The organism is Fictibacillus norfolkensis (genome assembly GCF_014836645.1).
Classification (GTDB): Bacteria; Bacillota; Bacilli; order Bacillales; family Fictibacillaceae; genus Fictibacillus; species Fictibacillus norfolkensis.
This window is the reverse complement of record NZ_JACSQM010000002.1, coordinates 400,108-457,778: the sequence shown is the minus strand read 5'-3', so window position 1 is coordinate 457,778 and position 57,671 is coordinate 400,108. Positions and strand designations below refer to the sequence as shown.

Genomic DNA, 57,671 nt, shown 5'->3' with positions numbered 1-57,671 from the left:
AATATGGCGAGGGGCGATCGGTAAGAGGGGCGTTGTATCAGCAACCAAGTTTTATGATTGGCACCAGATCGATTCAGTGGACTGGATCACGGGACTTCAAGCAGAGAATCCAGGATATCCGAGTTGGGGTCTAGTTCGGTTTCATACAGGTGAACGATATGTAGAATTTGTAATCAAGAAAAAAGCTGAAGAGGAAGTGCGTTCTTTTGTTGAAGAACGGATGAATCTTGCAAAAGCCAATTAGTTAGCTAAATTTGTTTTTAAAGAATAAAGGTATTCTATCTTTTCCTAAGAATAAGTTATATGTAAAAGGGAAAAGGTGGTTTTTTCATGAAGCCATATGTGAAGGCTGGACTCATTACCGCTGGGATAATCGTTCTGATCAGTACTTATCTGCTTGGGTTGTATGTAGAGAAGTTAAATGTTCAAAGGGAGTCTCTTAATATGGATCCGATCCATATCGTTAGTGTATTATTGGGAGCTTCACTCATCCTAATCGGATTAAGAATAAAAACGAAAAAAGATATAGAAGCAACAGAGAACAGTGCAAAATAAGCACTGTTCTTTTACGTATTTTGTAGAGAGTTCCAATCTTTTGTATAATACATATAGAATATCCAATACATGTGCTAGAGGAGACAATCATGAAATACGAAGATTTTAAAGAGATCGTGCACGGAAGAAGAAGTGTCCGAAAGTTTACGGACCAAGCGGTTGCTGAAGAAGACATTTATGAAATCATGGATTGCGCACGTTACGCCCCGAGCGACACGAATTCACAAACGTGGGAATTTATCGTGATCCGAAATAAAGATAAAGTAAAGAAAATTGAAGAGATGACGTGGGATGCTATTCATAAATTGGCAGCACGTGCTGAAGAGAACGGCAAAACGAAGGAAGCAAAATTGCTGACGCGCTCTTTCGGTCCGTATGCGACAGCATTCTCTGGAGCACCGGTATTGATCATCTGTTTAGCCACTCCTTACGAGTCCAAGTTTCGTGAAAAAATCTTTGATCCGATCGAACTTGCGGAAGAATCCGTTTGGGAAGAGGAAGGAATCAAGAGCAGCTGCTTAGCGATTCAAAACTTGATGCTTGCAGCCCATGCACGTGGACTTGGCACTTGTCCGATGACTGGCCCCGTTCTGTTGGCGCAAGATGCTATTCGCGACTTTTTAGAAATTCCTTCTAAGAAGCAGATCAATATGGTAATTTCACTGGGACATCCACAAGATCAACCTAAAAAACTTGCAAGAAAAGCCGTAGAAGAAATCGTCACATATGTAGATTGATGACTGTAAGCTTTTAAAAAGCTCGTCCAGCGCCTGAAAAGCATGCTGGACGAGCGCCATATGAAAAATACGAGCGCCATATGAAAAATACGAGCGTCCTATCGTTGCCAGCTCCGTAAAAATTTCACCTTGAACTTCTTTCATTCCCCCTCCATAAGGCTTCAGACCTACAAGAAAACCTAAGAAAAAAGGATTTTTTTCGACATATACCGAATATATGTTTCATGTAACGTATTTTCAATTTTAGAAAGAGGAACTTCTTATGAAAGAGACATTTGACTTGATTGATTATGCACTGCAAAAAAGTGGGTTAGAAGACCTTAAAGATCCGACTCAGGTTCAATATTTAGGTGAGGGAGCTTGGCATCTTGCTTATCTTGTCCAGCTGCGTTCTGGAGATGCTGTGGTCGTTCGTTTTCCGAAGACAGAGGCTTACGGGAAGAACGTTGAATTTGATGAAGAAGCCATTCACTCAGAATATGCAGGGACTAGAGCATACTATGAGCTAGCTAACCAAGTTAAACCAGGAATCTGCCCTGCTTTTTTTAACTATCATGTAGAAAAAGACAGAACGTTTACCGTTGAATCTTATGCGGGAAAAGCCATCAAGATGGATCAACTGACGGCTGTAGAAGTGTTTCATATCGGAGCGGAACTTGGTGAGTTCTTTCGCAAGATGAATGCTGCACATCATGGCTTAAAAGGGTTCGGTTATCTCTCATGGAACGGAAAATATATTGAAGGGAAATATCAGTCAGATGTTTCTGAATCTATGAAAGAAGAAAACAAGGAATACATAGATGATTTCCAAAAATTTATTCATACATATGATGGTTCCGTTTCTCCATCAGCTCTGATTGACCTTCAAAACTGTATGAAAGATAGAGAGATCGAGAATCATACGATTGTACTTACGAACCAAGATACTTCTCCAGAGAACGTATTGCTTCATTCAGATGGGACTGTCTGTTTGATCGATCCTTTACCAATCCTATATAGTGGTGATTCACTTGCGGGGAATTTTCTTAATAATTATCGCACCTTGTTCCCAACATTTTTTAACGCACCGCGTTATGCACGGCACGAATTTGATCGGTATGAAGATCAATTGAAAAGATTGGCTGACGGATTTTTAGAAGGTTATTCTAATGGAGATCTAGCTGTAAAGCGTCGAGTTAAACAAGAGGAGTTTATCCGACTTACTGATTTAACTGTCACTCATTGGCAGCTACTTCAGAATGATGAATTAACGTCTGAACAGAAAATCCGATACGGAGAGAAAGAAGCAGTTGCTAATCGAATAACGGTACTTGTAAAAAAAATCGAAGAGTTTCGATGGTTTGATGAAAAAAGTGGAACAAAGTTAGCATAACCGGCATAGCATGGGCATAATCTTAATTCAAAGCTGACAGTTGAACACTCATTCTTTTGTATAACTTTTATGATTTTTCAAAAAACGGTTGACTTTCTAAAACATCATACTCTATAATCCTATTCAAGAACAAAACAAACATCAGCACGTTAATGTATTAAACATAAATTGAATATCTCTTATCCAGAGAGGCGGAGGGACTAGGCCCGATGAAGCCCGGCAACCAACAAACCACATTTGGTTTGGAAAGGTGCCAATTCCTACAGATCTTTTTTGATCTGAAAGATAAGAGGAGGACCAAAACCCTCTTCTTAGGAAGGGGGTTTTTATTTTTTCCCCTTATCATACTTCACACACAAACATCACATAGTGACATATCTCATTTTTTTAATTGAATATAGCAAAAGGGAAAAGCATTAATCTTTATCCCTAGTTTTCCTATAGATTTTATTTAAATTACGAAAAAGAAGGAGCGAATACAATGACAAAATCTTTTGATGGATACGATATTGAAACATTGCTTTTACACGGGGGCCAAGCGCCTGACCCAACGACAGGATCGCGAGCAGTACCTATCTACCAAACTACTTCCTATGTTTTTTCCGATACAGATCATGCACAAAGCCTATTTGCACTCGACGAGCCAGGAAACATCTACAGCCGAATCGGAAATCCAACTGTTGATGTTTTTGAGAAAAGAGTTGCACTTCTAGAAGATGGTGTTGCAGCTGTTGCTACTTCTTCTGGTATGTCAGCTATCGCTCTTGCCATCTTAAACGTCGCACACGCAGGAGACGAAATTATTGCCGCTACGAATCTATACGGAGGAACTTACAACCTATTTTCTACTACTCTTCCGAAATACGGGATTAACGTAAAGTTTGTAGATGCAGACGACCCTGAGAATTTCAGAAAAGCGGTTACTCCAAACACGAAAGCATTTTTTGCTGAAACGATCGGGAACCCCAGCCTTAACGTATTAGATATTGAGGCAGTGGCAGATATTGCGCATGAGAACGGTGTACCTCTAATTATCGATAATACATTTGCAACACCATATGTAACAAAGCCAATAAGCTTTGGAGCGGACATTGTAATCCACTCAGCTACAAAATGGATCGGCGGACATGGAACTGCCATTGGCGGTGTTGTGGTGGATGGAGGACGCTTTAATTGGAACTCAGAGAAATATCCAGGATTCACTGAGCCAGATAACAGTTATAACGGACTAAGATACGCAAATGATTTTGGAACATTAGCTTTCGCGACAAAATTACGTGTACAGCTGTTAAGAGATTTCGGGGCATGTTTAAGTCCACACAATGCATTTCTCCTTTTAAAAGGTTTAGAAACACTGCATCTACGAGTGGAAAAACATGCGAAGAACGCACAAGAAGTAGCAGAATACCTGGAAAAACATCCAGCTGTAGATTGGGTATCATATCCGGGTCTTTCTTCGCACAGAAGTCATGAGCTTGCTAAAAAATATTTAAGTAATGGTTTTGGATCGATCGTAAACTTTGGAATCAAGGGTGGGCGTGATGCAGGACGTAAGGTCATCAACAACATTTCATTATGGTCACACGTTGCAAATGTTGGGGATGCAAAATCATTGATCATTCACCCAGCTTCTACTACTCATCAGCAGTTGAGCGGAGAAGAATTAGTAGCAACAGGCGTAACAGAAGAACTGATTCGGTTATCGATCGGACTTGAATCCGTAAAAGATCTTACGAATGATCTTGATCGTGCGATACAAACAGCAACAGGAATAGGATCGGATAAAGCAGAGATCACGATTAACGATGAAGGTGTCATTCGTTGGGCATTGCAATCAGCACTGTATCGAGCAGTCGAGAACGGTCAAGAAATTCAACGTCCGAAGACGCTAGCAATCGTAGGACTCAGTTCTAACCCTGCTAGACCAAGCCATAGATTAGCCAGAAAAATGCAGCGCCTTGGTTATAAGATCGTTCCGGTTAATCCAAGAGAGACGGAAGTGCTAGATGAAAAAGCATATCCAGATTTAAAATCCATCCCGTTTCCGATCGATGTGGTTCAAGTGTTTAGAAGTCCAGAAGCGGCGATCGAGCTCGCAAAAGAAGCGGCGATCACACAGCCCAAAGTGTTCTGGCTGCAAGAAGGTGTCATCTCGCCAGAAGCTGCAAGAATCGCGAAAGAAGCCGGAATAGATGTTGTGCATAACAGATGTACGTATAAAGAAGCGCAACGACTAAGAGGAACCATTTCAACGTATGCGTGTGAACTTTAACAATAGAAATTGGAAAGCGAGCATCCTGGAGCGGAAGTCAACGACTTTCAGGAGTAACTCAAAAAATAGCCATACAAAATAGAGATAAACGTGGAGGGAAATACATGTTGAAGATTTGGCAGAAAGCAGTCCTGGCATTAAGCTTAGCTGGCGCTTTAGTGTTAGCAGGCTGTTCCAGCGGTGCGAAAGAGGGAGAAAAACCAGAGAAGATTCGACTAGATTATGCCTTTTATTCTCCAACAAGTCTAGCACTTAAAAAGTTTGGCTGGGCGGAAGAGGCGTTCAAAAAAGAAGGCATTGAAGTGGAATGGATTCAAAGTCAAGGAAGTAACAAAGCGCTCGAGTTTTTGAATTCAGATAGCGTTGATTTTGGATCCACAGCTGGTGCGGCAGCTTTAATCGCAAAAGACAAAGGTGCTCCGATCGAGTCCATTTATATCTATTCTCAGCCAGAATGGACAGCACTTGTTGCGGCAGATGGATCAACGATTAAAGATGTAAAGGATCTGAAAGGTAAAAAGATAGCGGCAACGTTTGGTACGGATCCGCACATCTTTTTACTACGAGCACTAGCAGATGCCGGCCTTTCTGCAAAAGACGTACAAATCGTAAATCTGCAACATGCCGATGGAGCGAACGCACTTTTAAAAGGGCAAGTGGACGCTTGGGCTGGATTAGATCCACATATGGCTAGAACAGAAGTTGAATCCGGGGCGAAGTACATTTATCGCAACCCTGATTTTAATACGTATGGCACGTTGAACGTACGCTCTGAATTTGCGAAAAACCATCCGAAGCAAGTAGAACAAGTGATTGAACTTTACGAAAAAGCTAGAAAATGGACGATTGAACATCCAGAGGAAGCAGCAAAACTTTTATCAGAAGAAGCGGGGATTAAAGAAGATGTCGCAAAAAAACAACTGCAACGAAACAACTTCGAGGAACCTGTTCCAGGATCACAGCATGAAAAAGCTATATCGGCTGCAGGCGAAGTACTCCAAAAAGAAGAGATTGTCAAAAAAGATACTAACATCAAAGATCTGGTAAAGAAATTGATCAACCCGAAGTTCGCAGAGAAAGTGATCAATCAATAAGGAGAGAGAGGAGGAAGTGTCGATGATTTCTGAAACACATAAGTGGAAAGTAGCCCAGAGAGCTTCCCCTCAAAAGCTCTCAACGTCTAAAGGCATATTCCAATTAGGAAGAGGGATTCTTATAGGCTCTATCTTGCCTATCATTTTATTAATAGCGTGGGAAATCGCCGCTAGAACAGGACTTCTCGCCGCACATCTGTTGCCTGCACCAACCATTATTTTAGAAAAAATAATCAGTATGTATCAAGATGGTTCACTGTTCGGTCATATCTCGGTTACCCTGACGCGGGTATTCTTGGGATTTGCGATTGGAACGGGAGCGGCGGTTGTAATCGGTGCAATCGTAGGTTATGCAAAAACAGCAGAAAGACTATTAGACCCATTGTTTCAAGCCATTCGATCGATCCCTTCTCTCGCATGGGTACCGCTCTTTATCCTTTGGATGGGAATTGGAGAACCTTCCAAGATTTCTTTAATCGCAGTAGGTGTATTCTTTCCTGTCTATTTAAATATTGTAGCAGGAATCCAAGGTGTGGATCGTAAGCTTATTGAGGTCGGAAGAATATATCACCTCACACCTTACCAGCTAACAAAACGCATTATTTTGCCAGCTGCATTACCTTCATTTATTACAGGTATGCGCAGCGGGTTAGGACTTGGGTGGATGTTCGTAGTAGCGGCAGAGCTCATGGGAGCAAGTGAAGGACTAGGCTATCTGCTCGTGGTAGGTCAGAACACATACTCACCGGATACGGTAATTGCAAGCATCTTGCTATTTGCAGTCTTAGGAAAGATAACAGATGCCGTTTTAAAATGGGTCGAACATCGTTCCCTAAAATGGCAAGACAGTATGACCAATCAAGGATAGAAGGAGGGGAAACAAATGCTGAATGTGAGTCGGTTAAAACGTACGTTTAATCATGACACGGCCGGGTTTCAAGATATCAATCTTTCTGTAAAGGAAGGGGAGATAATCGGAGTTCTAGGAACGAGCGGCTGTGGAAAAAGTACATTGCTTCGCGTGTTATCAGGGCTCGATCAACAGTATGAAGGGACGATTTCAATAGAAAACGGATCGAATAATCAGATCGGTATGATGTTTCAGGAACCTCGCCTTCTGCCGTGGTTGTCTGTAAAAAAGAACATTTCATTCGGGCTTGAAAAAGAGGAGAGAAACACGGAAAAATACAAAACGTATTTAGATCTAGTAGGATTAACGGGTTTTGAAAACCATTACCCGAAAGATTTATCAGGGGGGATGGCACAGCGTACAGCAATTGCAAGAGCGCTTATTACGGAACCGGAAATTCTATTACTAGACGAACCATTCAGTGCGTTAGATGCTTTTACCAAAATGCAGCTTCAAGATCTTCTATTATCCATATGGCAAAAAAAGAAAACGACAATGATTTTAATAACTCACGATATTGATGAAGCTCTTTATTTATGTGACCGGATCTTTGTCTTAAAAGGTCAGCCAGGTGAAGTGTATAGCGAAGTTTCAATTGAAAAACAAAGACCGAGAACCCGTGGAGACGGTTATCTCTCTAAACAAAAAGCTCACATCTTACATCTATTAAACGTTGAAAAGAAAGCAGCAGGTGAACATCAATGACAAAACTAGCCACCATTCACCCAGTCGAAGGAACACATAATATTTCAGAAGATCAAAGGAATACTGCATTTTCTTGGGAAACTTTTACCGAAAGATTCAATAGACGAAGTGATGGTAAGACGAATATGGCCTATGAATGTGTAGATCGTCATGTTGAAGAAGGAAGAGGTGAAAAAACAGCTCTTCATTATATAGACGATTCACAAGAAATAAAAATGAATTATAGAGAACTAAAGAAAACGACAGATCAGTGGGCGGCGGTTTTAAAAAAGCATGGAGTAAAGAGCGGAGATTTTATTTTTGTTTTCTTGCCAAAACACCATCATTGTCATATCGCGATGTTAGCTGCCATTAAGCTTGGAGCTATAGTGGGTCCGTTATTTGAGGCATTCATGTCGGATGCAGTAAGAGACCGAATCAGTGACTGTGAAGGAACGTTCTTGATTACAGATGAAGAGTTGTTTCAGCGTGTACCAAGAGAAGATCTCCCAAGTCTTCATACGGTCTTTTTAACAGATGGTGAAGGAGAAAACGGGGAAATCTCTCTTCAAAAAGAGTTGAAGAGTGTGGAGAACACTGAGAGTCAGATAGAGTGGGTAGACCCTGAACATGGTCTGAACATCCACTACACTTCTGGTTCTACTGGAAAACCTAAAGGGATCATCCATGCTCATCGAGCGTTGGTTCAGCAATATCTTACAGGCAGATGGGTTTTGGATATTCAAGAAGATGATGTGTATTGGTGCACGGCGCATCCTGGATGGGTGACAGGAACGGTGTATGGCGTTTTTGCTCCATTATTAAACGGAGCTACCATTGTCGTGCACGGTGGACGATTTAAAGCAGAAACGTGGTACGAAACTCTGCAAAAAACAGGTGTGACCGTATGGTATAGTGCGCCAACAGCCTTTCGTATGTTGATGGCAAAAGGGAATGAGCTTCCCGAACACTATGATTTCTCTAAGCTTCGCCACATATTAAGTGTAGGCGAGCCATTGAATCCCGAAGTGATCTATTGGGGACAGAACGTGCTTGGAAAAAGAATTCATGATACGTGGTGGATGACGGAAACCGGTGCACAGCTTATTGTGAACCTTCCAACAGAGCCGATTAAGCCTGGGTCTATGGGAAAAGCATTTCCTGGCATAACCGCGACGGTATTGGATGAAGAAGGGAATGAACTGCCTCCTTATGCTGTAGGTCATTTGGCGATCAAAGCACCATGGCCGGCAATCATGAGAGAAGTTTGGCAGAACGCTGAAAAATATGATTCGTATTTTAGCTGGGGCGAGTGGTATGTATCAGGTGATCTTGCTATAAAAGACGAAGATGATTATATCTTTTTCCAAGGACGTTCAGATGACATGATCAACTCTTCAGGAGAACGAATTGGACCTTTTGAAGTTGAAAGCAAACTGATCGAGCACAAAGCAGTTGCCGAAGCAGGAGTAATCGGCAAGCCAGATCCCATACGAGGAGAGATCGTGAAAGCCTTCATCGTTTTAAAAGATGGATATAGTGAGAGTAAAGAGCTTTTGGATGAAATCCGTATCTTTGTTAGAGGAGAATTAGCTGCACATGCTGCACCTCGTGAGATTGAGATCGTAGAAGAACTCCCAAAAACAAAGATCAGCGGAAAAATATTGCGAAGAGAGCTGAAAGCCCGTGAATTACAAAAACTTGCTTGATGCGTCAAGAAAGATAGGGAAGGTTAAGATCGGTGACTTTGCTCTAGAGTCAGGAAAAGTGATCCCCAATGCGGAATTAGCTTTTGAGAAAACAGGCAACGCAAAAGGTCCCGTGGTTTTACTCTGCCACGCGTTAACTGGAAATCAGTATGCTTACGGATCAGAAGAAGATCCAGGTTGGTGGCGTGGGTTAGTTGGTCCTGATCAATATATCGACACAAACCAGTTTCAAGTCATTACATTTAATGTGCTCGGGGGATGCAGCGGTTCAACAGGTCCAGCAAGTACGAATCCTGAAACAGGAGAAAACTATGGAAAGTCATTTCCTTTTGTAACGGTAAGAGATATGGTTCGCGCACAGCGACAAGCACTTAGCATTTTAGGGATCCCGAGACTTCTTGCGGTCATGGGAGGATCACTCGGCGGTATGCAGGCACTTGAATGGGCTGTGCAGTTTCCATATTTTTCAGAAAAAGTATTTATCTTTGCGGCAACTCCCTTCTTAAGTGATTATGGTGTGGCTTTTAATAGACTTGCTCTTCATGCGATCGAAAATGATCCTGTGTATAAGAGTGGTAACTATAGAAGCGAACAGAGATTAGCAGGTTTGGAGATCGCACGTATGGCTGGGCTATTAACGTATCGTCAACCTAAATTATTTAATGAGAGATTCAATAGAGAGATCAAAGAAAAAGATGATGAAGGTAAGCCGTTCTTTCAAGTAGATTCTTACCTTACGTATCAAGGGGAAAAATTGACTAAACGATTTGATGTGGAAAGCTATGTATCTCTTCTATACGCGATGAACGCCTTTGATATCGGGGATAAACTTGGTGGCTGGGAGAGGGCAGCATCACAAATTCAAGCTGAAGTATATGCGTTTGGTTATGAAGGAGATCTTCTATATCCACCAGAAGTGATTGAGAATTTCATAAAACATACTAGATTCGGAACCTACTATTCTATAGAAACAGACTTTGGTCATGATGGGTTTTTAGTGGAATTTGAAAAATGGGGACCACATGTGAGAGAAGCATTGAGACAAGAAGGGAGGCTGCAATATGGCACCTATTAAAGCGGCGCTGCTAGGTTTTGGAACAGTTGGCCAAGGTGTATATGAAGCGCTGAAAACGCATCGAGAACAGCTTCAAGCCGTGCTCGGTGAGGAAGTTGTAATCGAAGGAATTTTAGTAAAAGATGGATCGAAAAAACGTGAAGTCGATGATCATGTATTAATAACTACTGACTTTGATGAAATCCTCAATATTGATGGACTAGAGGTCGTATTTGAAGCAATAGTGGGAGAAGAGCCTGGCTTCACTTACTTAAGCCGCGCTCTTGATAAAGGATGTCATGTAATTACTGCGAACAAAGTCATGTTTGCGAGACATGGAAGAACATTGCTTGATAAGGCGGAAGCTCTAGATCGTTATGTTGGTTATGAAGCGACAACAGCAGGTGGAACACCGATCATTCGGAGCATCTCGCAGCTTCTTCAAGTCAACGAGATCTACTCAGTCGAAGCGATATTAAACGGCACATCCAACTTCATTTTAACGAATATGAGGGAAAAAGGTCTTCCGTTTCATGAAGTATTAAAGTCTGCACAGAAACTAGGTTATGCAGAAGCTGACCCCGCAAGTGATATAGAAGGTTATGACGCTTTTTATAAATTAATGATTCTTAGCGAGTTGTCGTTTGGTGAGACGCCGAAATGGGAGGACGTAGAACGAAAAGGGATAACAGAAGTAACTGCTGAGCAAATCTCTGTGTTTAAAGACTGGGGATATAAGGTGAAGCATTTGGCGCGGATCCGCCGTGACCGCGACCAATTCATTTCATCTGTAAAACCCATGTTGGTCGATGCTGATTATCCATTATATGGGGTGGAAGATGTTCAAAATGCGATTATGGTAGAGACGAGTCTAGCAGGAAAAGTTACGGTTCAAGGAGCAGGAGCAGGAAAACTTCCAACAGCAAGCGCCATGGTTGAAGACTTGACTTATGTCCTGCAGCCTCATTCTTTACGAAGAAAGAAAAATTCAGCTTCTATTTCAGAAGAAGGAAGTACTGAAGATACAAACTCGACGTTAGTTGGAGAATATGTTGTCATTGGCTCTTCTGAAGGATTTCATGGAGCAGATGAGGTAGAAATTTTAAAGCAAGAAGTAAAAGGTGATCTCGTCTATCTGCTGATTGAGTGCCAGGTGAGTACAGCTCTTTTGTTAGAGGAAAATAGAGACCTTGTTGTTTATGAAGTAGCAGGGAAATTGAAGAAGGCAGAGGGCAGGGCTGAGCAAAAGGATTTGCTTCTGAAGAAAGTAATCAATCTATAGGATAAAAGAAGTTTGCTTCATCAAGTGGATTAGAAGGATTAGACGAACATTGCAGAGTGGCTCCTGCAATGTTTTTTTAGTGTGTGGGTTTTGTTTGGGGCGAGCATTTAATAGGGTGATCTCAACTAACGTGAAATTACTGCAATTAACGTGAAAAAAAACGAAATAACGTGAATATATTCAAAATAACGTGAATATATTCAAAATAACGTGAATATAATTTTGGGTGTTCACCACATAAAATACAAAACCGAATTATGTCTCTTTCATAAATACAGTTATACGTCGATTATCCGTTCTTATTTACTCCTCTTCATAATAACCCTCGTTTATTACAGTGAATTCACCAATCAATTCTCCATCAGAAGAAGTAGTCATTGATGGAAAAATATTAATTTAATGCTATTAATTTGTAATATGTGTTTATAGTTATACTAGAGAACTAAAGTAGTAGTTACAATAGGGCGAAAGTTTTCTTGTATTCATACATATAAAGACCTGCACTCTAATAAGCGCAGGTCTTTTCTCTCTCTATTTTTCTCTCTCTAGGTTCTCTCTATCTGTTTTCATACGAGGGGTTGTTAGAGCAAAAGGTTTTAACGCAATTGATCACATCTGATGGATCAGAACGATTTCCACTCAGGAAATGAACTGATTAGCACCAGCCGTGTCCGCCACCGTAACCACCGCACCAACAGCACCCAACGATGATTAACAAGATAAATAGAACTACGATTAAAGCGAAGCTATTTCCGTAAGACTGATATCCCATTTAACCCACCTCCTTCTTTACAATGACAGAATATTATAGGTACAAGTTAAAGGTTTGGGCGGAATTAGCCCATTTTTTCGGGACAAGAGCGGAAGCCTTATTTTCAGGAGAAATCCATTTACCAAAATGTGGTTTATTGTATAATTACACTAAACGAACAAAGATTATCGACTAGTGAACAAAACATATTTGGAGCTGATAACATGTACGGTGTAATTGCTTATTTAAACAGTGAAACTGAACAGAAGATAGACGATCTAAGGAATGGACTTGTAAAAGAGGGAATCAATGGTCATGGTATGCGGCCTCATGTAACTCTTGGCACACATCACGAGGTTGAGATTGAGTCTTTCAAAAAAAAGTTTAAAGACTATTTTAACGATATCGCTGCTGTGCCTCTTTTCTTTCCATCTCTAGCGATATTCTTAAACAGCGGAACATTATATGCAGCACCGACTAAAAACAGCGTGCTGACAGATTTTCATCAGCGCTATCATGAACAGTTTAAGAACGAAATAAACCAGCAATCTCTATACATTCCGGCTCACTGGGTGCCTCATTGCACGCTTGTAATGGACCTAACACATGAAGACTTAGTGAAGGCGTTTGATTATTCCACAAGAAATTTAGAGCCTTTTTATGCAACGATTGACAGTGTTGCACTTATTCAACTGACGTATGAAGCTGATGTATGTACAGATGTGAAAGATATTCTAACTGTGAAACTGAAAAAAGATGATGTAAATTGATATCGGATGACGTTTGAAAGTAGATGCTGTATGGTTATACATATACTAGTCATACAGAAAGGAATTAGGGTACATGTGGAACGAATTTAAAACATTTATCATGCGTGGCAACGTGATCGATCTTGCCATCGGTGTGATTATCGGAGCAGCTTTCAGTAAAATCGTTACTTCACTCGTTGAAGATGTGATCATGCCTCCGATTGGATTATTACTTGGTAAAGTGGATTTCAGCAATCTTTATATAAATTTAGGCAAAGGTGACTATTCCACATTAGCAGATGCCCAAAAGGCGGGAGCAGCGACACTTAATTATGGACTATTTATTAACACGCTAATCAACTTTTTTATCATTGCGTTAGTCATATTTTTAGTAGTAAAGCAGATCAATCGTATTAAAAAGAAAGAAGAAGTAAAGGCGCCTGATACAAAAGAATGCAAATATTGTTTGTCTACGATTCCATTAAGAGCCGTTAAATGTCAAAGCTGTACGGCAGATTTAAATGATGATGCTGTAGTGAGGCAGTCCTCCGAGTAAGGGGGCACTGAAAAACCAGTTGAATTTAACTGGTTTTTTTTTCAACAAGGGCTTCGCATGGAAATTACTTGCGAAGCCCTTGTTTTTTGACCTTGCTTTATCCTTTTTATTTCATTTTATATTTACCGCAAATATTGTGACTGCACCCTGTAATTAAATGCCAAAGAGACCAGAAGATGATGCCACATCATACCCGTGTCGGTGTTTGAGTTCGGGTTGTTTTTGAATCATCCGATATCACCCACACGTATTTGATTTTTTTTATTACACAGACAAAAGAATCTAACCCTCTGAAAACGGCTGGTTTGATTCTTTTTTATCTAACATATAGGGATTGTAGCGGAAGGGTACTGACTCCTGCGGGACGAGTGGGACAGGTGAGACCACTAAAGGCGCTTAGCGGCAGGGGCTCACCGCCCGCCCCGCGGAAAGCATGTACCCTGGAGCGGAGATCCCCGCGTTCAATTTTTTAAGGACTTTTTCAGTGCCCTCCAGAGTAGAGTAAGGGGGCTGTTTTTTGTATCGTCCATATAATGATAAACCACAAAGTTTAATGAAGCAGTTGTGCTACAATTCTTACATAGAAGGTTGAGAAAGAAGGGCAGGTGAAACCATGATAGATACTGTTAAAATCTCTGTACGGTCTTTAGTCGAATATGTATACCGTTCAGGAAGTATTGAATCTGGCTTCAAATCCACCTCATCCCTAGTGGAAGGAACAAAAGCTCATCAAACGATACAAAAAACGTATGAAGAGAGCGATTTTGCAGAAGTATTTCTCCAAACGAGCTACCTTTATGAAAATCTTGAATATTGGATAGAAGGTCGATGTGATGGTCTTCTTTTGCGTAATGATACCGTTACAATCGATGAGATCAAATCAACTGCGCGAAACTTGAGTGAAATAACAGACGAAACATATCCTGTGCATTGGGCTCAAGCGAAAGTCTATGCTTATATATACATGGAAAAAGAAGAGATAGATAGAGTTACGGTACAGCTTACATATGTTCATGTTGATTCTGGCGAGCAGAAGAAATTTCAGAAAGAAGTTACATTTACAGAGCTTGAGGATTTCATGCTTCAACTTATAAAGACCTATTCACCATTCGCTGAGCTGCGTCTAGAAAATCAGCAAAAAAGGAATATCAGTATACGAGATCTAGCTTTTCCATTTCCTTCATACCGAAACGGCCAGCGTAACTTTGCTGGTGCTATCTATAAAACGATCATGGATAAGAAGACGTTGTTTGCAAACGCACCGACTGGGACAGGAAAAACCATCTCTACTCTGTTTCCAGCCGTCAAAGCGATCGGCGAAGAAAAAGCAGAAAAGATTTTTTATTTAACAGCCAAAACACTGAACCGAAAGAATGCAGAAGAAGCACTCTTGTTGATGAAAGAGAAGGGCTTGTTTCTGCAAAGCACGACCATCACTGCTAAAGACAAAGTTTGCTTTAAAGAAGAGACTCGTTGTGAACCCTCTTACTGTGAGTTTGCTGATGGATATTTTGACAGGATTAATGGAGCTGTTCTTGATATCTTGAAAAATGAGACGGTGATGGATCGTGAAGTCATCTCGCGATACGCACAAAAGCACAAAGTTTGTCCGTTCGAGTTCTCTGTGGATCTTGCTTATGCATCAGACAGTGTAATCTGTGATTATAATTATGTTTTTGATCCGAGGGTCTCGTTCAAGCGTTTATTTGAAGAGCAAAAGAAGCGTACGGTTCTTCTTATGGATGAAGCACACAATCTTGTAGACAGAGCACGCGGCATGTATTCAGCTGAGATTATGAAATCTTCATTCTTACAACTTGCACGTGATTTTAAGGGGAAGCATGATGGGGTTTGGAATACGGCAAAAGCCGTTAACCAGGAACTTCTTTTGATAAAAAAAGAACATGAAGATAAAGATGTTGCTGTCATTGAATTGCAGGAAAAACTACTTGAGAGTTTAGAAGCTTTCTTAATACAGGCAGAGCAGCTATTAGCCAGTGGGGATAGCAGCGAACAACTATTAGAGACTTTTTTTGAAGCGCTGCAATGGGTGAAGATTTCACAATTTTACGATGAACGATTCGTAACCTTCATTTCCACGTTTAAAAGTGAAGTCAAAGTTCGCCTTTTTTGTATGGACCCTTCTCAGCTTCTTTTTCAAACCGGAAAAAAATATGGCTCACGTATTTATTTTTCGGCAACACTCTCACCGCTGTCGTATTTTCGAGAAATGCTTGGAGGAGAGGAGGACGATTATATCATCCGGATGCCTTCTCCTTATGAAAAAGAACAGCTGGATGTGTTTGTTCAGCCCCTGTCTACGCGCTTTAGAGACCGTGAGAAAACGATAGATCCGATTGTTGGTATGATCAAGGACTTGGTCGTAAACAGACCGGGAAACTATCTTGTTTTTTTTCCATCCTATCGTTATATGACAGATATATATGAACGAATGTTAGAAGAAGATCAAGCCTTTACCCTTATCGTTCAGCATCCTGCTATGAAAGAAGAAGAGCGAGAGACCTTTTTAGCTCATTATGAATCTGTAGGTGAGAAATCGCTTGTCGGGCTCGCTGTCATGGGCGGCATCTTTTCTGAAGGAATAGATCTAAAAGGAGATAAACTTACAGGTGCTGTCATCATCGGTGTTGGTTTGCCTCAAGTAGGGTTAGAACGCGATACGATGAAGGATTATTTTCAGCGAGCGGGAAAGAATGGTTACGATTTCGCTTATGTGTACCCTGGAATGAATAAGGTACTGCAGGCAGGTGGTCGGGTTATCCGATCAGAAGAAGATCGAGGTACGCTCGTTTTAGTAGATGATCGTTTTCTAACAAGAAAGTATGTGGAGATGCTGCCGGAAGAGTGGCGGGAATTTATGGTGTTGGATCGCTCGTTTCTGTAAGTAGTGTTGAGTGTGTTTTGTCGAAAAGCCTATAAAAGATTTTGAAGGCCTATAAAATGATTTGAAGACCCATAAATAGATTTGAAGGCCCATAAAATTTTCTGAAGGCCCATAAATTAAAAACTAGGGCCTATAAACGAGCCACAAGCAATCTTCACACACATTTTAAGCCATTAAAAAACACTTGGAGATGAGACTCCAAGTGTTTATCATTTATTTTCTAAACAAACCTGCATTTAAAAATGGCAAACCGAAAGTATCTGCTGGTTGTGAGATTTCATTCATCTTTCGTAACTCAACCTCTTCAAAGTCAGAGAAAACCTCCCGCATCCGCTCAAACGTGTAACCTAATCCTCCTTGCATCGAGCGGCCTTTGTACACGTCCATATCAGGAATATCGAGCCCCATGCCGACAGCATCAAAACACGTTATAGCAAAATGCCCGCCAACTTTTAAACAGTTGTTTAAAAGATGTAAATAACTCACACGGCGATGAGGAGGCACATGATGAAAACAACCAGAATCATAAATAAGATCATACTCCTTGTGAGGTAGATCCATCTCAAAGATACTTCCTTGTATAAATTTCACATCGACGCCTTTCTCCATAGCGCGTTCTCGAGCCCATTCCAGCCCTTCGCTAGAGAGGTCAACAGCATCTACTTCAAACCCACACTGCGCTAAGAAGATCGCATTTCGGCCAGGACCACACCCAAGTTCTAACACACGGCCAGGCTTAAGCAGACCACGTTCGATATATTCCACGAGATTTTCATCGGGTGCGTCCACAAAAAAAGGAACTTTCTTTTTTCTGTCTTCATAAAAAGAGTTCCAGAACGCTCCCTCATCACGTAAAAGAGAATCTAGCATGTTAAAAACATCTTCATTTTTTGTAATCAAACTTGTCAAATGACCATCCGCCTTTCTCATTTTAAAATGAGCTATGACTGACTGAGCTGTAATACCTCTATTTTACCAAAAATGGGCTATAATAGGGGTGTTTAGAAGGAAAAAGAGGGGTGAAAAAATGGTTAAAATCGTAGTATCAGAAGGTTTAACGTTCAAGAAAGCGGGTCCCGAAGAAGTTAAAGGAATAGCCCGAGTTTGCTCTGAAGGTTGGCGGGCAACATATGGGTATTTAGAAGATGAGAAGTATGTAAATGATGTGATTAAAGAGTATTATAACGAAGACAGAATACTAAACGAAGTAACTGAGTTCAATGAAAGCTGGCACGGATACTTTGTGGCGAAAGAAAATGGAGAAGTGGTAGGTGCGATCGGCGGTGGGACGATTAGTGAGCAAAGAGGTGAGAACTTTGTGTTCTACATGGATCCGAACAAGAGAAACAGAGGGATTGGGTCAAAACTGTTGAACTATTACACAGACTATCAGAAGAATATAGGTATTAAAGAACAATGGCTATCCGCACAAAAAGGTAACGAAAAAGCCATACCTTTTTACGAAGCAAAGGGGTTTGTCAAACAGTCAGAAAAAAGGAGTGAAGGAAGCAAAAAACACGTGTCCTTTCGATATATGCGAGAAATTTAAAAGCCCCTCAAACAGAGGAGCTTTTTTTATTTGAACGAACGATCAGTTAGCATTCTTCTTCCACCTTGCGCTTTAATCCACTTAACCAAGCAAACGATCTTTCTAAGCAACACTGTAATTAATCTACGATCACTTTCTTACGTAAAAGCAAGGATTGAAAGTTCATACCGATACCTCGTCCAGCTTCTGAAACAATGTGGAAATCCAGTACATCGAATAGAGGAGCTACCACTTCAAGTAAATCTTCATCTGTATAAAACGAGAAGAACCGCTTCGGAATATACGAGTCTTCTTGCCACACGCCCTCAGAATCTTTCCCTCCATAAACACCCATGTAAAACAGTCCATCTTGAGCGAGAACGGTATGAATGTTTTTAAGAACAGCAGGCAGGCTGACCTTAGGAACGTGAAGAAGCGTATTCATCGCCCATACTGCATCAAAAGATTCAGCATCAAAATGTAGTGTGTAGTAATCCATCATTTCTGCTTTTAAACCTTTTGCCCGGCACGTTTCTACCATGTTAGGAGAGAGATCAATACACGTCACATCCATGTGATGTTGAGATAAGTATTTTCCGTGCTGACCTGATCCTGCTCCAATATCAAGAACGGTAGGTTGGTGATTCTTTGAATGAGATGTAAGAGCCGCAATAAAAGTGTTTAGTTCGTCGGTTTTCCAACTCTGAATCTCTGATTGATCCCGTGAATCTGCTTGCTCGTTGTAGCTTGCTTTCAGACTTTCTTTTAATAAAAGATCCATGGTGTTCTCTCCCTTATCTTTATCTGAAAATCGATGTTCAAAAGCAAAATAATGTATTCATTATAGCGAAAGTATGGAATCTAGTAAATTTGGTAGTGAAAGAATATGCCGCTAAGGAAAGCCCTTACATCTTCCTAATGCCTTATGTGAGAACTTATCTAGTACAAAAGTAGCGTTCTAAATGACCCCTTGTAACCGAATGATAGAGACGGTAGAATGTGAAGAAATTTATATTTCTGAAAATTCATAACAAAGGGAGGATATCCATGGCACGTTCAGCATTAAAAGCAGTACCTTCACCAAATTCACCAGATCCAGGTAACAGCAAAAAGAATTTTTTTCATAAAGCGTTGGACTGGGTAGAGAAGAACGGAAATAAACTTCCGGATGTTCTTACTTTGTTTGTTATCATCACGGCCGTTATCTTACTAGGTTCATTCATAGCAGGAGTAGCAGGATGGAGTGCTGTGAATCCGGCCAATAATGAAAAAATTACAGCAGTCAATCTTCTGAACGAAGAAGGAATTATACGAATGCTGAGTGAACTTGTCAGTAACTTTGTGAACTTCCCCCCACTCGGTCTCGTGCTCGTTGTTATGCTAGGCGTAGGTCTGGCTGAATCAACAGGGTTGATATCGGCATTTATGCGAAGAGTCGTGTTAGCCTCACCAAAAGCACTTATTCTACCGATTATCATCTTTATTGGAATCGTAGGAAACGCAGCTGCTGATGCTGCTTTAATCGTCCTTCCTCCCGTAGCAGCAATGGTGTTTCTCACTCTTGGCCGTCATCCAATTGCTGGCCTTGCAGCAGCTTATGCAGCAGTTGCTGGCGGATTTAGTGCAAATATCATTATTAGTATGCTCGACGTAATGCTTGCTGGTTTCACAGAGTCAGCAGCTCATCTTCAAGACAAAACGTATACAGCAAATCCTGCTATGAATTACTACTTCATGCTGGCCTCAACCTTTGTGTTATTACCAGTAGCCGTTTGGGTAACGACAAAGATTGTAGAACCCCGTCTCGGAGAATACCAAGTTCCTGATGATCTTGAAGTGAAGAAACAAGCTCTAACTTCTGAAGAGAGAAGAGGATTAAAGTGGGCAACGATCTCTCTTTTCATCTATACAACTATCATTCTACTTGTGACCGTTCCAAAAGGCGCTATGCTTCGTCATGCGAAAACAGGTGAGCTTATTGATTCTCCGTTTATGGATTCCTTGGTTCCAATCATGCTTCTTTTCTTCTTTATTCCAGCAATCGCTTATGGATTTGGATCTAAGGTCTTAAAAAACGATAAAGACGTAGCTGAACATTTAACAAAAGCGATGAGCGGTATGGGGTACTATATCGTGCTTGCTTTTATTGCAGCCCAGATGATCGCTTATTTTAGTTGGAGTAACTTAGGTTCGATCATCGCGATAACAGGTGCTGACTTTTTAAAGGATTCAGGATTTACAGGACTTCCATTATTGATCGCATTCATTCTTTTCACAGCGCTAGTAAACTTACTCATCGCTAGTTCATCAGCAAAATGGGCTATTTTAGGACCTGTATTCGTTCCGATGTTCATGGCTTTAGATTATAGTCCAGCATTTACACAAATGGCCTATCGGATCGGGGACTCGATCACGAATACGATCACTCCGATGCTTGCCTACTTCGCTATTCTGCTAACTTTTGCGAAAAAGTTTGATAAGAGTATGGGGATGGGAACCTTAATATCCTCATTGCTTCCTTATACGATCGCTTATACGATTTTTTGGTGTATTTTATTTGCTATCTGGTATGTGCTAGGACTTCCACTAGGACCTGGCGAATATATAAAAATGTAGATAATAAGAGGAGTGAACAGGAATGGAACAATTATTTAGCCGTTTGGCAAACTATCAAGATGAAATGGTGGAGATTCGCAGACATCTTCACCAAAATCCTGAACTGTCATTTGAAGAAGTTGAAACACCAGCTTTTATTGCAACGTATCATGAGGCGTTAGGTTTAGAGGTTCGAACGGGAGTCGGTGGGCGAGGTGTTGTCGCAAAGTTAAAGGGTGGAAAGCCTGGTAAAACAGTGGCACTTCGAGCAGATTTTGATGCGCTTCCGATTCAGGAAGAAAATGATTCTCCATACAAATCCAAAGTACCTGGTGTTATGCATGCATGCGGGCATGACGGTCACACAGCATCGCTACTCGTACTTGCAAAAGTTCTAACAGAACTGAAGGACGAAGTGGAAGGGACGATCGTATTTATCCATCAACATGCCGAGGAACTCGCCCCTGGTGGAGCTATTGCGATGATCGAAGATGGCTGTCTTGATGGTGTGGACGTAATCTACGGAACACATCTCTGGGCAACGATGCCAACAGGAACGATTGGTTATCGAACAGGTCCCGTCATGGCTGCTGCCGATTCGTTCACAATCAAAGTACAAGGTAAAGGTGGTCATGGTGCTCAGCCTCATAAAACAAAAGACAGCATTGTTATTGGAGCGCAGCTTGTGTCAAACCTACAGCAAATCGTGAGCCGCAGAGTTAATCCACTAGATGCAGCAGTTGTATCGGTAGGTGCGTTTGAAGCGAAGAATGCATTCAACGTTATTGCAGATACAGCAAAGCTAACAGGAACAGTTCGAACATTTAAGGAAGAAGTACGAGTTGCCATCGAGCAAGAGATCGACCGCATTGCAAAAGGTACATGTCTTGCATCAGATGCTTCCTATGAATATGTATTCAAACGTGGATATCCGGCAGTAGTAAACCATAAAGACGATACAGAGTTTGTAGTGGATGTAGCAAGAAAAGTTCCAGGAGTTATCGAACTTGAAGAAATTGAACCGCAGATGGGGGGAGAAGATTACTCCTACTACTTAGAGCGAGTGCCAGGCACGTTCTTTTTCACAGGAGCTCTTGATGATTCGTGGGAAGAAGTATTTCCGCATCACCATCCGAAGTTCAAGATCAATGAAGATGCTTTATTGATTGCAGCCAGTCTATTAGGAGCTGCAACGCTTACGTATTTAAAACAAAAAGTTTCAACAAAAGTTTTGAGTTAAGAGTACGCTCATGAAAAAGCTCCCTTATGCGAGGGAGCTTTTTTATATCTAGATTATTCCCAACATCTGTCAGGAGCAGTTTCACAAGGAACATTTCCATTAGATTTCTTGCATTTCTTTGAAGACTTTTTAGACTTTACAGCAGGAACTTTCTTAGATTTCTTACGTTTTAGACCATCACCTAAAAGAGAGCGTAAAGTTTCAACAGTACCACCTTCAGCACCGTTTTCAGTAGTCACTTCAGCTTCTGTCTCTGTGCCGTTCGCACCTAGAGAATTCAATGCTTCTAATAGTTCTTTTCTTTTTTTACCCAATCGTATCACCCCCACTATTACTATATGAAATGCTTGAAAGAGTGCTTGTACGAATCACCATTTTTATGATGAAGAAGCGTCTAAATTCTTTTCTTTTAAAAAAACCAAAAGGACTTCTTTAAAAACATATTGTCATTCTAGTATGTTTCATTTTATAATAAATGTGTAAAATTACACTTTTATAAAAAGAGGTGAAGTAATGAAAGGAAAATATCTGTTAATTGGAATCTCATTATATGGGATCGCTTTTTATACGAGTACCTCTATCCATTCACTTCAACAGAAAACAGTCGTCATAGAAGATGCGGGAAAGCTTTTGCCCACAAGGATGAAAGAAGTCAAGAGCATGCAATCTACTGAGGAGCTTCAGAATTGGGTGAGAAAAGAAAAGACGATCTCAATTGCTGGGATGCAACATAGTCAGGGTGGGCATACAGTCTATCCAAATGGAACGCTGCTTGATATGAAAAGTTATAACGAGATCCTGGACTTCAACCCAAAAGAAAAAACGATAACGGTTCAAAGTGGTGTAACGTGGGCTGATATTCAGAAGAAGATTAATCCATACGGTCTATCCATTCAAGTTATGCAGTCACAAAATATATTTACTGTTGGTGGCGCCCTTAGTGTTAACGTTCACGGACGGGATATCAGATATGGTTCTCTGATCGATACTGTAGATTCTTTTCGCTTGTTAAAACCAGATGGAGAGATTATTTCTGTGAGTCGTGATGAGAACAGTGAATATTTTTCATATGTAATAGGCGGTTACGGTCTTTTTGGTGTCATACTCGATGTCACATTGCAATTGGCTGAGGATGAACTGTATGAACAACGCATATCCACAATGGATTACAAAGCATACGAAGAGCATTTTAAGAAGAGAGTTAAGAGCGATGAGAAGGTTAAGATGCACCTTGCTCGCTTATCTGTAGCACCTAAGACCTTTTTAAAAGAAATGTATGTAACGGACTATATATTAGCAGATAATCAAAAGAAGTTAACTAGATTCTCAACGTTAAATGAAGAAGAAAAAGTCGCACTTCCAAAGTTTATGTTAGGCATGTCTCGTTATAGTAATTGGGGAAAAGATGTATTTTGGGAGACTCAAAAGAAACACTTTCAAAATAGCAATGGCAGCTACCAATCAAGAAATAATGTAATGAGATCAGATAGTACGTTCATGGAATATGAAAACGCCAATCGAACAGAAGTACTGCAAGAATATTTTGTACCTGTTGATGAGTTTGCTTCTTATATTGACGATTTGAGAAAGGTGTTAGAAAAAGAGGATCTGAACCTATTAAATATTACGATTCGGTACGTCGGGCATGATGAGGATGCCGTGTTGTCTTATGCGAAGGATGATATGTTTGCTCTTGTGCTATTGATCAATCAAGGCCGTTCTGAAAAAGAGATAAGAAAAACAGAGAAAATCATTCAGAAGATGATTGACGTAACGCTAGATCACGATGGAAGCTATTACTTACCTTATTATTCATATCCGACAAAGAAACAACTAAAACAAGCATATCCCCGTATCGATGAGTTCTTTCAGAAAAAGCGGGAGCTCGATCCTGAAGAGCGGTTCAAAAATCTTTTTTATGAGGTGTATGCACAATGAATTATCGTACATTTGTAACAGCACAAAGCCTTTTAATGACAGCAAGCTCGATGGTCTTTCCCTTCTATCTGCTTCTCATTCGTAACATCGGTGACAGCTACTCGCAGTTCGGTTTAGCATACGGACTTTTTGCACTGACTGGCGCACTTGTTCATCCTATAATTGGCAGACTTTCAGATCAATTAGGTGACCGAACTTTCATTCTTTTACATACATGGGGTATGGCTGGAATCATGCTGATTATACCAATTATTGAAACAGTAACTGCTCTGTATCTCGTCCAAATTGTAATGGGTATTCTAGGTGCAATACAAAAAACTTCGGAGAAAACGGTTTTGGCTAGGCAGTCGAACAGCGTGCAGGCTGGGAAAAAGATAGGAAGCTATCACCTTTGGACAAGTGTATGGGGGGCGATCGCTGTTATGTTAACAGGGTATCTCATCGATTTCTTGACGATCGGAAGCTTGTTCTACATCGCATCAATTCTATACATGATCTCTGGCTTTCTCATTCTAAAGTCAGCAGCCATTCCACTTAGGATTCAACGAAAAAAGCCTGTACAGCTATAGCTGACGGGCTTTATGTGTACATTTGATAAAGAATCCAAGTGATGATCAAGCACTGGAGTGCAAGAACAACAATTCTTTTGGCTGAATGCTTCATGCCATTATTTAGTATTCTAGTAAACAATGTTTCAAACGTGATTACGATCAAGAATGTGTAAATAAAGCCTAGAAGAAGTTCTTCCATTTTTTCACCTACTATAATGATTCTGCAACTTTAACTAGATACTCATTCGTCGTCAAATCTTTTATGAGGGATTGTCGTCTTTTTTGCCTCTTCTCCAATACTTTTGAATGAAGTTTTTTACAATATCTTTTCCTGCTAATAACGCACCGAGCCAGAAGAAAACTTCTCCGCCGATAAATAATCCACTGACGATGGCTGTTTTAACGCCTGCACTAAACGATAAGAAAGGTATGACCGGTATTAGAATCCACAGAACGAACGAAAGTATAATAAAAGTTATCCCGATTTTCTTTTTCAATGCAATCTCCTCCGTAGCTAGTTAGACGTAATACGAAAGAAACGAGATAAAGTTCCCATCTCATTATTCTATCAATAATTTCTACTAATTAAAAATTATTGACTGGATGTGATTGCCAATAACCTCATAGTTGAAAATGTTTCCAAGTTTGGATAATGTTAAGAAAGAACTGGTGTAAAAGGGTGGGGTAATCTTGGAAAAAGAACTTGTATATCAGAGTAGAGATAAAGAGACTGAAGTGTTCGAGGATGAATTTGGAAGTATCACGCTAAAAGAGATTCCTTATGAAGCCGCCGTAATGGTGGCTCTAGAGAACGATTCTCTCATATTGATCAGCCAATATCGAGCTGCAGTTGATGAAGTTATCATTCAACTACCAGGTGGTGGAATGAACGAAAATGAAGATGCGATGGAAGCGGCAAAACGGGAACTGCTCGAAGAAACGGGCATCGTATGTGGAGAAACGGTTTTCTTAGGAAGTATCCAGCCTAGTGCATGTTTGAGTAATACGGTTACGCATGTTTATTTTACAAACGATATTGTAGAATACAGATCTCAAATGCTAGAGAAACAAGAAGCGACCATTCAAGCCTTTCACATTCCTGTAGATCGAGCATTTCGTAATCTAGAGCAGGGACTTTGGAAAGATAGTGAACTTGCACACGGATTATTATTGGCCAGGCTGAAAGGATGGATCTAGGATGAGTTGTTTAGGATGTGAACTAGCGAATAAAGTTTTACCCATACATACGGTTTATGAAGATGAGTGGGTGACATGTTTTCTAGATATTGATCCTTTTAACGAAGGACACACGTTAATACTTCCGAAAAGACATGTGAAGGAATTGACTGAGCTAACGAATGAAGAAACGAAGGCTGTGATGGATGCAGCAAAATTCATATCGAAGAAGCTAGAGAACAGTTTTAACCCTGATGGAATTACGATCAACCAAAATGGTGGAAAGTTTAGTGATCTTACTCACTTTCATATGCATGTGATTCCAAGATATGAAAACGATGGATTCACGTGGAGTGAATCTACGATCTTAGATAATGCTTCTGAACGTTTAGCAGAAACAGCAGATAAACTTCAAAGAGTGTAATGTTTTTAACTTTTATAAAGTTTGTGCCACAATGTGAAAAAGGAGGGATTCATTATGCCAAGCAGTATTCATGATCGTGCCGTTCTACATAATGGTGTTCAAATGCCATGGGTCGGGCTAGGAGTCTACAAAGCTGAAGATGGTGATGAAGTCATCCAGTCCATAAAGTGGGCGCTCGATGCAGGTTATCGAAGCATTGATACGGCAAGTTTATATGACAATGAAACGGGTGTCGGTCAGGCGATCGCTGAATCAAACGTCCCAAGAGAAGAAATTTTTATTACAACAAAAGTTTGGAACACTGACCAAGGCTACGAAAAAACCTTAGCAGCCTTTGATGCCAGTCTAGAAAGACTAGGGTTAGATTATGTGGATCTATACCTAATCCACTGGCCAGTGCCAGAAAAGTATAAAGAAACATGGAAAGCACTAGAGAAAATTTATAATGAGGGAAGAGCTAAAGCGATCGGTGTCAGCAACTTCAAACAGCATCATCTAGAAGATCTAATGAGAGAAGCAGAGATTAAACCAATGGTGAACCAAGTGGAATATCATCCTCGCTTGTCTCAGGAAAAACTGTTAGCGTTCTGTAAAGAGCAGGGTATCCAATTAGAAGCATGGAGACCTCTTTTAAAAGGAGAGATCTTTGAGGAACCAACTTTGGTAGAACTTGCTGATAAATACAAAAAATCAGTTGCTCAAATCATTTTACGGTGGGATCTTCAAAACGGTGTGGTTACGATACCTAAATCGGTAACGCAGCATAGGATCGAAGAAAATATCAAACTCTTTGACTTTGAATTATCAAATGAGGATATGAGGCGTATCTCTGCACTAAATCAAGACAAACGTAACGGTGCAGACCCCGATGATCTGGAGTTTTATCAACAGTTTAAATAAAATGAGTGAAAGTCTTCCTGTTGTTAGGAAGGCTTTTTTGTGTATTCGTACTTATAGGCCTTAAACAAATATTTATAGGCCTTCATAATAATTTATAGTCCCTAATGATGAATGTATGGTCCTTCGAAAAATTTTATAGGCCCTGAAAATCAGTTTATAGGCTTTTCGACAAATCCACCGTTAAATTCGCTCCCTTCTATATTTTATCGTGTTTTAAATCATTAGATTCGGGAAAAATGATAAACGTAATGTAATGAAAGGGAGTGTAACAATGACAAAACGAGTATTGATCGTCGTAACGAACCATCAAAACATTGGGAATAACAAGACGGGGCTCTGGTTAGAGGAGTTTGCGGTTCCTTTCAACGAATTTCGTGAAAAAGGATATGACATTACTGTAAAAAGTATCAAAGGTGGAGATGTTCCGCTTGATCCGAACAGCTTAGAAGGTGTGGATAAAGAAACGTATAAAGAAGCACTGGCACAGCTAGAAGGCACGACAGAATTAAGTGCTGATGACGCGGTGAGCTATGATGCGATCTATCTACCGGGCGGTCATGGTACCGTTTTTGATTTTCCGAAGAGCGAGGCATTAAAAGAAGTAGTAAGTCAGATGGCACAAACTAATAAAGTGATCGGAAGTGTCTGTCACGGACCTGCTGGGCTTACAACGGCAACGCTTAAAGACGGTACACCTATCGTAAAAGGAAAAACGGTTACAGCATTTACGGATGAAGAGGAAGAAGAGATGCAATTGACGAAAGAAGTACCGTTCTTACTCGAAACAAAGCTTCGCGAACTTGGAGCAGAGTTTCAACGAGCAGGAAAATGGGAAGATTTCGCCGTAACTGATGGCACACTTGTTACAGGACAGAATCCTCAATCAAGTAGAAGTGTAGCTCTTCGCATGATTGATGTGTTAGATAAACAATAAAAGATGATTGAAGCGATCAGCCTAGAGCTGATCGTTTTTTTTTGATTCATTATCAATGAACCATCTTTAAAAAGAATTAAAATCAACGCATAAGAATGAGTCTTAAGACCTACACCACACTAACAGCGCTAAAAATAACTGGAAAGAAATTAGGGATAATTTATCATTGACGATGATAATCATTATCAATTAAGGTTATACATGTAATCAGTAATGAGAATCATTTTCAATAAAGTGTCGGATCCCACTAGGAGGAATAAAACATGAGCATGTTACAAATAGAGATGAACGAAAAATACCTAAAACAACAAGAGAAAAGAGAATCAAATGCAAGGTCTTATCCACGCCGAATTCCCATTGCCATTGAAGAAGCAGAAGGAATCTATGTAAAAGATGCAGACGGGAAAACATACATCGATTGTCTGGCAGGAGCAGGAACACTTGCGCTTGGCCATAATCACCCGGTTGTCATAGAAGCAATTGAGAAAGTGCTTCATGACAAGCGCCCTTTACATACACTGGATTTAACAACGCCAGTAAAAGAGGAATTTGTAAGTGAAGTGTTTGATAGTTTACCAGAAGAGTTCGCCAAACGCGCTAAGATTCAATTTTGCGGACCGACTGGCGGAGACGCAATCGAAGCAGCGATCAAACTTGTAAAAACAGCAACTGGTAGAAGAAGCATCCTATCATTCCAAGGAGGCTATCACGGAGCTACACATGGAACGATGGCGCTCTCTGGTAACTTAGGACCGAAACAGAACGTACAAGGCTTGATGCCAGATGTACACTTTATGCCATATCCGTACGAATACCGCTGTCCGTTCGGAATCGGTGGAGAAGACACGTGGAAAATCAGCGCTAATTATATCGAGAATCTTTTATACGATCCAGAGAGTGGGATCCTTCCTCCAGCTGCGATGATCTTGGAAGTCGTTCAAGGAGAAGGAGGATCTATCCCGGCACCAGTAGAGTGGCTGCGCGAAATCCGCCGCATCACGAAAGAGCGCAACATTCCTTTAATCATTGACGAAGTACAAACAGGAATCGGACGTACAGGTGAACTATTTGCATTTCAACATGCTGGAATCGTGCCGGATGTAGTCGTTCTGTCCAAAGCGATCGGAGGAAGCTTGCCATTATCTGTTGTGATCTATGATCGTGAACTGGATAAATGGGGACCTGGTGCACATATTGGAACGTTCAGAGGAAATCAGATGGCGATGGCTGCAGGAACAGCGACGCTGCGTCATATTAAACAAAACAACTTATCACAGCATGCTGCTGAACTTGGTGAGAAGCTAATGCTTGAACTTTCTATCCTGCAAAATGAGATTCCTGAGATCGGTGATGTGCGAGGACGAGGATTGATGGTAGGTGCAGAAATAGTGAATCCGCGAATTCCAACAGGATTAAAAGGAACCTATGCTGCAAATCCTGAACTCGCTAGCCGCATTCAACGAGAATGCTTTAATAGGGGATTAATCTTAGAAGTAGGTGGAAGGCATGGAAGTGTTGTAAGGTTCTTGCCGCCACTTATCATCACAGAGAAACAACTGGACGAAGTAATCGCAATATTCACAGATGCGGTCAGAGCCGCACTAAAATAGAGGTGCTAGATGAACACAACTGATTTTGATCGCTTTTTCCTTAATGATAGTGAAGCAGGAATACAGAACTTTCAACAGATCATCCTTGAAACTGAAGCCCTGTTAAGTGGGTTTTATAAGGATAACTCTGATGCTTATACCGGCGTGTTTCCTGCTCAGATCGAGAAAGAAATAAACGAACTAACACTCACTTCAGAAGATGGAGAGGAACCTGGAAAGGTTTTAAACGATGTTTTGGAAAAGGTTGTGAGAAACAGCATACATGTCTCTCATCCGACGAGCATGGGCCACCTTCATTGTCCACCTCTTATCTCAGCCATCGCAGCTGAATTGATCATCGGTACACTCAATCAATCTATGGATTCGTGGGATCAAAGCTCAACAGCTACTTATTTAGAAGAGCGCTTAATCAAATGGGTAAGTAACAAGCTTGCCCTTCCTTCTTCAGCAGATGGGACATTTACGAGTGGTGGTACGCAATCGAACTATATGGGGCTGTTACTCGCTCGCGATTTTTTTTGTGATAAACGATGGAGTTGGAATGTAAAAGCTCAAGGATTGCCAGCAGAGTCGCATAAACTCCGTATTCTATGTTCAGAGGATGCTCACTTTACCGTGAAGAAGTCAGCTTTTCAATTAGGGCTAGGTGAACAGGCAGTCATAACGGTTGAAACGGATGAGCATAAAAAGATGAACCCAGCTAAATTAGTCCAAGAGATTCAGCGCTTGAAGAATGGCGGACTTATCCCGATGTGTATCGTTGCAACGGCGGGAACAACGGATTTTGGCAGTATCGATCCGATTTCAGAGATTGCAGAGATCGCTCAAAAGAATGGATTATGGCTTCATGTTGATGCAGCCTACGGTGGTGCGTTACTTCTGAGTAAAAAGCATTTTCATAAGTTAGCAGGAATCGAGCAGGCAGATTCTATTACGATCGATTTTCATAAGCAGTTTTATCAACCAATCAGCTGTGGTGCTTTCTTCGTAAAAGAAGAAACAAATTTTCACTATATCGCACATCATGCAGACTATTTGAATCCTGAGAACGATGAAGAAGATGGCCTTGTTCACCTAGTGAGCAAATCGGTTCAAACGACAAGGCGTTTTGATGCGTTGAAGCTCTTCATGTCATTACGCATCATTGGAGAAAAAAGCTTTGAAAACATGATTGATTATACGCTTCATCTTGCAAAACAGGCAGCTGGTGTAATGAATAAGCATCCTCAGATTGAAGTGTGTAATATCCATCCAGAGATCAATGCGATTGTTTTCCGTTATTCCGACGCCGCAACAGGTTCATTAAATGAAGTGAATACGTATATCTACAAAAAAATTCTTCATACAGGAACAGCTCTAGTCGCAAAAACAAAAGTGAAGGGTGACGTCTTTTTAAAGTTTACGTTACTAAATCCACGAACAACAATCGTGGATATTGAAGATATCCTTCATACCATTTCTCAATTTGCAGCAGAGTACGAAAACAGGGGGATCACCCAATGACAAATCACAAACAACAAGCAGAAAATGCAAGCATACAGAGTTTTTTTAACTGTTATCTTCGAGAAACACAAGCATTTGAAGAAGTTTACGAAGCGGTAAATCATTTGAATTGGAGTGGGGTGACACCGAACAGATGGATAAAGATCGAGCTAAAAAAGCAACGTTCTACGATCTATGCTGCTCTAAAGCATTGGTCTTTAACAGGCAGGCATCTGTACCATTTTCCTATTCTTTATGAAAACAATGAAAACGTGATACCACTCGATTATATTTCGCTTGTCTCTATTCTTTCAAAAGAATTGTTGCTAAAACAAGATCGTGAGGATGCAGAAGATGAATTGATGCTGCGGACGATACTCAGCAAAAAGAACATTGAACGTTACTTAGAAGCACGTGAAGGTGACTCCGTGAGTTTAGAGAGCAGTGAGTTTACATTCATTGAAGCAGAGCAGTCGCTTTTATTTGGACATCTGCTCCACCCTACACCAAAAAGCAAGCAAGGAATGAGTGATGAGCAGGAATCTCTCTATTCCCCAGAACTTAAGGGAACATTTCAGCTCCATTTCTTTCAAGCGGACAAGTCGATCATCAATCAGGATACGGCAGATGAAGTGACGGCGGAAGAGATTACTAGAGAGCTTCTGCAACGAGATGAGAAGTTCGCCAAACAGGTGGAATACGATGATGAGTCAGTTTTCATACCGGTTCATCCTTTACAAGTTCAAGTTCTATTGAATGATTCATTTGTTCAATCTTTAATCAAAGACGGCAAGTTGAGCTACATCGGTCCGTTCGGTGAGCGGTTCTCGGCAACATCTTCAATGCGTTCTGTTTACAGCCCGAATTTTAAATATATGTTCAAGTTCTCTGTACCTGTGAAAATTACTAACTCTCTGCGCGTTAACCTGGAAAAAGAACTGCATAGAGGGGTAGAAGTTTCTCGACTTCTGCAATCAAAAATCGGACAAGAGATGCAGGAGATCTACCCCTCGTTTCAGATTATTAAAGATCCGGCTTTCTTAAATATTCCAACGGATAAAGAGACTTCAGGCTTTGAAGTGGTGATCAGAGAGAATCCTTTTTACGAGAATGATAGAAATGCAAGTTTAGTAGCAGGCCTATGTCAGGACCACGGTTTTGGAGGAAACTCTAGAATCGCTTCAATCATTCATAACATCGCTCAAAGGGAGAACAGAACGACAGAAGAAGTCAGCAAAGATTGGTTTTTGCAATATTTATCAATCGCTCTTGATCCGATGCTGTGGCTGTATGAAAGATACGGTGTAGCACTTGAGGCACATCAGCAGAACTCGATCGTCCAAATGGAGAATGGCTATCCGAAGCGTTTTTATTACCGTGATAATCAAGGTTACTATTACAGCGAATCAAAAGCCGATCTGCTCGTTGAACAGCTTCCAAGCCTTAATCGTAAGAGTGTAACGATCTGCAGTGACGAGGTTGCGATCGAACGTTTTCGCTATTACTTTTTTATGAACCACTTATTCGGTTTGATCAACGGTTTTGGAGCGGCAGACCTAATCAATGAAGAAGAGCTAATGGACATGCTGCGTCATCGCTTGATGCATCATGACACGTTAACAGACAGAAAGTCAGGCTTGATCAGAAGCTTACTAGATGCGGAAGAACTTCCGTGTAAAGCGAACTTGCTTACTCGTTTTCATGATATGGATGAGCTTGTTGGTTCTCTGGAAACACAGTCTGTCTACACGAAGATCCCAAACCCATTACAAAAGGTGATGAAATCAGATGCAGCCAGAATTTAGTTTCTATGATCACACGGTCCAAAAGAAGTTATCGTATGTAAAAGTAGATTTGGAGCGGGATGTATCACTTCTCCATAAGTGGCAGCAGCAACCGTATGTGATTCCATACTGGAAACTGGATATTTCGTTTGAAGCATACAAAAAGCATTTGAGAACTTTCTTGGCAGATCAGCACCAAACGCTGTATATGGGCTTGATAGATGGAGTTCCAATGAGCTATTGGGAAGCATACTGGGTAAAAGGAGATGTGGTAGAGAAGAGTTATGATCCACATCCGAAAGACCAGGGGATTCATCTCTTGATCGGAGAAGAATCCTTTATTGGGAAGGGTTACGCACTTCCTTTATTGCGTGCCATCGTGCATTTTCAGTTTTTATCGAAAGGGACTGAAAAAGTAATCGCTGAACCTGATATTCGGAATGAGAAGATGATACATGTATTTGAAAAGTGCGGCTTTGAAAAAGTGAAGCCGATCGAATTACCTGATAAGACCGGTATGCTCATGTATTGCCATAGAGAAACGTTCGAGAGGAGATGGAGAGATGTCTTTCAAACAATCACAACAAAACGAAATATATGACATCATCGGTGTCGGCATCGGTCCATTCAACCTTGGACTAGCGGCGATGCTAGATGAAACAGAAGGTAAAAAAGCACTCTTTTTTGAAAAGAAAACAGAGTTCAACTGGCATAGTGGCATGCTGATCGATGGCACAACACTACAAGTACCATTCTTTGCGGATCTAGTAAGCATGGCAGACGTAAGAAGCAAATACACGTTTTTAAACTATCTGCAGAAACATAATAGATTGTACCACTTTTATTTCTTGGAGAACTTTCATATCCCGAGGAAAGAATACAACCATTATTGCCGTTGGGTAGCGAGTCAGCTAGACTCTTGCCGTTTTGGTATGGGAGTGGAGCACATTCAACCGGTTGAAGATGCGGAGAGTTCGGTATACGAAGTGATTGTAGAGTCTTTAGAAACCGGGGAAACAGAGACGTACTATACAAAGCATCTTGCTGTTGGCATCGGTACGATTCCATCTGTACCTTCTCATATGGAGAAGAAGCTTGGTGCAAAGGTCATCCACTCTTCACAATACTTAGATCGAAAAGAAGAGATTCTTAACGCAAATTCAGTTACAGTCGTCGGTTCTGGTCAGAGTGCAGCAGAAGTGTTTTATGATCTAGCACAGCATCAGGATAATGACTCTTATTCTTTAAACTGGTTTACGCGATCAAAAGGATTTTTCCCGATGGAATATTCGAAGCTTGGACTTGAGTATTTTTCACCCGATTATACGAATTTCTTTTATAATCTCCCTTCTTCGAAGAAGGATGAACTTTTGAAAAAGCAAGACCTTCTTTACAAAGGGATCAGCATGGACACGATCGCTGATATCTACAATCTACTTTATGAAAAATCAGTTGGACAACATAAACCTGATATCCATCTGCAGGCGATGACCGAACTTGTTCATCTTGAAAAGTGTGAAGATACTCACTTGCTTACACTTCGTCAGAACGTTACAGGGGAAGTGTTTGAAATGAAATCTGATGTTATCGTGTTAGGGACAGGCTATGCTCCATCATTCCCGCATTTCTTAATAAAGATGCAGGAGCGGATTCAGTGGGATTCTAAAAACCGCTATCAAATTACTAGCGATTATCGACTGGAGACAAAGGGACTTCAAAATAACCATATCTTTATTCAAAATGGTGAGCTTCATACTCACGGTGTAGGTGCTCCAGACCTTGGCCTTGGCGCACATAGAAACGCAGTGATTATCAATACGCTATTTGAGAAGGAAATGTATCCTGTTACTACAAAAAATGTGTTTCAGAATTTTGGAACGGAACCTTCATGGAAACCAGCAACCGTTCGTTAAACCTTTTTTTATTGAGCTGTGTCTTTCTATTCGTATGCACAGAAGTATTGATATCGCCTTTTTATCCTCAATTTTTTAAAAAGGTGTATGGCATAAATGATCCGGACCTGACAGGGTTCTACATTATGACGTGCAGACTCGTCGTTGTGGTCTTTACTCCCATCTGGGGATTGATCGCCCACAAAAGAAATAACAGCTCTACATTATTAATCATTGGACAATGGGGAACAGGAATTTCTTGCTTTCTGATGGCGAGCTCACCAAGCTTTGAAATGTTTGTAGCAGCAAGTGTACTTCTATTGATTTTTAAGAGCAGCTATTTTCTGTTGTATACCATTCTAATCTCTGAGAATCGAAATTCTACAACAGGAACAGCAGCCAGCTATCATGCCGTATTGCAAGGTGCGATTGTTACAGCTACGATTTTGTCTGGATGGGTTATAGAAATGGATCATCCTTTATTGATCTTTTGGATTGTTGGAATCATTGAATGTTTAATGGCATTCTTCAGCGTACATTTCTTAAGAAAAGTAAGCAAAAACAAAATAGTAGACCCAGAATTAGAACAAATAAATCATCGTAGCTTAGTAACTCAATTCTTGTTTTTTGGAATCATCGTTTTAACACTTCATCTTGCAGTAAATATGATCCGGCCGTTTTTTACAACATACACGGAAAATGTGTACAGCACGCATACGATTATGAGCAGTTCGTTGTATTTGATTCCGAGTCTGATGGCGATCGTCACATTGCCGCTCATCCGAAAATACAGTGAACGGTTAGGATTTTACGGCTATGTGGGTGGGGCAAGCATGATCATTGTTGGTTTGTTTCTCCAAGGAATCGAAACGAGTATCGCAGGACTCATCTTGTTCCGCTTTATGTTCGGTATAGGGGCAGCTTGGTGTCTTGCGAGAATAGACGTATTTATCTTTAAGTGGAGTGGAAATATGCATGGAGACTATAGCAAGATCTCTGCGATTCAAAATGTAGGGTTGCTGCTAGCTCCAGTCGCGGCATCCTCCATCGTTAACACCCGTTCAATTTCAGACGTATTTACTTATGCTAGTTTGTTCGTCGTTCTACACTTATTCATTTTCTTATGGGGAACGTACTCGAGAGAAAGAAACAAAGGAAAATTGCATATACATAAGGAGGAAGAAGATGCTTTATATAAATGAAACAGAGTCCATGTTAAAAAAAGATACATGGGAAAAAGTGAATAAAAATTTGTTAGCGAAGATGCTTGCAGAATATATGTATGAAGAGATGATTTTCCCAGAGCAAGAAGATGAGGGATATGTTTTTACAGTGAATGAAGAACGCAAATATCGTTTTACTGCTCAAAAACGTTTATTTGAAAGCTTCGATGTAGATCCGGGATCAATCGAAGTTCTTGAGAATGGTGAATGGAAATCTGCAATCAATGCGATTCGCTTTTTGATGGATATTCAGCCCATGATCGGCATGTCCTCAGAAACAGCAGGTCACCTTATTAAAGAACTGAATCATACGCTTATTGCTGATGCAAACCTACTAAACAATCATGAAAAAACATCTGATGAATTGGTAGATCTTGATTATGCCGAGTTAGAGGGAGAGATGTCAGGTCATCCATGGATCACGTATAACAAAGGTCGTATCGGTTTTGGCTTTCATGACTATAACAAATACGCTCCTGAGAATCAGAACGAAACAAAGCTGTTCTGGATTGCCGTTCATCGCGATCGTGCTCAGTTTCAATCAGTACACGAACTTCACTATGAAAAACTTTTAATGAGAGAACTAGATGGTGTTCTTGTTCAGCGCTTTAATGAGATTTTACGAGAGAAGGGGAAATTACCGCTAGATTATTATTTTATGCCGGTACATGAATGGCAGTGGAATAACGTATTGATTCAAAATTTTCCTGAGGATCTAGCTACAGGCATGATCGTCCCTTTAGAAGAAGGAACAGATCATTACTTGCCTCAACAATCTGTTCGAACGTTTGTTAATGTGACAAACCCGTTGAAGTCTCACGTTAAGCTTCCGATGAGTATTCTAAATACACTCGTGTATCGAGGACTTCCGTCAGAACGCACACTCATCGCACCACGCGTTACAGAGCACATCAAAGGAATTTTTGAAGGTGACAGTTTCTTACGTGACGAATGTGAAGTCGTCCTTCCGGGAGAGATAGCGAGTATTAATGTAGATCACCCTCACTATAGCAAGCTGAAGGGAGCACCATATCAATACCTAGAGATGCTAGGAACAATCTGGCGCGAAAGCATCTACACGTATTTAAAAGACGGTGAACAACCCATCACACTTGCTGCACTTCATCATGTTGATGGAAACGGAAAGCCTTATGTACAAAGTCTGATTGAAAAGTCTGGGTTAAGTGCTGACGAGTGGATGAAGAAGTTCTTCGGTGTTGTGATGCCACCGCTGCTTCATTTTCTTTATCAATATGGAACTGTTTTTTCACCGCATGGTCAGAACACGATTTTAATTTTGAAAGACTATCAGCCTGAAAGACTAGCGGTTAAAGATTACGTAGATGACGTGAACATCTCGGATCAGCCTTTCAAAGAGCTAGAGGGTGTAACAGAAGAACTGCGCGCTGTATTACGCAGTGAACCACCTGAAGGATTAACGCAATTTATTTTTACAGGACTCTTTATCTGTCATCTTCGTTATTTGTCAAATGTAATGGTGCGTAACGATTTATTAGAAGAAAAAGCGTTCTGGTCACATTTGGTAGACAGTATTGAAGCGTATCAAGCGAGATTCTCACATTTAGAAGAGCGGTTCAAGCTGTTTGATTTCTTTAAACCAGAGCTTACAAAGCTATGTCTAAATCGAAATAGAATGGTAGATTACGGTTATGGAGATGGAGATGACCGTCCACATGCTTCTGAGTTTGGAAAAGTACGAAACGCACTTTATGAAATTCGCCAAAATAAAGAGATGGCTGTTCAATAACTATAAAATGAGGACTTCCTATTGACCAAGGAAGTCCTTTTTTGCGTCCTTTTTGGTGGTGAATTGCGATTTATCCGTGAAAAGAGGCATCGTTCAGGTGGTGAGTTCACAGTTACAGGTGGTTACGGTGCGAATACAGGTGGAAAGAGACGATTTACCAGTGAACGTGTAACAGAAATAAAAACACGTACCGTAAAAGAACGGCGTTAAATCTGAAACTTCTATTTTTTCGCTTTCGTATGTAATATTATGGTAAGTGGGTGGCAGGAGGGATGAAGTTATGGAGGGTTTTGAAGAACCAGGATTTGGCGGCAGCGGAGATCTGATGTTTGATATCGTTCCCATTTTTATCGGTGCTGTCTTTGTAATCGTTATTAGTGTTTTTGTAATTGTCATCGTGAAAGGAATCAGTCAGTGGAACAGCAATAACAAGCAGCCTATGCTATCCGTCGCGGCAGAAGTGGTTACGAAAAGAAGTGAAGTAAGCGGTGGTTCTAATGATACGTCTGCTTCCACATGGTACTATGTCACATTTGAAGTAGAGAGCGGGGACCGAATGGAGTTTCACGTTAAGGCACAAGAATACGGCACATTAGTTGAAGGTGATAGAGGAACACTCACCTTTCAAGGCACACGTTATTTAGGTTTCGAACGGAATAGGCAATCCCAATCTCTATAAGCTGAGGGTACAAACATATGAGAAAATTAAATCAAAGTGATCATGAAAACATAATGAAACTTCTGAGCAAAAAGCCAGCAGAGAACCTGTTTACGTTGTGGGGAATAGAAGCATATGGGTACGAAGCAGATATTCAAACCCTATGGGGTCAGTTCGATTCCGATGGTGAGTTGAACGCTGTGCTGTGTAAATTTAAGAACAAATATACACCGTATTGGGAAACAGGTTGTAATGTGCAGGTAATTGCGGACATAATCAATGCCAATACAAATGAGAAACAAGTTAATGGAATAGAACGTTTAACGAAAGAGATAGGACCACTGATTACAGACGGTTATTCAAAACGCGAAAGTTATTATTATGCAAAATGTGACCCCACACCAAATCATAACCATTCTGATTCAGTCAGATGTTTAAGCAAAGAAGAAATTCCTCAGCTCATCTCTTTTTATCAAGAAGTTCCTGAATTTAAGAGGGAGTATAATCCGGAATCTTTTATTGATCAGATGAATAATGGATGGTCTAGGATATTCGTGATTGAAGAAGATAACAAGTTGATTTCGTCAGCATCTACCGTTTGTGAGACATCTGTAGCCGCTATGGTATCAGGTGTCTGTACCCTGCCCGCAAAAAAGGGAAAAGGATTGGCAAGCATCTGTATAGAACACTTGATGTATAACCTTTTTCAAGAAAATAAGACATTGACATTATTTTATGACAACCCAGAAGCTGGTCGTATCTATAAAAGGTTAGGCTTTAAAGACATCGAAAAATGGACGATCAATTCATGTGAAGAAAGGAAAAATCATCATGACAACTAGCCTTGAAAGCTACCAAAAAAGTGTATTGAACGCATTTCTAAACAGAGACGGGCGCTTAAAGAACATCCCTTCTCAAAAGAAGAAGAAATTAGTCGTGTTAGAATATTTAGTTCAAAAGTTGAACGACAATCAGTCCTATACGGAACGAGAGATCAATGAATTTATAAAGACGTATCATGAAGATTTTTGTACCATTTGCAGAGAATTTATAGTGAACGGATACATGGACCGAGATGCCGGAAATTATATAAAAAGAGATGAAGCGGTTTGGACAAAATGGCAAGAACTTCAGTAACAGTTAGAAAGAAGTGAAGTGATTGGAGACAGAGATACCGAATGAAAGTCTATTGACTCATTTAAAAGAAGAGGTAGATACCCGGTTTGGTTTTGAAGTGGGTGGTTCAACACCGATTAAACGTGGGTGGCTCAATCAAAAATGGAAGATCGAAACGAATCAAGGTGTTTTCCTAATAAAACAATACAATAAAGAGCGAATGAAAAGGTACGATCTTTCAATGATCCAATCTGCTCTTCATACACAAAATAGATTGTTCTCACAAGGAATAGCTTGTCCTGAAATTTTGTCATATAAAGGTGATCTTTTACAGAAGTCAACAGAAGGTGAACGTTTTACTGTAATGCGCTTCATGGAGGGAAGCTTAGTCTCACCGGGTAATCTTTCGAGTAACCAGATGCAATCTCTTGGTGATGAAGTTGGAAGACTTCACACTTTATTGAATGATGGAACATTATCAGCGAAATCAGAAACGATATTCAAAATTCCTTCTATAGAAGAACGTGTGGAGTATTGGCAAAGTGAAATACATAAGTGTGATGAACAAGGATTAGACCGTGTACGTTCTTTAATGGAGCTACAAAAGACTGCAACCTTAGCGTTGGATCTAGAGCAGTTTAATGATCTCACTCCTGGCTGGTGTCATCGCGACCTTTGGGTGGATAACTTGCTCTTTTCCGAAGATCATTTATCGGCGATTCTCGATTTTGATCGAATGAACTATGACTATATAGAATTGGATATCGGGAGACTGATCATCTCAACGTGTCTGCAAAATAATATTCTAAATCGTAAAGCTGTCCAGGCATTTCTTAAAGGGTACAATAATACAAATGAATTATCAGTTGAAAGATTAGTAATATCTTTAAGATTAGTTTGGTATATGGAAAGTACGTGGTGGATCGATATCAATCCTCATGAAGGAGAGCCTCCAAAAAGATTTCAACAAGAAATGGTTTGGCTGGCTCGTCATCATCAGCGACTAGAAAAAGAACTGGAAAAAAGAAGAAGTAATAATCATGTTTTAACAAACTAGCTTAAGGGAAATTCCTCATTAACAGATTAGAGGAGTGGTTAAGTGGAGACGAAACAATTGTGTTTGCTGAAAAAAGAAGATATGACGAATCCAGAAATAGTGCCAGCGTGGGTGATCGAGGAGTATAAGACTTTCCATGAGACAGTGACGAACAAAACTTTTCCTTGTTATTTTGGAATGGCTGCTGAGAATAAGGGAGAATTGCGCTATGCGTATGTGACGCATGATGACTGGTCGAACCTGCCTGAGGCAATTCGAGAATTTAACAAACTTTTTGATGCACCTAAATTGATTCGTCACGGATTATTTGTATTTGTTGAGCCGGAAAAAGAAGAAAAAGACATTCCGTATTACCGTGATTATTTTTGGAAGATACTTCAGTCATTGCACGAAACAGATAATCAGCCTTGGCCAGAGCATATACCGAAAGACCCGGACCACCACTTATTCGCTTTTTCATTTGATAATGAGCCTTATTTTGTATTCGGGAACGCACCTGCATACAAACAAAGAAAAACAAGAGATCTTGGTAACAGTTTAGTTCTCGGATTCCAGCCTCGTCGCATTTTTGAGGGCTTAGAGGGAACTTCACCAGGCGGAGCGATGTCTCGGGAAAAAGTTCGCGAGCGAGTAGAGAAGTGGGATAATCTTCCGAAGCACCCGAACATCAGTCATTATGGGGACCCGGAACACCGTGAATGGAAACAGTACTTTATTGGAGACGACGTTGAACCGATAGCGGGTAAATGTCCGTTTCATCATAAATAAAACGTAAAAAAGGACTCTTATTTGAGTCCTTTTTTATCTGTCCATTCGTGCTCTAGCATACTGAATAACAAAGAGTCACGCCATCCGTCTTTAAGCAGGATGATTTCACGCATCACGCCTTCTAACGTCATGTCTAGTTTTTTTAAAACCTTTTCTGAAGCTTTATTTCTAGGGTCACAAGTTGCAAAAAGGCGATGAAGCTGCAGATCTTCAAAACCAAACTTCAGCAAAAGTTGCCCGGCTTCCGTCGCAATTCCTTTTCCCCAATAATCCGGATGAAGCACATAACTGATCTCACCAACACGATTTGAAAAAGAGGTGATCTGTAATTCTCCAGCTCCGATCAACAGGTTTGATTGCTTTTCAACGATAGCAAAGGCATACCGTTCACGAGGATTTCGGTTTGCATCATTAATCACTTCATTCACATAGGCTATAGAATCTTCTTCATAATTCGGTCCCCAAGGCTGGTATTGAGAAACAATCTCTTGTGAGGCATATCGGTGAATCGCTTTCCAGTCTTCAGTAACCATCTCTCGAAAAAGAATTCTACTTGTTATTAACATCTCATCACACCGTTCCGCTTTAATCATTTGCATTGTTTGTCCATTTATTTCAGGTAATTCCTTATATTATTCATATTACTTCTAATAAACAATTCCTTAAAATATGATAATCTAATACTATCAAATAATTTACATATGTTAGTAGACTTTAAAGAACTAGTTCAGTTAGATGAAAGCGGGAGAATTAAAAGTGAAATTAAAAGATATGGCCAGGGAAATGGCAGCTATTTATAAAGAAAATAAAAAAGTGCAGGCTGTATTATTGGCAGGCTCTGTTTCAAGAGGTTGGGAAGACGAGCACTCAGATATTGAACTGAATATTTTCTGGTCAGAGCCTCCAACTGATGAAGATCGAATGTTACCGATTAGTGCGATAAATGGATCGATTATAGAATTTCATCCGTTTGAAGAGGAAGAATGGGCAGAAAGCTATTTAACGCCTCAAAATATAAAGCTTGAGATCAGCAGTTTCTTAACAACTACAGCAAATACGTGGATAAAAGAAGTAGTGAAAGAGTTTGAAGTGGATTACGGCAAACAGTGCATGGCTTCATCCGTGTTTTATGGAGTAAGTTTGTACGGAGATCAGGTGATTTGTGAACTAAAAAAAGAAGTGGAAGTGTATCCAAATCAATTAGCACAAAACATGATCGAAGAAAATCTAGCTTTATGGAGTAGGTGGAACAACCGTTATGCTCTATTGGATAGAAACGAGTGGATCATGTTGTATGATCTGTTGGTGGGTGTACAGAAGAAGCTTCTCGGAACACTATTCGGTTTAAATAAACTGTATATTCATCATCCGTCATTTAAGTGGATGCATAAATACAGCGAGATTTTCACAATAAAGCCAGATCATTTAGATGAGAGGCTATCACGTATTCTCATTCAAAATGTTCATGAGAGTATAAAAGAGTTAGAGCAATTAATTCAAGAAGTTTTTAACCTTGTGGAGAAACATTACCCAGACCTTCCATTTTTAACAGCTTACAAAGAAAAGATGAGCTTTGTTCGACCGGAAAATAAAGGTTGATTCCAAGTATAAAAAAGTCAATATGCATACACAATAGAAATAGCCATCCGGGTGGATTCGTCTTCTCGGGTGGTTTTTTATTTTTTTAGGACGCTCACCGCATGTCCCGTGAAAAGTGAGCAACGTGGATGAGAAACAATAAAATGAAGAAAAAAAATTAAGTTTATCCGTTGACAAAAAGAGGTAAATAGAATATAAATAAATTAACAATAAACATTTTGTTAATTATAAAGGAGGGGTATTATTGTCTAATAAGCATGCATTGAAACAATACGACATCAAAAAATATCGAACGCCTGATGGTTACACTTCCGATATTTGCGTCTTTACAATTATCGCAGAAAAAAATGAGGCATATAAACCTCCTACGATGGATCTTAAGATCATGTTGATCAAAAGAGCGGCTCTTGATTCAGAAGGAAATATGAACATTGAAGCAAACAAGTGGGCGATTCCAGGAGGTTTTGTTCAAGACGATGAAACTGGCTTTCAAGCAGCTAAACGAGAGTTAGAAGAAGAGACGAATATCTCTGGAATCCATATCAAACAATTTGGTGTTTACGACAAACCAGGCCGCGATCCTAGAGGTTGGATCATCTCGAACGCTCATTATGCGATTGTTCCTGATACGTATCTATCGCTAAGAAAAGCACAAGATGATGCAGCTGATATTGAATTATTCTCTATAAAAGATGTAATGGATCTGGAGTTAGCCTTCGATCATAAGCAAATCATTGCAGATGCGATTCAAGTGATCACAAACGATCTATTGCAAACAACTGTAGCTAAGAATTTCTTACCTGATAACTTTACGTATTCTGAACTTCAGGCTGTTTTAAAAACCGTAACGAATGATCCTGCGATTTTGAGTGATCAATCATTTTCAAGAAAGATAAAATCTCTCCCTTTTATTCAAGAAGTACAAGGAAAAACAACAACAAGAACGTCAAAGAGAGCAACAAAACTTTATACATTCATAGAGATGGATGTAATAAAGCCAATCTATACAGCACGTTATTAATTGAATTTTTTTAATGATAATAATTAACGAATTGTTAATAGTTAACTAAACACAATTAGGAGGCAATTATTATGAAAAAAGCGTTGATCAATATTGACTACACATTTGATTTTGTGGCAGATGAAGGTGCACTAACTTGTGGGAGACCAGGTCAGGATATTGAAAATGAGATTACTTCTATTACGGAACAATTTATTAATAACGGTGATTTTGTTGTGTTTGCCATAGATCAGCATCATACCGATGATAAGTTTCATCCAGAAAACGAGCTTTTTCCTCCGCATAACATTGAGGGTACACCAGGTCGAGAGCTTTATGGAAATCTTCAAAAAGTCTATGAAACACATAAAACGAAATCAAATGTTTATTGGATGGATAAGACCCGATACAGTGCCTTCGCAGGTACAGATCTATTAATGAAGCTTCGTGAACGTGGTATTACAGAGGTTCACATCGTAGGAGTGTGCACAGACATCTGCTGTCTTCATACAGCTGTTGATGCTTACAATGCCGGACTTAAGATCGTTGTTCATGAAAAAGCAGTAGCGAGCTTTAACCAAGCAGGGCATGAGTGGGCATTAGGGCATTTTAAGAGCTGTTTGAACGCAAAAGTTATCTAAATCATTCTCTTGGAGGTAATGAAAATGAACAATAAATATGCTGATGATAGTTTAACGCTGCACACAGATCTTTACCAGATTAATATGGCGGAAACGTACTGGGAGGACAATATCCATAACAAGATGGCCGTTTTTGAAGTGTTCTTTCGTAAACTTCCTTTCGGGAACGGATATGCAGTATTTGCAGGATTAGAAAGAATCATTGATTATCTGAAGAATTTTAAGTTTACAACAAGCGATATCGATTACCTTCGGGAGGAACTAGGGTACAGAGAGGATTATTTGGAGTATCTGCAGCAAGTGAAATTTACGGGGACCGTTCGCTCTATGGTGGAGGGAGAATTGGTCTTTGCAAACGAACCAATCATACGAATAGAAGCACCATTAGCAGAAGCTCAGCTTATTGAAACAGCTATGTTAAATATCGTAAACTATCAGACACTTATCGCCACAAAAGCATCCCGCATTAAACAAGTAGTTGGAGAAGAACGAGTGATGGAATTTGGAACACGCAGAGCACAAGAGATGGATGCAGCAATTTGGGGGACGAGGGCCGCGTTTATCGGTGGTATTGAAGCGACGTCTAATGTCAGAGCAGGAAAACGGTTCGGTATACCAGTCGCAGGTACACATGCTCATGCACTCGTCCAAACGTATCGCGATGAATATACGGCATTTCATAAATATGCCCAACGTCACAAAGATTGTGTGTTCTTAGTCGATACGTATGATACTTTGCGATCAGGAGTTCCTACTGCAATTAAGGTTGCTAAAGAACTAGGAAACAAGATCAACTTTAAAGGGATTCGTCTAGATAGTGGAGATCTTGCTTACCTATCAAAAGAGGCAAGAAAGATGCTTGACGAGGCTGGTTTTACAGATACAAAGATTATCGCTTCAAATGATCTAGATGAGAATACGATAATAAACCTAAAAGCGCAAGGTGCGAAGATCGATTCATGGGGAATTGGTACAAAAACTAATTACTGCTTATGACCAGCCAGCTTTAGGAGCAGTCTACAAACTCGTCTCTATTGAAGACGAACAAGGCAATATGGTAGACACGATTAAAATCAGTGGAAATCCAGAAAAAGTAACGACTCCTGGTTTGAAAAAAGTTTATCGAATCATCAATACACAGAATAATAAATCTGAAGGCGACTACATTGCGCTGGAGAATGAAACGCCTCAAGAAGAGTCTAGACTTAAAATGTTTCATCCTGTTCATACGTTTATTAGTAAATTTGTAACGAACTTTAAAGCTAAAGAACTTCATCAAGATATTTTTGTTGAAGGTAATATTGTCTATGAAACTCCTACTCTAAAAGAGATACAGATCTTTGCAAAAGAAAACCTCGAAGTGTTATGGGACGAATACAAACGTACGATGCATCCCGAGGAGTATCCAGTTGATCTTAGTCAAGCATGCTGGGACAACAAGATGAAGAATATTCAAGACGTGCAAACTAAAGTATTGTCATTAATTGAAGAAGGAGAATCTCACAATGGGTAAGATTGGAATCTATGGATCATCTTTTGACCCTATAACGAATGTACATCTATGGACCGCTAGTACCGTTGCACATCGCTGTAAACTAGACAAAGTGATCTTTCTTCCATGCTCAAGTAAACGAAAAGATAAAACGATGAAGACGTCTGATACCCATCGTTGGGAGATGCTTCAGCTTGCAATCTCAAATAATCAAACATTTATTGCCGATGATCACGAGATGCTTCAAGAAGCTTGGGAAGTATACACGTATTACACGATGGAACATTTTAAACAAAAATATCCTGATGATGAAGTGTACTTTATTATGGGAGCAGATCTGTTGGTTGATATTGCAAATGGTAAGTGGAAGTATGATGAAGAGTTAATTGCGAGCAATAAATTTATTGTGATGGCAAGAGACGAGATCAATATGGTCAAAACGATCTCGCGTTCACCCATACTAAGAAATCATGATGATGGCACAAAATTTCATCTAATCGATAAAGGGCTGTCTATGGAAATCAGCAGCACCTATATACGCGATGAATTTTCTAAGGGTGGAGAACCAAGGTATCTGTTGCCTGATGCATGTTATGAATATATAAAAAAACATGAACTGTACTCTTCATGACGAGTGGTGCAATCCTAACAACAGCTGATTTTAAGAAGGTACTCTGCGAAGTACCTTAGAGTCAGCTGTTTTTTGCATTTTATTAAATATTTTAAAAAGAAGTTAACTTTCAGCTATTTTTGGAAAAAATATAAATAAACTAGTGAAAGATGCAAAAAACGTTTACGGGACTATTGATTTAGGGAAGAGCCTTATAAATACCTTATGAGCGTATGGAGGATTATAGATGGCTACCGTAATAAAAGGAGAATACAAACACGTGAACTGTGATAGTGAATATGGCACATTAAAGAAAGTGATTGTGTGTGAACCGAGATATATGAAGATCGATGAAATAATCAACGAAACACAGCGCCATTTTGCAAAAGACAACATCAACATGAAACGAGCGATGAAACAGCATCAGCACTTCGTGGATACGATGAAAGCAAACGGTGTAGACGTTTATAAACTTCCTGCGATGGAGAAGTTCCCTGAACAAGTTTTCACGCGTGATATTGGGTTTACAATCGGTGAAACGGTATTCGTATCACGGATGGGAAGCAATATTCGCGATGGAGAAGAGAAAGTATTACGAAACTGGTTATTAGAACATCAGATTAATCTTTCTTTGATCGAGGGGGACCGTATTGAAGGCGGAGATGTAATCGTGCATGGTGATACCGTTTATATCGGGGTGAGTGGCAGAACGTCTGAGGAAACCATTCAAGAACTTCAATCGCAGCTGCCTCATATGAATGTCGTGGCTGTGCCATTTGATCCCATTTATCTGCATCTAGATTGTGTTTTTAACATTTTGTCTGAAAAAGATGCTTTAATCTATAAACATGCATTTGCGGAGAAAGACTATCAGTTTTTAGCCTCAAAATTTAATGTAATTGAAGTAGAGAAAGAAGAACAATTCACGATGGGTACGAACGTTTTATCAATTGGAAACAAAAAGGTTTTGAGCCTTCCTGTAAACAAGAATGTTAATGCAGCACTGAGAGAGAGAGGATACGACGTTCTAGAAGTCGATATCTCTGAAATCATAAAATCAGGTGGTTCGTTCCGCTGCTGTTCGATGCCGTTATATCGAGAAGAGATGCATTAAACCGTTCACAAGTAGTCTTTGCCAGAGGGCAAAGGCTTTTTTGTTGTTTTCTAAACGCTCGATGGATTTAGCTAATAATACTCTAGCTAGCGGACACAAATAAGGGTGCTTTTTACCACATTTGTTTTCTTACCTGTTGATGTGATTGAACGATTAGACTATTTTTGTCCATTTGAGTTATAAGAGTATGTGCTTAGTGGCTTATCGGCGAAAGTTACGCTCTATCAGGTGAAAAGCGCATGATCAAAGGCGAATGGCCAGGCATCTCAGGTGGTCCTGAGCACTTCTCAGGTGATCACACCATATTTACCGGTGAACGCGTAATAATTATAAAAACACGTACCGTAAAACATATAATAACTGCTTAACACACTTTTTTGAATAATGATTGAAGTGCAAGCTGCATGCTTTCATCATGCACTATATTCTAAAGCAACAATCTTTTATACAAGAGCCTTTCTCAAGGAAATTGTTTATGATTCTTTGTAGGTACAAAGCTATAAACTGTATATTTTAGACATATTTTTAATCCTGCAGGGTAAAGAGTACTATTCTTTGACCTAGGAGGCTATGTGATGAGAGCAGTGACTTTTCAAGGTGCGAAAGATATTCAGGTTAAAAATGTTGAGGATCCTATCATCCAAAAGAAAGATGATATTATCGTCCGTATTACATCAACAGCTATTTGTGGTTCAGATCTGCATATCTACCAAGGAGCATTACCTGCGGCAAAAGATTACGTGATCGGACATGAACCGATGGGAATCGTTGAAGATGTCGGACAGGATGTAACGAGAGTAAAAAAGGGTGATCGTGTAGTGCTTCCTTTTAATATCTCTTGCGGACATTGTTTTTATTGTAATCACGAGATGGAGAGTCAATGTGATCACTCAAACGGAAATCAAGCAGTTGATACAGGAGCGTATTTTGGTTTTACCGAAAGATATGGAAATTATCCAGGTGGCCAAGCTGAACTACTCAGAGTGCCCTATGGTAACTTTATGCCTTTTGTTATCCCTGAACATTGCGAACTTGAGGATGAATCTCTTTTATTTATGTCGGATGTATTGCCGACCGCCTATTGGAGCGTTGAGAACTCCGGTATGAAGGAAGGAGATACCGTAGCTGTTCTGGGATGTGGTCCAGTAGGATTAATGGCTCAAAAATTTGCTTGGATGAAAGGTGCTAAACGTGTAATAGCCATTGATAATATTCCGTATCGTTTAAATCATGCAGCGATGAAAAATAAATCAGAAGTGTATAACTTTGATGATTTTGATAACATGGGTGCACACATAAAAGAAATTACAGGTGGAGGTGCGGATGTTGTCATTGATTGTGTAGGAATGGATGGCAAGGAATCAGTCATTGAAAAAGTGGAACAGAAACTGAAACTACAAGGTGGCACGTTGAGTGCGTTTGAGATAGGACTAAACGCGGTTCGTAAGTTTGGAACCATTCAGCTTACAGGTGTATATGGATCCATGTACAACATGTTCCCACTTGGAAATATATTTGAGAGAAATGTTACATTGAAGATGGGACAAGCACCCGTGATTCATTACATGCCAATGCTCTTTGATAAGATCATGAACAATGAGTTTGATCCCACCGAAATTATTACACACAGAGTACCATTAGAAAATGCGGGTGAGGCATATAAGACGTTTAACGATCACGAAGATGAATGTATAAAGGTTGTTCTTAAGCCTTAGTTGCAAGAATTTAAATAAGGAACTTGGATTTCCAAGTTCCTTTCTATATTTCTATTTGTGAATTTTCTTCCTCAGTCGTTACAGCAGTACTCTGAAGGGGAAGTACGATGGTGAAGGTCGTGATACTATCATCTGATGAACAGCTTATGGACCCGTTATGCTTTTCAATAATTTTCTTGCACACGAAAAGGCCTATACCCGTGCCTAATTCTTTTGTTGTAAAGAATGGCTCGAAGATCGTACTGATTGTTTCGGGTGGAATAGCTGGGCCGTTATTAGAAATAGTAATATGTACGTTATCATTATCTTCAATCTTGCTAAAAATCATGATTCGACGATTCTGTCTCATTTGACGCAGTGCATCGATCGAGTTCATGATGAGATTTAGCAGTACTTGTTTCAACTCGTCCTTGTGTGCCCGCAAAGTAATCGTAGGATCGATACGCGGAATGACCGTAACGTCTGCATCCACTAAACTTGGATACATGAAATCTAGAATATCTGTGAATAAATCTTCTAAAGCAAAATCCTCCGCTTCCCGTTCTTGAACCCCTTTTCTTGAGGCATGAAGAAATTGAGAGATACGAAAGTTCAATTGTGTTAATTCGTGACTGATGATATCAATGTATTTCATGCTTGGGTTCTCTTGCTGAATGAGTTTCACGAAACCCATTACTGCGGTCAGAGGATTTCTGAACTCATGCACAAAACTAGATGACATCTGTCCTAAAATGGTTAACCGTTCTTTGTGACTTTGATCGATGAATACTGTTTTTTCCTCAATCTCAATATCCTTCAGCTCCGTATACTTCTTAACGGCATGATATAAAAACTCATCAAAAAGAGAATTGATCGTTTCAATCACAGGCTGCAACTGTTCAATGGATATACCAGAGCCAGTCACGAAACGGACGATCTCACTTCGTCCTAGGTTCACATTGTATACAAATTCACCTATATTGATCTTAGCTTCTAACCGCTGAACAGCGACTCCATGGGCGAGGTGCATAATTTCTTTAGGAGATAGTTTACGTCGTAAGGATTGTTTAACTAGCTCAACCATATGTAAGGCATTCTCTGTTACTTTTTCTTTATGTATATCATGATTTGAAATCACGATTCTCTGGTGCCAATCATGTAAGTAAGTAGGCAAGTTATCATCCATATATGTGATTAGACTTTCTGTTATGTCCACCGCTCGCACCTCTTTCAACATTAAAATCATGGAAAGAATAAAATATGAATCAGCCAACGTTTGTTATATAAAAGTATTTATACTACATATAGTAATGGAAATATAGACGAAATGCCATATGCAGTTTACATTTTTTTCATTAAATTATGAAAATAGGTAGGTAAATCGACACGAGACCACGAAAACTATCATAAACCTCCAGTCTTTACTTCTTCTTTATGAATGAATACTATCCTTTAAAAAATTTCTGACTATTCTAAATATATTTTATGTAATTTCATATTGTGAAATTTTGAGATTGTACAAGTCTGCCTTTTTCAATACGATGAACGCATATTGAAAGGGGTGGTAGCTAAGCTGACTTCAACTAAATCGTATCCGTTTGAGGGGGAGAATTGGTGATCTCATCTGTTCAAAAAATTTCAAGGATATTAAACTGCTTCACAAAAGATGAACCAGCACTAGGAAACTTGCAGATTGCTGAAAAACTTAACATGAATGCGAGCACGGTTCATCACTTAATTCGTACACTTTGCTCAGAAGGCATTCTGATTCAAGACAGTCAAAAAAAATATAGATTAGGATGGAAATTGCTAGAATGGAGCAATCACGTCATGTATCAGCAAGACATCAACACGGAAGCACTGCCATTGTGCGAAGGTCTTGTCAGAAGGTTTAACACAACCGTACATATCGGAATGCTAGATCGTGGTGAAGTGCGCTTCGTTCTCAGAGTAGCTTCTTCAAATTCAGTAGCAGTCCCCACTTTTATAGGCGATACAAAACCTGCATATTGTACAAGCACAGGAAAAGTGTTGCTAGCTTTTAACCCCTCCATGATTAAGCCGACCATATCAAGGGGATTGCTTCGCCGCGCTCCTAATACCATTACATGTGTTGAAAAATTAAAGTATGAGCTTGATGTTATTCGAACAAATGGTTATGCCATCAGCAATAATGAAAACGAAATGGGCTTGTATGGAATTGCTGCTCCTATTAAGTCTTATACAGGACAAATCATTGCTGCCCTTAATATGGTTGGACCAGTATCCTATATGCTCGGGCAAGATACGCCTTCAATGATACATCATGTCGTAAAAACAGCGGAGTCAATCTCAAAAGAACTCGGTTTTATTAGCGTTTTATGATAGCGCTTACATAAATAATAGGGAGTTGATAGGGATGAAAAAGTTAAGAATTATAATGACTGTTTTGTTGGCATTATTTCTTTTAACATCCTGCAGCAGCGGAGCGAAGGATTCCGCAAGTTCAGGGGATGCGTCTTCTGATGGAAAGGCATACACGTTCAAACTAGCGCATATCACACCGCCATCACACATGTGGCATAAAGCTGCAGAGAAATTTAAAGAAGAGCTATCTAAACGTTCAGATGGAAGGATTGAGCTTGAGATCTATCCATCCTCTCAGCTTGGAAGTGAAGCGGACATGATGCAGCAAATTGAATCGGGTTCTGTTGATTTTGGTTTTATTACAGCAGCCTATACAAGTTCCCGTTCACCATCTTTCGCTGCGTGGTTTGCACCTTATGCGTTTGAAGATCTAGAGGCAGCACATAAGGAGAGACAGTCAGAACCTGCAAAAAAGATCCTCGCAACACTAGATGAGCAAGGAATCACAGGATTGGATTATCTTTTTGCTGGTCAGCGCGTCATGTTGTTTAAAGACAAGGATGTTCAAAAACCTGAAGATATGAAAGGGTTAAAACTTCGTGTAACACCAAGTCCGCCAATGCAGGATTTCTACAAATCCACTGGTGCATCAACAGAAGGACTGCCTCTTCCTGAGGTATACTCAGCTGTTCAGACAGGTGTAATCGATGGAATGGACATGGATTTGGATGCAGCGATTACAAACAAGTACTATGAAGTTGCAAAGTATGGAGCGGTTACAAATCATATGGTATGGCCGGCAGTAGCCATGGTTAACAAAAAAACGTTCGAAGGTATGTCAGAAGAAGACCAGAAGATTGTGCGTGAATCTTTAGAAGCTGCAGCAGATTATGCGGTTGAAACCCGTTCTGGTCAAGAAGAAGAGTTTAAGAAAGAATTAGCAGACAATGGAATGAAAATCTATGATATTGACCCAGAACTATTCAAGCCTTATATAGAAGAATTTGATAAAAAATACGGACCGACTGACCCTCTTATTCAAGAATTTATTGATTCAGTAAGAAAGTAGATTGAGAGATTGGTGTGGTTTAAATGAAGATTAATTACGACAGAGATATCAATCCAAGTATCAAGCCTCCTATTAATGGAGGAAGCGGCATGATACAGAGTCTTAGTAACGGAATTTGTAAGGTGGAAAAATTTCTTGCTGCGATTCTCATGTTTGCTTTAGCAGTGATCGTCGCCGTCTCAGTGGCATTTCGCTACTTTTTGAATGCACCATTATCTTGGTCAGGTGAAGTTGCTGTATTTCTATTGATTTGGATTAGTTTTATTGGAGGCAGTCTAGGGCTTAAGTACAATTCTCAGGCTGCTGTGACGCTATTACTTGATTATTGCCCGCAAAGAGTAAAAATGTGGATAGCGGTGTTCAGTCAGATATTCATTATGATCTTTTTAGTTTTGATTTTGTCGTACACGTACAGATGGATATTGTCAGACGGGGTCGCTTTTCAAAAATCCACCGCTATTTTGCTTCCGATGTGGATTCCTTACAGTGCTGTTCCGATGGGTTTAACGTTTGCATGCGTCCATGTACTGGCTCAATTTGTTCACGTTATTAAAACAAAGGGGGCAGAGCTATGATAACTGCTCTTATCATAGGGATATTTATCCTGTTTTTATTGATGGGTATTCCGATTTCACTCGTATTAGGCATGATTACCGTCGTTTATTTTTTCCTGAATGGGAACACGGCTTTATTAGATTCAACACCAATGAGACTATATTCGGGTCTTGATAATTTTGGTTTGCTTGCAATTCCGTTGTTCATGCTTGCCGGAGAACTGATGAACGGAGGAGGAATTACAACTCGTCTTGTGAAATTTGCAAAAGTTTTTGTTGGTCATGTACGTGGCGGACTTGCTTATGTAACGGTCGTTGCTAACATGTTCTTGGCCTCTATATTAGGTTCTGCAAACGCACAAGCTGCCATGATGAGTAAAATCATGGTTCCTGAGATGGAGAGAGAAGGGTATTCCAGAGAGTTTTCTTCATCCTTGACACTAGCTTCATCTATCATTGCACCCATTATTCCACCAAGTATGATCTTTATCATTTACGGGACGCTGTCTGGAACATCCATCGGCGGACTGTTTATGGCAGGGATTGTTCCAGGGGTGATCTACGGAGCAGGATTTATCAGTGTGATCGCATATATGGGATATAAATATAAATTTCCTAAAAGTAAAAGAGCAACTGGAAAAGAAATGTGGGAAAGCACGGTTAAAGTTCTGCCAGCGCTTTTAGTACCGTTCGTTATTATTTTTGGTATCTTATCTGGTGCATTTACGGCAACTGAATCTGCGGCGGTAGCTTGCGTGATCGCATTCTTAGTAGGTGTTTTCTTTTATCGGGAACTTAGATGGACGTCGATTCCTCAAATCTTGATCAACACTGTAGTCAGCACAGCTACGGTTACATTCTTAATTGCAATGGCTAATATTTTTGGCTGGTTAATTGCTTTTGAACAGCTTCCGCAAGTTTTTGCAGACAGCATGTTATCTATTTCTGAGAACCCGTTTGTTTTTCTTCTCTTGGTCAATGTCATGCTGTTGTTTGTCGGAATGCTGCTGGATGGGATTGCCGCTTTAATCATCTTAGTTCCCGTTTTTATGCCGCTAGTGACTTCGTTTGAGATCGATCCGATTCACTTTGGTGTAATCATTTGCATCAACTTAACGATTGGTCTTTTAACGCCACCTGTTGGAACTGGGCTATTTATCGTATCATCCATTGCTGAAGTGCGTTTTGAAAAGTTAGTAAAATCATCTGCGCCTTTTTTAGTCGCGGCCATTGCAATTCTGTTCTTAATCACATACTTAGAAGACGCCGTTCTTTGGATTCCAAGGATGATCGGTCTTTAAAAGAAATAGAGCCTTATATGAGGGCTCTATTTTAATTCCAAAGTTATGAATCCACGAGTTTTCCCATTCCATCCAGAGATTTTACCCCTCAATTCACGAGTTTTGATGTTTTATCCGCGAGTCTACATGTCCGGACAAAATACGACAAGATTAGTACTGACATTTGATCTATAATTTCACCACCTCTACTTCAGCCATGAATAAAATTTTCTGGTAATTTCATAATGTGAAATTACAGCATTGAGAGTTGTAAGCGCTTACTTATATAGTTGAAACAAACTAAAACATGATTCATAGAGGAGGCATATGGAATGGGAATTAGAACTGGTGCTCAATATATTCAAGCATTGAAATCTCGTTCACCAGAAATTTGGTTAGAGGGCAGGAGAGTAACAGATGTAGTGAACGAACCTGTTTTTAAGCAGCCAATTCAAGAGATCGCGAAACTGTACGACATGCAGCACAATCCACAATATCAAGATTCCATTACACATATTTGCAATGAGACGGGTGAGCGAATCAACAACGCATTTTTACACCCGACAACCTATGAAGAATTGATGGCAAGAAGTCAGTTATTTGAAATCTACGCAAAATCTACTTTTGGGCTCATGGGGCGAACTCCCGACTTCCTGAACGTCGTTGTAACCGGTATGGCACACAATGGCTGGTTCCTCGATCAATACAATCCGGAATGGTCTGTAAATATAAAAAACTACTTTAACTACATAAGAGATAATGATCTGTTTTTAACACATGCAATCATTAACCCGCAAAACGACCGAAGTAAAAACTCACATGGACAAAAGGATATGTACACACATCTAGGTGCTGTTGAAGAAACGCCTGATGGTTTGATCGTTAGGGGAGCAAAAATGCTCGCTACATTAGCACCAATTACAGATGAAGTCATCATCTACTCGTTCCCAGGCTTCGCACCTGGAGACGAGCGTTATGCCCTTGCATTTGCAGTGCCTGTGGATACGCCAGGACTCAAGCTCATATGCCGTGAACCGATGCAGGACGGCAAGCGATCACAGTTTGATCATCCACTCGCTTCAAGATTTGAAGAGATGGATGCATTGCTCGTCTTTAATGACGTACTTGTACCTTGGGATCGCGTGTTTCTTTATAACAATGTGGAAGCAGCGAACCTTTTGTATCCGAAGACAGGCATTGCTCAGCAGCCTGCTCATCAGTCAGGTGTAAGAGGATATGTGAAACTAGCATTTGCTACAGAAGTCGCTTGTAAGCTAGCAGACTCAATTGGTGTAGATGGGTACTTGAATGTACAAAACGACTTAGGTGAACTTGTGCAGAACGTGGAAGTTATTCGCTCTTTATTGCGAGTAGCAGAGTATGAGTATGAAACAACATCATCTGGCGAAGTGATGCCAAATGCGGCAGCCCTTGAGACCATTCGCGGAATGCTTCCTAAAATGTATCCAAGAGCGATCGAGGTCATCCAAATTATCGGTGCTGGCGGGTTGCTCATGTCACCGACTGGGAATGACTTTAACGCTCCAGAAATCCGAAGTGAGATTGATAAGTACTATTTAGGCCGTGACGGTGTGGACTCTCTTGAACGCGTTAAGCTGTTCAAGCTTGCATGGGATCTGTGCGGTGAAGCTTTCGGGCAGCGACTTGTGCAATATGAGCGCTATTATACGGGAGATCCAATCCGTAAGAGAGCCATCTTCTATAACGGTTATAAAAGAAAAGCAAAGTTCGCTATGGTCGATGAAGCACTTTCCGTAACAAATGAATTCGTGAAGGACCAGCCTAAGCTGGCTAAATAAAGGGAGGTAATTGTAATGAGTACAACGACATTAAAATCTTTTAACTTATTAAAATGGATCGACGAAAACAAAGATTTGCTCAAGCCACCAGTTAACAACAAAGTGATCTGGCAGGATTCCGAATTTATCGCCATGATCTTAGGTGGTCCGAACAAAAGACGTGATTTTCACGTGGACCCTTCTGATGAGTTCTTTTATCAGATCAAAGGCAGCTGTTATGTGGAGATCATTAATAAACACGGCAAGCGTGAAGTGGTTGAAGTAAAAGAAGGAGACGTGTTCATGCTGCCGGCGATGGTTCCTCATTCGCCGCATCGTGTGGCTAATTCTTATGGTCTTGTAATTGAGCGTAAACGTGCACAAGGTGAGCTTGAAGACTTCGTTTGGTTCTGTGACCGCTGTGATTCTGAGATGCATCGCGTGACGGTTCAATTAAGTGATATTGAGAAACAAGTAAAAGAAGCAATTCACAGTTTTAATTCCAATGAACGTGTCCGCTTGTGTAAAGATTGCGGTTATCAGATGCCAGAGAACGTGGAGGAATGGAAGTGCTAAGAATTGACTTTCACACACATATCATTCCAGAGTCGTTTCCTGACTTTGCCGAAAAATATGGTGGAGAAAGGTGGCCGGTGTTAAACAGGACGTGTACCTGCGGCGCAGCCATTATGGTAGGAGGCAAGAACTTTAGAGATGTAACGGACCAAGTATGGGATCCAAAGAAACGGATCGATGACATGGATCGTGAAGGGGTAGACATTCAAGTGCTATCCCCGATCCCTGTAACATTCTCGTACTGGGCGCCGCCAGAACAAGCCGAAGCGATGGCCAAAATCCAGAACGACTTTATTGCTGAAACAGTCAATGAATATCCAGACCGCTTTGCTGGTCTTGGGACTGTGCCGATGCAGGATGCTAAGACTGCGATACGGGAGATGGATCGCTGTATGAACGAGCTTGGACTTCATGGAATCGAGATCGGAACAAATATAAATGGACAGAATCTCGATCATCCTGACTTTATTCCGTTTTTTGAGATGGCGGAGAAGTGGGAAGTACCGCTCTTTATTCATCCGTGGGAAACGCTCGGAAAAGAGCGTATGCCGAACCATAATTTCATGTACACGATCGGGATGCCGAGTGAAACCGCTTTAGCCGCAGCATCTTTAATCTGGAGC

Annotated in this window: 58 protein-coding genes, 1 pseudogene and 1 riboswitch (2 of these 60 only partly in view); of the genes and pseudogenes, 51 read left to right on the top strand and 8 right to left on the bottom strand. The window is 40.2% G+C overall.

All coding sequences use genetic code 11. The features are described 5' to 3' along the window. The 11 genes from H9648_RS06720 to H9648_RS06670 form a co-directional block, all read left to right on the top strand. Positions 1 to 244, top strand: partial view of a hypothetical protein gene (locus H9648_RS06720; RefSeq protein ID WP_191753110.1) — the 3' portion only. 278 nt of this gene lie to the left of the window's left edge; 244 of the gene's 522 nt are visible here — the last part of the coding sequence; its start codon lies beyond the left edge, outside the window; its stop codon occupies positions 242 to 244. Positions 245 to 330: 86 nt separating this feature from the next. Continuing rightward, positions 331 to 555, top strand: coding sequence for a hypothetical protein (locus H9648_RS06715; protein WP_191753109.1), 225 nt, complete (start codon positions 331 to 333; stop codon positions 553 to 555). A gap of 89 nt (positions 556 to 644) precedes the next feature. Continuing rightward, positions 645 to 1,292, top strand: coding sequence for a nitroreductase family protein (locus tag H9648_RS06710; RefSeq protein WP_191753108.1), 648 nt, complete (start codon positions 645 to 647; stop codon positions 1,290 to 1,292). Between the two features lie 262 nt (positions 1,293 to 1,554). Beyond that, on the top strand, positions 1,555 to 2,664 hold the full coding sequence (locus tag H9648_RS06705; RefSeq protein WP_191753107.1) for a hypothetical protein: 1,110 nt from the start codon (positions 1,555 to 1,557) through the stop codon (positions 2,662 to 2,664). Between the two features lie 176 nt (positions 2,665 to 2,840). Then, positions 2,841 to 2,956: riboswitch (SAM riboswitch) on the top strand. A gap of 189 nt (positions 2,957 to 3,145) precedes the next feature. Then, on the top strand, positions 3,146 to 4,936 hold the full coding sequence (locus H9648_RS06700; protein WP_191753106.1) for a PLP-dependent aspartate aminotransferase family protein: 1,791 nt from the start codon (positions 3,146 to 3,148) through the stop codon (positions 4,934 to 4,936). Between the two features lie 104 nt (positions 4,937 to 5,040). Beyond that, the gene (locus H9648_RS06695) at positions 5,041 to 6,030 is read left to right on the top strand and encodes an aliphatic sulfonate ABC transporter substrate-binding protein (RefSeq protein WP_191753105.1); all 990 of its coding nucleotides are present in this window, start codon (positions 5,041 to 5,043) and stop codon (positions 6,028 to 6,030) included. A gap of 22 nt (positions 6,031 to 6,052) precedes the next feature. Continuing rightward, positions 6,053 to 6,898 (top strand): ABC transporter permease, encoded by an 846-nt coding sequence (locus H9648_RS06690; protein WP_191753104.1) that lies wholly within the window; start codon positions 6,053 to 6,055, stop codon positions 6,896 to 6,898. Positions 6,899 to 6,913: 15 nt separating this feature from the next. Beyond that, entirely contained in the window at positions 6,914 to 7,645 is a 732-nt protein-coding gene (locus H9648_RS06685; protein WP_191753103.1) for an ABC transporter ATP-binding protein, read from the top strand. Beyond that, a complete protein-coding gene (gene acsA, locus H9648_RS06680) occupies positions 7,642 to 9,333 on the top strand; it encodes an acetate--CoA ligase (protein ID WP_191753102.1) in 1,692 nt (563 codons plus the stop codon). The genes H9648_RS06685 and acsA overlap by 4 nt, the downstream gene beginning before the upstream one ends. Continuing rightward, on the top strand, positions 9,311 to 10,408 hold the full coding sequence (gene metX, locus H9648_RS06675) for a homoserine O-acetyltransferase MetX (RefSeq protein WP_318243493.1): 1,098 nt from the start codon (positions 9,311 to 9,313) through the stop codon (positions 10,406 to 10,408). Before acsA ends, metX begins: the two co-directional genes overlap by 23 nt. After that, on the top strand, positions 10,395 to 11,669 hold the full coding sequence (locus tag H9648_RS06670) for a homoserine dehydrogenase (protein ID WP_191753101.1): 1,275 nt from the start codon (positions 10,395 to 10,397) through the stop codon (positions 11,667 to 11,669). Before metX ends, H9648_RS06670 begins: the two co-directional genes overlap by 14 nt. Positions 11,670 to 12,324: 655 nt before the next feature. Here H9648_RS06670 and H9648_RS06665 read toward each other — a convergent pair. Continuing rightward, complete coding sequence (locus H9648_RS06665) at positions 12,325 to 12,441, bottom strand: YjcZ family sporulation protein (RefSeq protein ID WP_082861289.1); 117 nt, start codon at positions 12,439 to 12,441, stop codon at positions 12,325 to 12,327. Positions 12,442 to 12,644: 203 nt separating this feature from the next. Here H9648_RS06665 and H9648_RS06660 point away from each other — a divergent pair, with 203 nt between their 5' ends. The 3 genes from H9648_RS06660 (at position 12,645) to H9648_RS06650 (ending at position 16,630) form a co-directional block, all read left to right on the top strand. Beyond that, positions 12,645 to 13,190 carry a 2'-5' RNA ligase family protein gene (locus H9648_RS06660; protein WP_191753100.1) on the top strand — a complete coding sequence of 182 codons (546 nt, stop codon included), beginning with the start codon at positions 12,645 to 12,647 and terminating at the stop codon, positions 13,188 to 13,190. A gap of 73 nt (positions 13,191 to 13,263) precedes the next feature. After that, positions 13,264 to 13,725, top strand: coding sequence for a large conductance mechanosensitive channel protein MscL (mscL, locus tag H9648_RS06655; protein WP_191753099.1), 462 nt, complete (start codon positions 13,264 to 13,266; stop codon positions 13,723 to 13,725). A gap of 613 nt (positions 13,726 to 14,338) precedes the next feature. After that, positions 14,339 to 16,630 carry an ATP-dependent DNA helicase gene (locus tag H9648_RS06650; RefSeq protein ID WP_191753098.1) on the top strand — a complete coding sequence of 764 codons (2,292 nt, stop codon included), beginning with the start codon at positions 14,339 to 14,341 and terminating at the stop codon, positions 16,628 to 16,630. A gap of 213 nt (positions 16,631 to 16,843) precedes the next feature. Here H9648_RS06650 and H9648_RS06645 read toward each other — a convergent pair whose 3' ends face one another. Beyond that, positions 16,844 to 17,500, bottom strand: coding sequence for a class I SAM-dependent methyltransferase (locus tag H9648_RS06645; RefSeq protein WP_404825661.1), 657 nt, complete (start codon positions 17,498 to 17,500; stop codon positions 16,844 to 16,846). Positions 17,501 to 17,657: 157 nt separating this feature from the next. Between H9648_RS06645 and H9648_RS06640 the strand changes: the two genes are divergently transcribed. Then, on the top strand, positions 17,658 to 18,179 hold the full coding sequence (locus tag H9648_RS06640) for a GNAT family N-acetyltransferase (RefSeq protein WP_191753096.1): 522 nt from the start codon (positions 17,658 to 17,660) through the stop codon (positions 18,177 to 18,179). Positions 18,180 to 18,297: 118 nt separating this feature from the next. Here H9648_RS06640 and H9648_RS06635 read toward each other — a convergent pair whose 3' ends face one another. Next, positions 18,298 to 18,939: a class I SAM-dependent methyltransferase gene (locus H9648_RS06635; protein WP_191753095.1), complete on the bottom strand. Its 642-nt coding sequence runs from the start codon at positions 18,937 to 18,939 to the stop codon at positions 18,298 to 18,300. A gap of 266 nt (positions 18,940 to 19,205) precedes the next feature. Between H9648_RS06635 and H9648_RS06630 the strand changes: the two genes are divergently transcribed. Next, the gene (locus H9648_RS06630) at positions 19,206 to 20,774 is read left to right on the top strand and encodes an AbgT family transporter (RefSeq protein WP_191753094.1); all 1,569 of its coding nucleotides are present in this window, start codon (positions 19,206 to 19,208) and stop codon (positions 20,772 to 20,774) included. Between the two features lie 22 nt (positions 20,775 to 20,796). After that, complete coding sequence (locus H9648_RS06625; protein ID WP_191753093.1) at positions 20,797 to 21,993, top strand: M20 family metallopeptidase; 1,197 nt, start codon at positions 20,797 to 20,799, stop codon at positions 21,991 to 21,993. Positions 21,994 to 22,046: 53 nt separating this feature from the next. Here H9648_RS06625 and H9648_RS06620 read toward each other — a convergent pair whose 3' ends face one another. Next, on the bottom strand, positions 22,047 to 22,307 hold the full coding sequence (locus H9648_RS06620; protein WP_191753092.1) for a hypothetical protein: 261 nt from the start codon (positions 22,305 to 22,307) through the stop codon (positions 22,047 to 22,049). Positions 22,308 to 22,506: 199 nt separating this feature from the next. Between H9648_RS06620 and H9648_RS06615 the strand changes: the two genes are divergently transcribed. Then, complete coding sequence (locus H9648_RS06615; protein WP_191753091.1) at positions 22,507 to 23,931, top strand: FAD-binding oxidoreductase; 1,425 nt, start codon at positions 22,507 to 22,509, stop codon at positions 23,929 to 23,931. Beyond that, positions 23,928 to 24,500, top strand: a complete 573-nt coding sequence (locus tag H9648_RS06610; RefSeq protein ID WP_191753090.1) for an MFS transporter — start codon at positions 23,928 to 23,930, stop codon at positions 24,498 to 24,500. The genes H9648_RS06615 and H9648_RS06610 overlap by 4 nt, the downstream gene beginning before the upstream one ends. A gap of 10 nt (positions 24,501 to 24,510) precedes the next feature. On the opposite strand, the gene H9648_RS06605 is transcribed toward H9648_RS06610, so the two are convergent. Both H9648_RS06605 and H9648_RS06600 read right to left on the bottom strand, forming a co-directional pair. Beyond that, complete coding sequence (locus H9648_RS06605; protein WP_191753089.1) at positions 24,511 to 24,681, bottom strand: hypothetical protein; 171 nt, start codon at positions 24,679 to 24,681, stop codon at positions 24,511 to 24,513. Positions 24,682 to 24,742: 61 nt separating this feature from the next. Beyond that, the gene (locus H9648_RS06600) at positions 24,743 to 24,979 is read right to left on the bottom strand and encodes a transporter suffix domain-containing protein (protein ID WP_191753088.1); all 237 of its coding nucleotides are present in this window, start codon (positions 24,977 to 24,979) and stop codon (positions 24,743 to 24,745) included. A gap of 193 nt (positions 24,980 to 25,172) precedes the next feature. On the opposite strand from H9648_RS06600, the gene H9648_RS06595 reads away from it, so the two are divergent. From H9648_RS06595 to H9648_RS06515, 17 genes are all read left to right on the top strand, one after another. Beyond that, entirely contained in the window at positions 25,173 to 25,679 is a 507-nt protein-coding gene (locus H9648_RS06595; RefSeq protein WP_191753087.1) for an NUDIX hydrolase, read from the top strand. Position 25,680: 1 nt separating this feature from the next. Further along, positions 25,681 to 26,082, top strand: a complete 402-nt coding sequence (locus H9648_RS06590) for an HIT family protein (RefSeq protein WP_191753086.1) — start codon at positions 25,681 to 25,683, stop codon at positions 26,080 to 26,082. Between the two features lie 54 nt (positions 26,083 to 26,136). Next, positions 26,137 to 26,982, top strand: coding sequence for an aldo/keto reductase (locus H9648_RS06585; RefSeq protein ID WP_191753085.1), 846 nt, complete (start codon positions 26,137 to 26,139; stop codon positions 26,980 to 26,982). Positions 26,983 to 27,253: 271 nt separating this feature from the next. Beyond that, entirely contained in the window at positions 27,254 to 27,916 is a 663-nt protein-coding gene (locus H9648_RS06580; protein WP_191753084.1) for a type 1 glutamine amidotransferase domain-containing protein, read from the top strand. A gap of 263 nt (positions 27,917 to 28,179) precedes the next feature. Next, positions 28,180 to 29,526, top strand: coding sequence for an aspartate aminotransferase family protein (locus tag H9648_RS06575; RefSeq protein WP_191753083.1), 1,347 nt, complete (start codon positions 28,180 to 28,182; stop codon positions 29,524 to 29,526). A gap of 9 nt (positions 29,527 to 29,535) precedes the next feature. After that, entirely contained in the window at positions 29,536 to 31,029 is a 1,494-nt protein-coding gene (locus tag H9648_RS06570; RefSeq protein WP_191753082.1) for a pyridoxal phosphate-dependent decarboxylase family protein, read from the top strand. Further along, the gene (locus H9648_RS06565; protein ID WP_191753081.1) at positions 31,026 to 32,813 is read left to right on the top strand and encodes an IucA/IucC family protein; all 1,788 of its coding nucleotides are present in this window, start codon (positions 31,026 to 31,028) and stop codon (positions 32,811 to 32,813) included. Before H9648_RS06570 ends, H9648_RS06565 begins: the two co-directional genes overlap by 4 nt. Next, positions 32,797 to 33,393 (top strand): GNAT family N-acetyltransferase, encoded by a 597-nt coding sequence (locus tag H9648_RS06560; RefSeq protein ID WP_191753080.1) that lies wholly within the window; start codon positions 32,797 to 32,799, stop codon positions 33,391 to 33,393. Before H9648_RS06565 ends, H9648_RS06560 begins: the two co-directional genes overlap by 17 nt. Beyond that, entirely contained in the window at positions 33,356 to 34,705 is a 1,350-nt protein-coding gene (locus tag H9648_RS06555) for a lysine N(6)-hydroxylase/L-ornithine N(5)-oxygenase family protein (RefSeq protein ID WP_191753079.1), read from the top strand. The genes H9648_RS06560 and H9648_RS06555 overlap by 38 nt, the downstream gene beginning before the upstream one ends. Next, positions 34,681 to 35,886 carry an MFS transporter gene (locus H9648_RS06550; protein ID WP_191753078.1) on the top strand — a complete coding sequence of 402 codons (1,206 nt, stop codon included), beginning with the start codon at positions 34,681 to 34,683 and terminating at the stop codon, positions 35,884 to 35,886. Before H9648_RS06555 ends, H9648_RS06550 begins: the two co-directional genes overlap by 25 nt. Further along, positions 35,870 to 37,675 (top strand): IucA/IucC family protein, encoded by a 1,806-nt coding sequence (locus tag H9648_RS06545; protein WP_191753077.1) that lies wholly within the window; start codon positions 35,870 to 35,872, stop codon positions 37,673 to 37,675. Before H9648_RS06550 ends, H9648_RS06545 begins: the two co-directional genes overlap by 17 nt. Before the next feature lie 21 nt (positions 37,676 to 37,696). After that, positions 37,697 to 37,885 carry a hypothetical protein gene (locus tag H9648_RS06540; RefSeq protein ID WP_191753076.1) on the top strand — a complete coding sequence of 63 codons (189 nt, stop codon included), beginning with the start codon at positions 37,697 to 37,699 and terminating at the stop codon, positions 37,883 to 37,885. Positions 37,886 to 37,955: 70 nt separating this feature from the next. Then, positions 37,956 to 38,354: a DUF2500 domain-containing protein gene (locus tag H9648_RS06535; RefSeq protein WP_191753075.1), complete on the top strand. Its 399-nt coding sequence runs from the start codon at positions 37,956 to 37,958 to the stop codon at positions 38,352 to 38,354. Positions 38,355 to 38,371: 17 nt separating this feature from the next. Beyond that, the gene (locus H9648_RS06530; protein WP_191753074.1) at positions 38,372 to 39,175 is read left to right on the top strand and encodes a GNAT family N-acetyltransferase; all 804 of its coding nucleotides are present in this window, start codon (positions 38,372 to 38,374) and stop codon (positions 39,173 to 39,175) included. After that, positions 39,165 to 39,470 carry a DUF2087 domain-containing protein gene (locus H9648_RS06525; protein WP_191753073.1) on the top strand — a complete coding sequence of 102 codons (306 nt, stop codon included), beginning with the start codon at positions 39,165 to 39,167 and terminating at the stop codon, positions 39,468 to 39,470. The genes H9648_RS06530 and H9648_RS06525 overlap by 11 nt, the downstream gene beginning before the upstream one ends. Positions 39,471 to 39,492: 22 nt before the next feature. Beyond that, positions 39,493 to 40,506: a phosphotransferase gene (locus tag H9648_RS06520; RefSeq protein ID WP_191753072.1), complete on the top strand. Its 1,014-nt coding sequence runs from the start codon at positions 39,493 to 39,495 to the stop codon at positions 40,504 to 40,506. Positions 40,507 to 40,587: 81 nt separating this feature from the next. After that, complete coding sequence (locus H9648_RS06515; RefSeq protein WP_191753249.1) at positions 40,588 to 41,274, top strand: YqcI/YcgG family protein; 687 nt, start codon at positions 40,588 to 40,590, stop codon at positions 41,272 to 41,274. 17 nt (positions 41,275 to 41,291) lie between these two features. Here H9648_RS06515 and H9648_RS06510 read toward each other — a convergent pair whose 3' ends face one another. Further along, positions 41,292 to 41,840 carry a GNAT family N-acetyltransferase gene (locus H9648_RS06510; protein WP_191753071.1) on the bottom strand — a complete coding sequence of 183 codons (549 nt, stop codon included), beginning with the start codon at positions 41,838 to 41,840 and terminating at the stop codon, positions 41,292 to 41,294. A gap of 190 nt (positions 41,841 to 42,030) precedes the next feature. Here H9648_RS06510 and H9648_RS06505 point away from each other — a divergent pair, with 190 nt between their 5' ends. From H9648_RS06505 to H9648_RS06475, 8 genes and pseudogenes are all read left to right on the top strand, one after another. After that, positions 42,031 to 42,873, top strand: a complete 843-nt coding sequence (locus H9648_RS06505; protein ID WP_191753070.1) for a DUF4037 domain-containing protein — start codon at positions 42,031 to 42,033, stop codon at positions 42,871 to 42,873. Positions 42,874 to 43,117: 244 nt separating this feature from the next. Further along, complete coding sequence (locus tag H9648_RS06500) at positions 43,118 to 43,894, top strand: NUDIX hydrolase (RefSeq protein WP_191753069.1); 777 nt, start codon at positions 43,118 to 43,120, stop codon at positions 43,892 to 43,894. 71 nt (positions 43,895 to 43,965) lie between these two features. Continuing rightward, positions 43,966 to 44,514 (top strand): cysteine hydrolase family protein, encoded by a 549-nt coding sequence (locus tag H9648_RS06495; RefSeq protein ID WP_191753068.1) that lies wholly within the window; start codon positions 43,966 to 43,968, stop codon positions 44,512 to 44,514. Between the two features lie 24 nt (positions 44,515 to 44,538). Further along, positions 44,539 to 46,027: pseudogene (locus H9648_RS06490) on the top strand (nicotinate phosphoribosyltransferase). Beyond that, complete coding sequence (nadD, locus tag H9648_RS06485) at positions 46,020 to 46,637, top strand: nicotinate (nicotinamide) nucleotide adenylyltransferase (protein ID WP_191753067.1); 618 nt, start codon at positions 46,020 to 46,022, stop codon at positions 46,635 to 46,637. The pseudogene H9648_RS06490 and the gene nadD overlap by 8 nt, the downstream one beginning before the upstream one ends. A gap of 226 nt (positions 46,638 to 46,863) precedes the next feature. Next, entirely contained in the window at positions 46,864 to 47,730 is an 867-nt protein-coding gene (locus H9648_RS06480) for a dimethylarginine dimethylaminohydrolase family protein (protein ID WP_191753066.1), read from the top strand. Between the two features lie 239 nt (positions 47,731 to 47,969). Then, on the top strand, positions 47,970 to 48,098 hold the full coding sequence (locus tag H9648_RS20845; RefSeq protein WP_263600138.1) for a hypothetical protein: 129 nt from the start codon (positions 47,970 to 47,972) through the stop codon (positions 48,096 to 48,098). 207 nt (positions 48,099 to 48,305) lie between these two features. After that, complete coding sequence (locus tag H9648_RS06475; protein ID WP_191753065.1) at positions 48,306 to 49,445, top strand: zinc-dependent alcohol dehydrogenase; 1,140 nt, start codon at positions 48,306 to 48,308, stop codon at positions 49,443 to 49,445. A gap of 43 nt (positions 49,446 to 49,488) precedes the next feature. Here H9648_RS06475 and H9648_RS06470 read toward each other — a convergent pair whose 3' ends face one another. Beyond that, complete coding sequence (locus H9648_RS06470; protein ID WP_318243492.1) at positions 49,489 to 50,640, bottom strand: histidine kinase N-terminal domain-containing protein; 1,152 nt, start codon at positions 50,638 to 50,640, stop codon at positions 49,489 to 49,491. A gap of 398 nt (positions 50,641 to 51,038) precedes the next feature. On the opposite strand from H9648_RS06470, the gene H9648_RS06465 reads away from it, so the two are divergent. From H9648_RS06465 to H9648_RS06435, 7 genes are all read left to right on the top strand, one after another. Further along, positions 51,039 to 51,788, top strand: a complete 750-nt coding sequence (locus H9648_RS06465) for an IclR family transcriptional regulator (RefSeq protein WP_191753064.1) — start codon at positions 51,039 to 51,041, stop codon at positions 51,786 to 51,788. A 34-nt stretch (positions 51,789 to 51,822) separates the two neighbouring features. Continuing rightward, a complete protein-coding gene (locus tag H9648_RS06460) occupies positions 51,823 to 52,839 on the top strand; it encodes a TRAP transporter substrate-binding protein (RefSeq protein WP_191753063.1) in 1,017 nt (338 codons plus the stop codon). Positions 52,840 to 52,862: 23 nt separating this feature from the next. Then, positions 52,863 to 53,414 (top strand): TRAP transporter small permease, encoded by a 552-nt coding sequence (locus H9648_RS06455; protein WP_225218758.1) that lies wholly within the window; start codon positions 52,863 to 52,865, stop codon positions 53,412 to 53,414. Continuing rightward, a complete protein-coding gene (locus H9648_RS06450; protein WP_191753062.1) occupies positions 53,411 to 54,694 on the top strand; it encodes a TRAP transporter large permease in 1,284 nt (427 codons plus the stop codon). The genes H9648_RS06455 and H9648_RS06450 overlap by 4 nt, the downstream gene beginning before the upstream one ends. A gap of 311 nt (positions 54,695 to 55,005) precedes the next feature. After that, positions 55,006 to 56,493, top strand: a complete 1,488-nt coding sequence (locus H9648_RS06445; RefSeq protein WP_191753061.1) for a 4-hydroxyphenylacetate 3-hydroxylase family protein — start codon at positions 55,006 to 55,008, stop codon at positions 56,491 to 56,493. A 15-nt stretch (positions 56,494 to 56,508) separates the two neighbouring features. Continuing rightward, positions 56,509 to 57,048: a 3-hydroxyanthranilate 3,4-dioxygenase gene (gene nbaC / locus H9648_RS06440; protein ID WP_191753060.1), complete on the top strand. Its 540-nt coding sequence runs from the start codon at positions 56,509 to 56,511 to the stop codon at positions 57,046 to 57,048. Continuing rightward, positions 57,036 to 57,671 carry the 5' portion of an amidohydrolase family protein gene (locus H9648_RS06435; protein ID WP_191753059.1) on the top strand. 411 nt of this gene lie beyond the right edge of the window, so only the first 636 of its 1,047 coding nucleotides appear in the window; the start codon lies at positions 57,036 to 57,038; its stop codon lies off the right edge, out of view. Before nbaC ends, H9648_RS06435 begins: the two co-directional genes overlap by 13 nt.

Coding starts and splice junctions, on each gene's coding strand:
- H9648_RS06715 (WP_191753109.1), top strand. CDS start 331: ATGAAGCCATATGTGAAGGCTGGACTCATTACCGCTGGGATAATCGTT.
- H9648_RS06710 (WP_191753108.1), top strand. CDS start 645: ATGAAATACGAAGATTTTAAAGAGATCGTGCACGGAAGAAGAAGTGTC.
- H9648_RS06705 (WP_191753107.1), top strand. CDS start 1,555: ATGAAAGAGACATTTGACTTGATTGATTATGCACTGCAAAAAAGTGGG.
- H9648_RS06700 (WP_191753106.1), top strand. CDS start 3,146: ATGACAAAATCTTTTGATGGATACGATATTGAAACATTGCTTTTACAC.
- H9648_RS06695 (WP_191753105.1), top strand. CDS start 5,041: ATGTTGAAGATTTGGCAGAAAGCAGTCCTGGCATTAAGCTTAGCTGGC.
- H9648_RS06690 (WP_191753104.1), top strand. CDS start 6,053: ATGATTTCTGAAACACATAAGTGGAAAGTAGCCCAGAGAGCTTCCCCT.
- H9648_RS06685 (WP_191753103.1), top strand. CDS start 6,914: ATGCTGAATGTGAGTCGGTTAAAACGTACGTTTAATCATGACACGGCC.
- acsA (WP_191753102.1), top strand. CDS start 7,642: ATGACAAAACTAGCCACCATTCACCCAGTCGAAGGAACACATAATATT.
- H9648_RS06670 (WP_191753101.1), top strand. CDS start 10,395: ATGGCACCTATTAAAGCGGCGCTGCTAGGTTTTGGAACAGTTGGCCAA.
- H9648_RS06665 (WP_082861289.1), bottom strand. CDS start 12,441: ATGGGATATCAGTCTTACGGAAATAGCTTCGCTTTAATCGTAGTTCTA.
- H9648_RS06660 (WP_191753100.1), top strand. CDS start 12,645: ATGTACGGTGTAATTGCTTATTTAAACAGTGAAACTGAACAGAAGATA.
- mscL (WP_191753099.1), top strand. CDS start 13,264: ATGTGGAACGAATTTAAAACATTTATCATGCGTGGCAACGTGATCGAT.
- H9648_RS06650 (WP_191753098.1), top strand. CDS start 14,339: ATGATAGATACTGTTAAAATCTCTGTACGGTCTTTAGTCGAATATGTA.
- H9648_RS06645 (WP_404825661.1), bottom strand. CDS start 17,500: ATGCTAGATTCTCTTTTACGTGATGAGGGAGCGTTCTGGAACTCTTTT.
- H9648_RS06640 (WP_191753096.1), top strand. CDS start 17,658: ATGGTTAAAATCGTAGTATCAGAAGGTTTAACGTTCAAGAAAGCGGGT.
- H9648_RS06635 (WP_191753095.1), bottom strand. CDS start 18,939: ATGGATCTTTTATTAAAAGAAAGTCTGAAAGCAAGCTACAACGAGCAA.
- H9648_RS06630 (WP_191753094.1), top strand. CDS start 19,206: ATGGCACGTTCAGCATTAAAAGCAGTACCTTCACCAAATTCACCAGAT.
- H9648_RS06625 (WP_191753093.1), top strand. CDS start 20,797: ATGGAACAATTATTTAGCCGTTTGGCAAACTATCAAGATGAAATGGTG.
- H9648_RS06615 (WP_191753091.1), top strand. CDS start 22,507: ATGAAAGGAAAATATCTGTTAATTGGAATCTCATTATATGGGATCGCT.
- H9648_RS06610 (WP_191753090.1), top strand. CDS start 23,928: ATGAATTATCGTACATTTGTAACAGCACAAAGCCTTTTAATGACAGCA.
- H9648_RS06605 (WP_191753089.1), bottom strand. CDS start 24,681: ATGGAAGAACTTCTTCTAGGCTTTATTTACACATTCTTGATCGTAATC.
- H9648_RS06590 (WP_191753086.1), top strand. CDS start 25,681: ATGAGTTGTTTAGGATGTGAACTAGCGAATAAAGTTTTACCCATACAT.
- H9648_RS06585 (WP_191753085.1), top strand. CDS start 26,137: ATGCCAAGCAGTATTCATGATCGTGCCGTTCTACATAATGGTGTTCAA.
- H9648_RS06580 (WP_191753084.1), top strand. CDS start 27,254: ATGACAAAACGAGTATTGATCGTCGTAACGAACCATCAAAACATTGGG.
- H9648_RS06575 (WP_191753083.1), top strand. CDS start 28,180: ATGAGCATGTTACAAATAGAGATGAACGAAAAATACCTAAAACAACAA.
- H9648_RS06570 (WP_191753082.1), top strand. CDS start 29,536: ATGAACACAACTGATTTTGATCGCTTTTTCCTTAATGATAGTGAAGCA.
- H9648_RS06565 (WP_191753081.1), top strand. CDS start 31,026: ATGACAAATCACAAACAACAAGCAGAAAATGCAAGCATACAGAGTTTT.
- H9648_RS06560 (WP_191753080.1), top strand. CDS start 32,797: ATGCAGCCAGAATTTAGTTTCTATGATCACACGGTCCAAAAGAAGTTA.
- H9648_RS06555 (WP_191753079.1), top strand. CDS start 33,356: ATGTCTTTCAAACAATCACAACAAAACGAAATATATGACATCATCGGT.
- H9648_RS06550 (WP_191753078.1), top strand. CDS start 34,681: ATGGAAACCAGCAACCGTTCGTTAAACCTTTTTTTATTGAGCTGTGTC.
- H9648_RS06545 (WP_191753077.1), top strand. CDS start 35,870: ATGCTTTATATAAATGAAACAGAGTCCATGTTAAAAAAAGATACATGG.
- H9648_RS06535 (WP_191753075.1), top strand. CDS start 37,956: ATGGAGGGTTTTGAAGAACCAGGATTTGGCGGCAGCGGAGATCTGATG.
- H9648_RS06530 (WP_191753074.1), top strand. CDS start 38,372: ATGAGAAAATTAAATCAAAGTGATCATGAAAACATAATGAAACTTCTG.
- H9648_RS06525 (WP_191753073.1), top strand. CDS start 39,165: ATGACAACTAGCCTTGAAAGCTACCAAAAAAGTGTATTGAACGCATTT.
- H9648_RS06515 (WP_191753249.1), top strand. CDS start 40,588: ATGACGAATCCAGAAATAGTGCCAGCGTGGGTGATCGAGGAGTATAAG.
- H9648_RS06510 (WP_191753071.1), bottom strand. CDS start 41,840: ATGTTAATAACAAGTAGAATTCTTTTTCGAGAGATGGTTACTGAAGAC.
- H9648_RS06495 (WP_191753068.1), top strand. CDS start 43,966: ATGAAAAAAGCGTTGATCAATATTGACTACACATTTGATTTTGTGGCA.
- nadD (WP_191753067.1), top strand. CDS start 46,020: ATGGGTAAGATTGGAATCTATGGATCATCTTTTGACCCTATAACGAAT.
- H9648_RS06480 (WP_191753066.1), top strand. CDS start 46,864: ATGGCTACCGTAATAAAAGGAGAATACAAACACGTGAACTGTGATAGT.
- H9648_RS20845 (WP_263600138.1), top strand. CDS start 47,970: ATGATCAAAGGCGAATGGCCAGGCATCTCAGGTGGTCCTGAGCACTTC.
- H9648_RS06475 (WP_191753065.1), top strand. CDS start 48,306: ATGAGAGCAGTGACTTTTCAAGGTGCGAAAGATATTCAGGTTAAAAAT.
- H9648_RS06460 (WP_191753063.1), top strand. CDS start 51,823: ATGAAAAAGTTAAGAATTATAATGACTGTTTTGTTGGCATTATTTCTT.
- H9648_RS06455 (WP_225218758.1), top strand. CDS start 52,863: ATGAAGATTAATTACGACAGAGATATCAATCCAAGTATCAAGCCTCCT.
- H9648_RS06450 (WP_191753062.1), top strand. CDS start 53,411: ATGATAACTGCTCTTATCATAGGGATATTTATCCTGTTTTTATTGATG.
- H9648_RS06445 (WP_191753061.1), top strand. CDS start 55,006: ATGGGAATTAGAACTGGTGCTCAATATATTCAAGCATTGAAATCTCGT.
- nbaC (WP_191753060.1), top strand. CDS start 56,509: ATGAGTACAACGACATTAAAATCTTTTAACTTATTAAAATGGATCGAC.